Origin of the sequence: Nocardioides aurantiacus (assembly GCF_003752505.1) — a bacterium.
GTDB lineage: Bacteria > Actinomycetota > Actinomycetes > Propionibacteriales > Nocardioidaceae > Marmoricola > Marmoricola aurantiacus.
On record NZ_RKHO01000001.1, the window covers coordinates 2,775,289 to 2,829,746 of the forward strand.

Annotated in this window: 65 protein-coding genes, 1 tRNA gene and 1 pseudogene (2 of these 67 only partly in view); 35 read left to right on the forward strand and 32 right to left on the reverse strand. The window is 73.1% G+C overall.

Features of this window, described 5'->3' with window-relative positions; translation table 11 throughout:
* From EDD33_RS13440 to EDD33_RS13450, 3 genes are all read left to right on the forward strand, one after another.
* On the forward strand, positions 1-600 hold the 3' end of the coding sequence (locus tag EDD33_RS13440; RefSeq protein ID WP_123391465.1) for an AMP-binding protein. The gene continues 1,986 nt to the left of window position 1, outside the view; the window shows 600 of its 2,586 coding nt (coding positions 1,987-2,586); the start codon falls outside the window, past its left edge; its stop codon occupies positions 598-600.
* On the forward strand, positions 600-1,562 hold the full coding sequence (locus tag EDD33_RS13445) for an arsenic resistance protein (protein WP_123391466.1): 963 nt from the start codon (positions 600-602) through the stop codon (positions 1,560-1,562). The genes EDD33_RS13440 and EDD33_RS13445 overlap by 1 nt, the downstream gene beginning before the upstream one ends.
* Before the next feature lie 63 nt (positions 1,563-1,625).
* Positions 1,626-1,964, forward strand: coding sequence for a DF family (seleno)protein (locus tag EDD33_RS13450; RefSeq protein WP_123391467.1), 339 nt, complete (start codon positions 1,626-1,628; stop codon positions 1,962-1,964).
* 1,023 nt (positions 1,965-2,987) lie between these two features.
* Here EDD33_RS13450 and EDD33_RS13455 read toward each other — a convergent pair.
* Positions 2,988-4,130 (reverse strand): TDT family transporter, encoded by a 1,143-nt coding sequence (locus EDD33_RS13455; protein WP_123391469.1) that lies wholly within the window; start codon positions 4,128-4,130, stop codon positions 2,988-2,990.
* Positions 4,131-4,222: 92 nt separating this feature from the next.
* Between EDD33_RS13455 and EDD33_RS13460 the strand changes: the two genes are divergently transcribed.
* The gene (locus EDD33_RS13460) at positions 4,223-5,149 is read left to right on the forward strand and encodes a LysR family transcriptional regulator (protein ID WP_123391470.1); all 927 of its coding nucleotides are present in this window, start codon (positions 4,223-4,225) and stop codon (positions 5,147-5,149) included.
* 781 nt (positions 5,150-5,930) lie between these two features.
* Here the strand turns inward: EDD33_RS13460 and EDD33_RS13465 are convergent.
* The 9 genes and pseudogenes from EDD33_RS13465 to trxA all read right to left on the reverse strand — a co-directional run bounded on the left by EDD33_RS13465 (position 5,931) and on the right by trxA (position 12,949).
* Positions 5,931-8,135, reverse strand: a complete 2,205-nt coding sequence (locus EDD33_RS13465; RefSeq protein ID WP_170169824.1) for a phospholipase D-like domain-containing protein — start codon at positions 8,133-8,135, stop codon at positions 5,931-5,933.
* Complete coding sequence (locus tag EDD33_RS20710; RefSeq protein ID WP_281274171.1) at positions 8,122-8,487, reverse strand: YgaP family membrane protein; 366 nt, start codon at positions 8,485-8,487, stop codon at positions 8,122-8,124. Before EDD33_RS20710 ends, EDD33_RS13465 begins: the two co-directional genes overlap by 14 nt.
* Positions 8,400-8,711 (reverse strand): annotated as a pseudogene (locus tag EDD33_RS13470) (rhodanese-like domain-containing protein); the annotation flags it as partial. The pseudogene EDD33_RS13470 and the gene EDD33_RS20710, both read right to left, overlap by 88 nt.
* An 82-nt stretch (positions 8,712-8,793) precedes the next feature.
* Complete coding sequence (locus tag EDD33_RS13475; protein WP_123391472.1) at positions 8,794-9,633, reverse strand: sulfite exporter TauE/SafE family protein; 840 nt, start codon at positions 9,631-9,633, stop codon at positions 8,794-8,796.
* Entirely contained in the window at positions 9,630-11,033 is a 1,404-nt protein-coding gene (locus EDD33_RS13480; protein ID WP_123391473.1) for an MBL fold metallo-hydrolase, read from the reverse strand. Before EDD33_RS13480 ends, EDD33_RS13475 begins: the two co-directional genes overlap by 4 nt.
* Positions 11,034-11,075: 42 nt before the next feature.
* On the reverse strand, positions 11,076-11,405 hold the full coding sequence (locus tag EDD33_RS13485) for a rhodanese-like domain-containing protein (protein WP_123391474.1): 330 nt from the start codon (positions 11,403-11,405) through the stop codon (positions 11,076-11,078).
* A 466-nt stretch (positions 11,406-11,871) separates the two neighbouring features.
* Positions 11,872-12,135 (reverse strand): metal-sensitive transcriptional regulator, encoded by a 264-nt coding sequence (locus EDD33_RS13490; protein ID WP_123391475.1) that lies wholly within the window; start codon positions 12,133-12,135, stop codon positions 11,872-11,874.
* Positions 12,135-12,554 (reverse strand): DUF302 domain-containing protein, encoded by a 420-nt coding sequence (locus EDD33_RS13495; protein ID WP_123391477.1) that lies wholly within the window; start codon positions 12,552-12,554, stop codon positions 12,135-12,137. The genes EDD33_RS13490 and EDD33_RS13495 overlap by 1 nt, the downstream gene beginning before the upstream one ends.
* Positions 12,554-12,949: a thioredoxin gene (gene trxA, locus EDD33_RS13500; protein ID WP_123393421.1), complete on the reverse strand. Its 396-nt coding sequence runs from the start codon at positions 12,947-12,949 to the stop codon at positions 12,554-12,556. Before trxA ends, EDD33_RS13495 begins: the two co-directional genes overlap by 1 nt.
* A 246-nt stretch (positions 12,950-13,195) precedes the next feature.
* On the opposite strand from trxA, the gene EDD33_RS13505 reads away from it, so the two are divergent.
* The 4 genes from EDD33_RS13505 to EDD33_RS13520 all read left to right on the forward strand — a co-directional run bounded on the left by EDD33_RS13505 (position 13,196) and on the right by EDD33_RS13520 (position 16,362).
* Positions 13,196-13,384, forward strand: a complete 189-nt coding sequence (locus tag EDD33_RS13505) for a hypothetical protein (protein ID WP_123391478.1) — start codon at positions 13,196-13,198, stop codon at positions 13,382-13,384.
* On the forward strand, positions 13,377-13,994 hold the full coding sequence (locus EDD33_RS13510) for a class I SAM-dependent methyltransferase (RefSeq protein ID WP_123391479.1): 618 nt from the start codon (positions 13,377-13,379) through the stop codon (positions 13,992-13,994). Before EDD33_RS13505 ends, EDD33_RS13510 begins: the two co-directional genes overlap by 8 nt.
* A 349-nt stretch (positions 13,995-14,343) precedes the next feature.
* The gene (gene nhaA, locus EDD33_RS13515; protein ID WP_246003512.1) at positions 14,344-15,600 is read left to right on the forward strand and encodes a Na+/H+ antiporter NhaA; all 1,257 of its coding nucleotides are present in this window, start codon (positions 14,344-14,346) and stop codon (positions 15,598-15,600) included.
* A gap of 84 nt (positions 15,601-15,684) precedes the next feature.
* Positions 15,685-16,362: a DUF2238 domain-containing protein gene (locus EDD33_RS13520; RefSeq protein WP_123391481.1), complete on the forward strand. Its 678-nt coding sequence runs from the start codon at positions 15,685-15,687 to the stop codon at positions 16,360-16,362.
* 10 nt (positions 16,363-16,372) lie between these two features.
* Here EDD33_RS13520 and EDD33_RS13525 read toward each other — a convergent pair whose 3' ends face one another.
* Genes EDD33_RS13525 through EDD33_RS13535 form a run of 3 tightly spaced genes read right to left on the reverse strand, consistent with a single transcriptional unit; the run spans position 16,373 to position 18,344 of the window.
* The gene (locus tag EDD33_RS13525) at positions 16,373-16,837 is read right to left on the reverse strand and encodes an arsenate-mycothiol transferase ArsC (protein ID WP_123391482.1); all 465 of its coding nucleotides are present in this window, start codon (positions 16,835-16,837) and stop codon (positions 16,373-16,375) included.
* Positions 16,834-17,958 (reverse strand): ACR3 family arsenite efflux transporter, encoded by a 1,125-nt coding sequence (gene arsB, locus EDD33_RS13530; RefSeq protein WP_123391484.1) that lies wholly within the window; start codon positions 17,956-17,958, stop codon positions 16,834-16,836. Before arsB ends, EDD33_RS13525 begins: the two co-directional genes overlap by 4 nt.
* A complete protein-coding gene (locus EDD33_RS13535; RefSeq protein ID WP_246003513.1) occupies positions 17,955-18,344 on the reverse strand; it encodes an ArsR/SmtB family transcription factor in 390 nt (129 codons plus the stop codon). Before EDD33_RS13535 ends, arsB begins: the two co-directional genes overlap by 4 nt.
* Positions 18,345-18,732: 388 nt before the next feature.
* On the opposite strand from EDD33_RS13535, the gene EDD33_RS13540 reads away from it, so the two are divergent.
* Positions 18,733-19,509, forward strand: coding sequence for a phosphotransferase enzyme family protein (locus EDD33_RS13540; protein ID WP_123391486.1), 777 nt, complete (start codon positions 18,733-18,735; stop codon positions 19,507-19,509).
* Between the two features lie 21 nt (positions 19,510-19,530).
* Here the strand turns inward: EDD33_RS13540 and EDD33_RS13545 are convergent, their stop codons facing one another.
* The gene (locus EDD33_RS13545; protein ID WP_123391487.1) at positions 19,531-20,175 is read right to left on the reverse strand and encodes a DUF4396 domain-containing protein; all 645 of its coding nucleotides are present in this window, start codon (positions 20,173-20,175) and stop codon (positions 19,531-19,533) included.
* 109 nt (positions 20,176-20,284) lie between these two features.
* On the reverse strand, positions 20,285-20,875 hold the full coding sequence (locus EDD33_RS13550) for a GNAT family N-acetyltransferase (RefSeq protein ID WP_123391488.1): 591 nt from the start codon (positions 20,873-20,875) through the stop codon (positions 20,285-20,287).
* Positions 20,876-20,968: 93 nt separating this feature from the next.
* Here EDD33_RS13550 and EDD33_RS20355 point away from each other — a divergent pair, with 93 nt between their 5' ends.
* Positions 20,969-21,655, forward strand: coding sequence for a methyltransferase domain-containing protein (locus EDD33_RS20355; RefSeq protein ID WP_211332547.1), 687 nt, complete (start codon positions 20,969-20,971; stop codon positions 21,653-21,655).
* A gap of 46 nt (positions 21,656-21,701) precedes the next feature.
* Positions 21,702-22,058: a TraR/DksA family transcriptional regulator gene (locus EDD33_RS13560; protein WP_123391489.1), complete on the forward strand. Its 357-nt coding sequence runs from the start codon at positions 21,702-21,704 to the stop codon at positions 22,056-22,058.
* A gap of 22 nt (positions 22,059-22,080) precedes the next feature.
* Here EDD33_RS13560 and EDD33_RS20715 read toward each other — a convergent pair whose 3' ends face one another.
* The 3 genes from EDD33_RS20715 to EDD33_RS13575 all read right to left on the reverse strand — a co-directional run bounded on the left by EDD33_RS20715 (position 22,081) and on the right by EDD33_RS13575 (position 24,378).
* Complete coding sequence (locus EDD33_RS20715) at positions 22,081-22,203, reverse strand: hypothetical protein (protein WP_281274173.1); 123 nt, start codon at positions 22,201-22,203, stop codon at positions 22,081-22,083.
* Between the two features lie 94 nt (positions 22,204-22,297).
* Positions 22,298-23,197 (reverse strand): SDR family NAD(P)-dependent oxidoreductase, encoded by a 900-nt coding sequence (locus EDD33_RS13570; RefSeq protein ID WP_246003514.1) that lies wholly within the window; start codon positions 23,195-23,197, stop codon positions 22,298-22,300.
* Positions 23,194-24,378 (reverse strand): zinc-dependent alcohol dehydrogenase, encoded by a 1,185-nt coding sequence (locus EDD33_RS13575; RefSeq protein WP_123391490.1) that lies wholly within the window; start codon positions 24,376-24,378, stop codon positions 23,194-23,196. Before EDD33_RS13575 ends, EDD33_RS13570 begins: the two co-directional genes overlap by 4 nt.
* A gap of 378 nt (positions 24,379-24,756) precedes the next feature.
* Between EDD33_RS13575 and EDD33_RS13580 the strand changes: the two genes are divergently transcribed.
* From EDD33_RS13580 to EDD33_RS13620, 9 genes are all read left to right on the forward strand, one after another.
* Positions 24,757-25,518, forward strand: coding sequence for a GAF and ANTAR domain-containing protein (locus tag EDD33_RS13580; protein ID WP_123391491.1), 762 nt, complete (start codon positions 24,757-24,759; stop codon positions 25,516-25,518).
* Positions 25,515-26,300: a GAF and ANTAR domain-containing protein gene (locus EDD33_RS13585; RefSeq protein ID WP_123391492.1), complete on the forward strand. Its 786-nt coding sequence runs from the start codon at positions 25,515-25,517 to the stop codon at positions 26,298-26,300. The genes EDD33_RS13580 and EDD33_RS13585 overlap by 4 nt, the downstream gene beginning before the upstream one ends.
* A gap of 101 nt (positions 26,301-26,401) precedes the next feature.
* Entirely contained in the window at positions 26,402-26,752 is a 351-nt protein-coding gene (locus EDD33_RS13590; RefSeq protein WP_123391493.1) for an ANTAR domain-containing protein, read from the forward strand.
* Positions 26,753-26,793: 41 nt separating this feature from the next.
* Positions 26,794-27,228, forward strand: coding sequence for an SRPBCC family protein (locus EDD33_RS13595; RefSeq protein ID WP_123391494.1), 435 nt, complete (start codon positions 26,794-26,796; stop codon positions 27,226-27,228).
* Between the two features lie 39 nt (positions 27,229-27,267).
* The gene (locus tag EDD33_RS13600; RefSeq protein ID WP_123391495.1) at positions 27,268-28,053 is read left to right on the forward strand and encodes an LLM class flavin-dependent oxidoreductase; all 786 of its coding nucleotides are present in this window, start codon (positions 27,268-27,270) and stop codon (positions 28,051-28,053) included.
* A gap of 100 nt (positions 28,054-28,153) precedes the next feature.
* Entirely contained in the window at positions 28,154-28,588 is a 435-nt protein-coding gene (locus tag EDD33_RS13605) for a hypothetical protein (protein ID WP_123391496.1), read from the forward strand.
* Between the two features lie 90 nt (positions 28,589-28,678).
* Positions 28,679-29,083, forward strand: a complete 405-nt coding sequence (locus EDD33_RS13610) for a cyclic nucleotide-binding domain-containing protein (protein WP_123391498.1) — start codon at positions 28,679-28,681, stop codon at positions 29,081-29,083.
* A 95-nt stretch (positions 29,084-29,178) separates the two neighbouring features.
* Positions 29,179-30,558 carry a chromate efflux transporter gene (chrA, locus tag EDD33_RS13615; protein WP_246003515.1) on the forward strand — a complete coding sequence of 460 codons (1,380 nt, stop codon included), beginning with the start codon at positions 29,179-29,181 and terminating at the stop codon, positions 30,556-30,558.
* 93 nt (positions 30,559-30,651) lie between these two features.
* Entirely contained in the window at positions 30,652-31,857 is a 1,206-nt protein-coding gene (locus EDD33_RS13620) for an MFS transporter (protein ID WP_246003516.1), read from the forward strand.
* Positions 31,858-31,861: 4 nt separating this feature from the next.
* On the opposite strand, the gene EDD33_RS13625 is transcribed toward EDD33_RS13620, so the two are convergent.
* The gene (locus EDD33_RS13625) at positions 31,862-32,575 is read right to left on the reverse strand and encodes a TetR/AcrR family transcriptional regulator (RefSeq protein WP_211332548.1); all 714 of its coding nucleotides are present in this window, start codon (positions 32,573-32,575) and stop codon (positions 31,862-31,864) included.
* A gap of 108 nt (positions 32,576-32,683) precedes the next feature.
* Here EDD33_RS13625 and EDD33_RS13630 point away from each other — a divergent pair, with 108 nt between their 5' ends.
* Entirely contained in the window at positions 32,684-33,595 is a 912-nt protein-coding gene (locus EDD33_RS13630; RefSeq protein WP_123391501.1) for an AurF N-oxygenase family protein, read from the forward strand.
* A 7-nt stretch (positions 33,596-33,602) separates the two neighbouring features.
* A complete protein-coding gene (locus tag EDD33_RS13635; RefSeq protein WP_123391502.1) occupies positions 33,603-35,117 on the forward strand; it encodes an FAD-dependent oxidoreductase in 1,515 nt (504 codons plus the stop codon).
* Between the two features lie 9 nt (positions 35,118-35,126).
* Here EDD33_RS13635 and EDD33_RS20910 read toward each other — a convergent pair whose 3' ends face one another.
* The 3 genes from EDD33_RS20910 to EDD33_RS13650 all read right to left on the reverse strand — a co-directional run bounded on the left by EDD33_RS20910 (position 35,127) and on the right by EDD33_RS13650 (position 36,471).
* Positions 35,127-35,288, reverse strand: a complete 162-nt coding sequence (locus EDD33_RS20910; protein WP_425463852.1) for a DUF2510 domain-containing protein — start codon at positions 35,286-35,288, stop codon at positions 35,127-35,129.
* A gap of 156 nt (positions 35,289-35,444) precedes the next feature.
* Positions 35,445-35,690 carry a hypothetical protein gene (locus EDD33_RS13645; RefSeq protein WP_148077094.1) on the reverse strand — a complete coding sequence of 82 codons (246 nt, stop codon included), beginning with the start codon at positions 35,688-35,690 and terminating at the stop codon, positions 35,445-35,447.
* Between the two features lie 61 nt (positions 35,691-35,751).
* On the reverse strand, positions 35,752-36,471 hold the full coding sequence (locus tag EDD33_RS13650; RefSeq protein ID WP_123391505.1) for a GAF and ANTAR domain-containing protein: 720 nt from the start codon (positions 36,469-36,471) through the stop codon (positions 35,752-35,754).
* A gap of 124 nt (positions 36,472-36,595) precedes the next feature.
* Here EDD33_RS13650 and EDD33_RS13655 point away from each other — a divergent pair, with 124 nt between their 5' ends.
* Positions 36,596-37,285, forward strand: a complete 690-nt coding sequence (locus tag EDD33_RS13655) for an ANTAR domain-containing protein (protein ID WP_123391506.1) — start codon at positions 36,596-36,598, stop codon at positions 37,283-37,285.
* Positions 37,286-37,356: 71 nt separating this feature from the next.
* Entirely contained in the window at positions 37,357-38,013 is a 657-nt protein-coding gene (locus EDD33_RS13660; protein WP_123391507.1) for a TetR/AcrR family transcriptional regulator, read from the forward strand.
* Here the strand turns inward: EDD33_RS13660 and EDD33_RS13665 are convergent.
* Positions 38,010-39,989 (reverse strand): arabinofuranosyltransferase, encoded by a 1,980-nt coding sequence (locus tag EDD33_RS13665; RefSeq protein WP_170169825.1) that lies wholly within the window; start codon positions 39,987-39,989, stop codon positions 38,010-38,012. The genes EDD33_RS13660 and EDD33_RS13665 overlap by 4 nt on opposite strands.
* Positions 39,990-40,059: 70 nt before the next feature.
* Here EDD33_RS13665 and EDD33_RS13670 point away from each other — a divergent pair, with 70 nt between their 5' ends.
* From EDD33_RS13670 to EDD33_RS13705, 8 genes are all read left to right on the forward strand, one after another.
* Positions 40,060-41,058 (forward strand): decaprenyl-phosphate phosphoribosyltransferase, encoded by a 999-nt coding sequence (locus EDD33_RS13670; RefSeq protein WP_123391509.1) that lies wholly within the window; start codon positions 40,060-40,062, stop codon positions 41,056-41,058.
* Entirely contained in the window at positions 41,055-42,446 is a 1,392-nt protein-coding gene (dprE1, locus tag EDD33_RS13675; protein WP_123391510.1) for an FAD-binding oxidoreductase, read from the forward strand. The genes EDD33_RS13670 and dprE1 overlap by 4 nt, the downstream gene beginning before the upstream one ends.
* The gene (gene dprE2, locus EDD33_RS13680) at positions 42,443-43,201 is read left to right on the forward strand and encodes a decaprenylphospho-beta-D-erythro-pentofuranosid-2-ulose 2-reductase (RefSeq protein ID WP_123391511.1); all 759 of its coding nucleotides are present in this window, start codon (positions 42,443-42,445) and stop codon (positions 43,199-43,201) included. The genes dprE1 and dprE2 overlap by 4 nt, the downstream gene beginning before the upstream one ends.
* Positions 43,198-43,566, forward strand: coding sequence for a hypothetical protein (locus EDD33_RS13685; RefSeq protein WP_123391513.1), 369 nt, complete (start codon positions 43,198-43,200; stop codon positions 43,564-43,566). The genes dprE2 and EDD33_RS13685 overlap by 4 nt, the downstream gene beginning before the upstream one ends.
* Entirely contained in the window at positions 43,556-44,206 is a 651-nt protein-coding gene (locus EDD33_RS13690; RefSeq protein ID WP_123391514.1) for a histidine phosphatase family protein, read from the forward strand. The genes EDD33_RS13685 and EDD33_RS13690 overlap by 11 nt, the downstream gene beginning before the upstream one ends.
* Positions 44,203-44,457, forward strand: a complete 255-nt coding sequence (locus EDD33_RS13695) for a superinfection immunity protein (RefSeq protein ID WP_123391515.1) — start codon at positions 44,203-44,205, stop codon at positions 44,455-44,457. The genes EDD33_RS13690 and EDD33_RS13695 overlap by 4 nt, the downstream gene beginning before the upstream one ends.
* A gap of 88 nt (positions 44,458-44,545) precedes the next feature.
* Positions 44,546-45,265, forward strand: coding sequence for a hypothetical protein (locus EDD33_RS13700; RefSeq protein WP_123391516.1), 720 nt, complete (start codon positions 44,546-44,548; stop codon positions 45,263-45,265).
* 96 nt (positions 45,266-45,361) lie between these two features.
* Positions 45,362-47,479, forward strand: coding sequence for an ATP-binding protein (locus EDD33_RS13705; protein ID WP_148077095.1), 2,118 nt, complete (start codon positions 45,362-45,364; stop codon positions 47,477-47,479).
* Here the strand turns inward: EDD33_RS13705 and EDD33_RS13710 are convergent.
* From EDD33_RS13710 to EDD33_RS13725, 5 genes are read right to left on the reverse strand one after another with little or no spacing between them, the layout of a single operon-like run.
* The gene (locus tag EDD33_RS13710; protein ID WP_123391518.1) at positions 47,476-47,724 is read right to left on the reverse strand and encodes a DUF3618 domain-containing protein; all 249 of its coding nucleotides are present in this window, start codon (positions 47,722-47,724) and stop codon (positions 47,476-47,478) included. The two genes, EDD33_RS13705 and EDD33_RS13710, sit on opposite strands and share 4 nt — an antisense overlap.
* Positions 47,725-47,742: 18 nt before the next feature.
* Positions 47,743-48,549: an energy-coupling factor ABC transporter ATP-binding protein gene (locus tag EDD33_RS13715; RefSeq protein WP_123391520.1), complete on the reverse strand. Its 807-nt coding sequence runs from the start codon at positions 48,547-48,549 to the stop codon at positions 47,743-47,745.
* A complete protein-coding gene (cbiQ, locus tag EDD33_RS13720; RefSeq protein WP_123391521.1) occupies positions 48,546-49,229 on the reverse strand; it encodes a cobalt ECF transporter T component CbiQ in 684 nt (227 codons plus the stop codon). The genes EDD33_RS13715 and cbiQ overlap by 4 nt, the downstream gene beginning before the upstream one ends.
* A gap of 1 nt (position 49,230) precedes the next feature.
* Entirely contained in the window at positions 49,231-49,596 is a 366-nt protein-coding gene (locus EDD33_RS20095; protein WP_170169826.1) for a PDGLE domain-containing protein, read from the reverse strand.
* Positions 49,593-50,327, reverse strand: coding sequence for an energy-coupling factor ABC transporter permease (locus EDD33_RS13725; RefSeq protein WP_170169827.1), 735 nt, complete (start codon positions 50,325-50,327; stop codon positions 49,593-49,595). The genes EDD33_RS20095 and EDD33_RS13725 overlap by 4 nt, the downstream gene beginning before the upstream one ends.
* A gap of 67 nt (positions 50,328-50,394) precedes the next feature.
* Here EDD33_RS13725 and bcp point away from each other — a divergent pair, with 67 nt between their 5' ends.
* The 3 genes from bcp to EDD33_RS13740 all read left to right on the forward strand — a co-directional run bounded on the left by bcp (position 50,395) and on the right by EDD33_RS13740 (position 52,118).
* Complete coding sequence (bcp, locus tag EDD33_RS13730) at positions 50,395-50,883, forward strand: thioredoxin-dependent thiol peroxidase (RefSeq protein ID WP_246003517.1); 489 nt, start codon at positions 50,395-50,397, stop codon at positions 50,881-50,883.
* 9 nt (positions 50,884-50,892) lie between these two features.
* Positions 50,893-50,966 (forward strand) — tRNA-Leu (locus EDD33_RS13735).
* Positions 50,967-51,182: 216 nt separating this feature from the next.
* Complete coding sequence (locus EDD33_RS13740; RefSeq protein ID WP_123391523.1) at positions 51,183-52,118, forward strand: NADP-dependent oxidoreductase; 936 nt, start codon at positions 51,183-51,185, stop codon at positions 52,116-52,118.
* An 18-nt stretch (positions 52,119-52,136) separates the two neighbouring features.
* Here the strand turns inward: EDD33_RS13740 and rdgB are convergent, their stop codons facing one another.
* The 4 genes in view from rdgB to EDD33_RS13760 are tightly spaced (at most 57 nt apart) and all read right to left on the reverse strand, a layout consistent with a single transcriptional unit that may run on beyond the window.
* Complete coding sequence (gene rdgB, locus EDD33_RS13745; protein ID WP_281274175.1) at positions 52,137-52,757, reverse strand: RdgB/HAM1 family non-canonical purine NTP pyrophosphatase; 621 nt, start codon at positions 52,755-52,757, stop codon at positions 52,137-52,139.
* Positions 52,754-53,485, reverse strand: a complete 732-nt coding sequence (gene rph / locus EDD33_RS13750) for a ribonuclease PH (protein WP_123391524.1) — start codon at positions 53,483-53,485, stop codon at positions 52,754-52,756. The genes rdgB and rph overlap by 4 nt, the downstream gene beginning before the upstream one ends.
* Positions 53,486-53,542: 57 nt before the next feature.
* Positions 53,543-54,328: an ABC transporter permease gene (locus tag EDD33_RS13755; RefSeq protein WP_123391525.1), complete on the reverse strand. Its 786-nt coding sequence runs from the start codon at positions 54,326-54,328 to the stop codon at positions 53,543-53,545.
* Positions 54,325-54,458 carry the final stretch of an ABC transporter ATP-binding protein gene (locus EDD33_RS13760; RefSeq protein ID WP_211332549.1) on the reverse strand. 805 nt of this gene lie beyond the right edge of the window, so the window shows 134 of its 939 coding nt (coding positions 806-939); its start codon lies off the right edge, out of view; its stop codon occupies positions 54,325-54,327. The genes EDD33_RS13755 and EDD33_RS13760 overlap by 4 nt, the downstream gene beginning before the upstream one ends.

Genomic DNA, 54,458 nt, shown 5'->3' on the forward strand with positions numbered 1-54,458 from the left:
GTCGGCACCGCTGCGCTCGTCTCCGTGCCGGCACTCGACCGGTTCGAGCGAGCCCGGCCGTACGCCGCGGCACTGTTCCTCCTCGCCTCGACCGCAGCCCTGCGCTGGGGGCTGGTGGGCCTCGAGGCCGGCCCCACGGAGCGGTACGCCCTCCCGGTCGTGCTGTGGTGCCTCGCTCTGGGCTGGCTCGCCGCCCGTGCCCGCACGACCGGCGCTCGGGTGGTCACCTCGGTCGCTGCCGTGGTCACCTGCTACGGCTTCTTCGGCGACCCGGTGCGGGAGGCGCTGGTCGCGGCCGGCGTGACGGTGCTGGTGTGGCTCCCCCGGCTCCACCTGCCGGCCGTCGCCGTACCCGCGCTCAGCGCCGTCGCCGCCTCGTCGCTGTTCACCTACCTCACCCACTGGCAGGTCTACCCCCACCTCGAGGTGGACCACCCGTTGCTCGCCACACTGGCGTCCTTCGCCGTCGGTTTGCTCTGCTGGCGGGCTTACGGCTCTGTCACCGCCCAGTTCACACGCGCCTGTCGCATCGACGTGAGACGCCAACGTGTGCCAGTCCGCCGCGCACAGCGCACTCCGACAGCGAGCAGATCCGCATAATGCGCCTGCTTGAGACCGCCGAGAAGCACCAGATCGCGCTGTACCTGGCCGCCATCGGCGCCGCGTTCGCCTTCGGGGTCTTCACCCCCGAGACCACCGGCGAGGCGATCGAGCACGCCATCGAACCCGTCCTCGCCGCGCTGCTGTTCGCGACGTTCCTTCAGGTCCCGTTCCTCGACCTGGCCGCCAGCCTCCGCGACGCCCGGTTCCTGGCCGCCGTCCTGGTCCTCAACTTCGTCCTCGGCCCAGCGGTGGTGTTGGTCCTGGTCCAGCTGCTCCCAAGCGACCAGGCCATCCTGGTCGGGGTGCTGCTGGTGCTACTGACCCCGTGCATCGACTACGTCATCGTGTTCACCGACGTCGCCGGCGGCTCCGCAGAACACCTCGTCGCCGCCGCACCCCTGCTGATGCTCCTCCAGCTGCTCCTGCTGCCGATCTACCTATACCTGTTCGTCGGTCCCGGCCTTGCCGAGGTCGTCGACCCGAAACCGTTCGTGCGGGCGTTCGTCGTCCTCGTCGCCGTCCCGCTCACCCTCGCCGCACTCACCCAAGGACTCGCCAGCCGCTTCACCGCCGCCCGCACGCTCGAGACCGTCATGGCGGCGCTGATGGTCCCTCTGATGATGGCCACCCTGTTCGCTGTCGTCGCCTCCCAGATCAGCGACATCACCTCCCGGTTCGCCGACGTCGCAGCCATCGTCCCGATCTATCTCACCTGGTTCGTCGTGATGGCCGGCATCGGAACCGTCGTGGGACACGCTTTCAAGCTCGACCCTCCCCGTTCCATCGCCCTCACGTTCTCCGGCGCCACTCGCAACTCCCTGGTTGTCCTGCCCCTGGCGCTCGCGCTGCCGGAGGAGTACTCGCTCGCTGCGATAGTGGTGGTGACCCAGACCCTGGTCGAGCTCATCGCGATGATCAGCTACACGCGCGCGGTCCCCCGACTCACCGTCACCCGGTGACCCGGCGCCGTGCGGGTAGGACGACGCGGCCGTCCCCTACCCCCAGACGGATACGTTCGGGAGGTGACTTCCTCGAACGCAGCCGCTGACCTCTCGGTCGAGCTGCTCGTCGTACCCGACTGCCCGCACGAGGTCACCGCCCGCGACATGGTTGAAACCGTGCTCAACGACCTTGAGGTCCGTGCCCGCATCAGCACGACCGTCGTCGACAGTGACGAACAGGCCCGGGATATCGATTTCGTCGGGTCGCCGACGTTCCTCATCAACGGCCAAGACCCGTTCGCCGACCCGGAAGCTACGGTCGGGCTCGCCTGCCGGATGTACCGCACGCCCCACGGCATCGACGGGTTGCCGCCGCTGTCGTCTCTGCGCGAAGCGATACGCAGGGCAGCTACCTGCTGAACGGTGTCTCAACGTCTCGTCGAGTCGTCGCCTCCAGGACGCAGCGCCACCCACAAACCGCATCGACGACAGATGTACGCGCCTTCACCGAGCGCGTGCAGCGACCGACGCGGCTTGCTGCGACCGCAACACGAGCAATACTCAGTGCTGGGTTCCATAAGCTGATGTTGTCACGACATTGGCGCAGACTGCCTGCTCGAGACCACGGTCAGGCGTGCGCGATGCCCAGTTTGACGGTGAGGCCCCGCACTCCGGTAGCGACGTCATCCCGGCCGAGTTCGTGCGCGGTCAGCACCCCCTGCGCGTCGCTCCGGGGGTTTGTTGGTGTCCCGCTCGTTGATGACGACCGAGCACGGGGGGACCCGCGCTTCCCGGCCAAGCAGATGCCATGAGACCGCGGCCGTCCTCGGTTGTGTCGCATCCCAGCAACGACCCGCCGGCACCAGCAGGCCGTGTGACTCGTTCAGTCAGGGGACTTGGTGAGAACTTTCTTTACTCCGTCAAGGCACCGGCTCCGCCGGTGCCGCGCCCGGACTGCGGGCGGCGCTAGCGCGCCGTCCTCGCCGGCCGCATGCCGCTCCCCGTACAGACGTGAAGAGCCTCTCCCCCACTCGCGACAGACGACAACCCCCGGATCGAGACCCGAGGGCTGCCGAAAGGACGAATTGAGTTGTCTCAGGCGGTGACAGCGGCTTCCCCGCCGCTGGTCAGAATCACTTGGATTCCTTCACCGTCGTCTTCGGGTTCGCCTTGCCGTGATTCGACGTGACATAGCGACCCGAGATCGCGCTGCGGTGCTTGCCACCGCCGGCTCTTCGGCTCCTGGGTCGACACCTGGCTCACATGGGTGTTTCCCCCTCGCCCTCTAGACACTCCTGCTGTGGGGACTGCCATCGCTGCGTCACTTCAGAGTCTCGACTGGACCCGGCACCCGACATCGCCGGTCGCGGGCGATTCGACCGCTCGGACACGTCATCACACCCCAGGAAGCGTCGGCAGCGCTGGCGACATCGCCGAAACGAGTCATGCAGGAGTGCGCAGTAGGTGGCCGGAGAACACGCCAAGCCCAGTACGCAGCGTCACCACGCCCCACGCAACCAAGAGCCCGATGTAGAAGACAACTGCGGCGGTCACCAGCAAGTGCGCACCCGTGATGGCGGCCAGGCCTGACGTCCCGGTAACGACCGTGCCAACTGGGAAGGTGAAGGACCACCAGGTCAGCGAGAACGGCATCCCTGCGCGCACGGTGCGGATCGTGATGGCGATCGCAAGCGCCAGCCACAGCATGGCGAACCCCCACATGGGTGCGCCGTAGACGAGTCCCATGGCCTCGAACGCGCGCCCGTACGGCGCGGGGTAGACGCCGGTTGCTGTCGCCCCCAGGGTGTGCGCGGCGGTGATCGACTGGCCGAGCGGGCCGAGCACGATCCACAGCGTGGGCACCGCAGCAGCGGCCCCGACCTTGTGGTGCACCAGCCGGGTCCAGATCATCGTGATCACGACCAGGCTGGCCACGATGGTCAGGCCGAACATCATCGTGCAGGCCAGCTGCATGGTGAGCTGCCACTGACCGGCGGGCAGGTGGGGCAGCAGCAGCGGGCCGGTGGCCGCGCTCACCATGGGCGGCACGATCGGCATCAGCCAACCACCGAAGGCGGCATCCGGCTTCACCTCGTGGGTGGTGAAGGCCTTGTAGGGCACGGCGACCGCTGTCCAGAGACCGAGCAGGGTGCCCGCGGTCCAGAGCACGAAGTCCATACCGACCGCTGTCCCCTGACCGACCAGCGGCTGACCGACCAACAGGGCACCTGCACCGACAGTCATCAGCGCCATCGCCGGGGCGCCGTAGAAGTGCGACATCGCCGGGTTGTCGAGGTGGCCCCGCGCGGCGCGAGGGTGCTGCGTCCAGTGAACGATCGTCGCAGCACTGATGACGGCGAGCAGGAGCACGTCGAGCACCCACACAGTCCGTGCGAACAGCAGCAGACCGGGGACCTTGACGGGCAACGTCGCGGCCGCGTTCGCGACGATGCCCGTGCCCATCACCGAGGCAAACCAGTTCGGGCCGATGAACCCGAACGCGGGCTGTCCCTCGAGAGCAGACAGGAAAGGACGACGGTCCGCGGGGCGCTCGGTGGTGCTGATGCGGGCTTGAAGAATGCTCATGACCAAAGTCTGCGAGCCCCGGCGGTGGGTCAGTAGACCCCGCCGAGTTGTGCATGCACAACCAGAGCTTGTGACTGCCGTAGGTTAGGCCTGTGCCCACTCCCCACCTCCCTGACCTCGATGCGCTACGGCTGCTGGTGGGCATCGCCCGGCACGGCAGCATCGGTGCCACGGCACGCACCAACGGCATCAGCCAGCAGGCCGCGTCCGAACGAGTGCGGGCGATGGAGGCCCAGACCGGACTGACCCTCGTGCGCCGCGGCGCACGTGGATCGCAACTCACCGAGGCCGGCGTGGTCGTCACCGAGTGGGCGGCGCGGCTACTGGACCTGGCCGACGAGGTAGACATCGCGATCGAAGGTCTGCGCGGCGACGTCAGCCGCGAGCTCGTGGTGTGGGCCAGCATGACGATCGCGGAGAGTCTGATCCCCCGCTGGCTGGTGCAATTGCGCCAACGACAGCTTGGCGAGGGCTACCTGGCCACGACAGTGAGTCTCAATGCCTCCAACAGCCGCGACGTAGTCGAGGCCGTACGCGAAGGAACAGCCCACGTGGGCTTCGTCGAAGGAGTCGAGGCGCCGGTCGGGGTGCGGTCGGTGACCGTCGCCCAGGACGAACTCTTCCTGGTCACCGCGGCCGGCACACCGCTGAGTCGGAGGCGCACTCCCCTGACGCCCGACGAGGTGGCACAGCTTGCGCTGACCAGTCGCGAAGAAGGCTCAGGCACCCGCGAGGTGCTCGAGATCGCCCTGGCCAAGCATGGCTTGGAGGTCGGCGACCCGGAGGTGGAGCTCACCACCGCGACCGCCATCCGTGAAGCGGTCCTGGCCGGCAGCGCGCCAGCGTTCCTCAGCCGGCGCGTCGTCGCGCGCGACGTGGACTCCGGGAACTTGAACGTCGTGGCAGTCATGGAACTCGACCTGCGACGGTACTTCCGCGCCATCTGGGTAGGAACCAAGAACCCGCCGGCAGGGTCCGTGCGTGACCTCGTCGCAATCGCGCGTGCCACTGAGCGCTGACCACCAGAGTGCCCACACCGCCTGATGTCCCACGAAATGAATTCCGAAGATCACGGACAAGCCGAGGTTGCGCTCGAGGGCCGGAGTTGACCCCGGGCCGCCTGCCCCTGCCAGCAAACGAGCACGCGTCCGCGACGACCCGGTCGGCCGCTTGAACGAGGCGGACGGCTCGTGAGGTGGGCCATCGGCACGGTCGGGGAACCAACGTCCACGCAGCCGGCTCTCGACAGCTGCGTTGCATCAGCAACTGAGCGCTCAGTCCGAGCAACAGATGCGCAGCATCCCCTGGCGCCCCAGTTTCCGGACCGAGAACGCCGCCTCAAGGCCGCTTCGCGTCGCTCCGCGATCGAGCAAGCTCGAGCCTTGACCCAGCGCCCCCGGTCCTGGTCTGGCGGCTATCAGGGAATACCGGAAGTGTGGACTGACATACGCCTGAGCCACCGTTTATGCCACCCCAATCAGCCCCAGAACCCGCCAAGCAGCCACGAAGCGATGAAAGCCGACTGCGTGCATAACTACAGGTCAACCCGACATCGCCACCGTTGGCGCCTCAACCCAGCCAACCACCGCTGCTAATCAGCGGGTTCGGGGTTCAAGTCCCTGCTGGCGCACCACGACCGAGGTCAGGTCCCTCCGGGGACCTGGCCTTCGTCGTTCCCCACCGCGTTGCCACCCCTGAGGCCATCCGGCCCCTCGCCGCGTAGGGCGTTCTCGAGCGCGCCGGCCGCGGCCTGGTCCACGGCACGACGTCCCAGGTAGGCGTCCTGGGTCACGGGCGTGGCTACCGGACCACCCTCACGACGACCTTCGCGACGTCGGTGCGGGTGCCGTCACCCGTCCATCGCGCGGAGACTGTCGCAGGCTTCAGGGAGCGGACCTTGGCGTTGCGGTGGGCGTGGACGGAGACCCTGACCGTGGTGAGCGCACCCGACGTGAGTGTGACCTGCAGTCCAGCTGCCGACTGCATCGCCGCGGTGACGTTCCTACCACCCCGGTAGTACCTGACCGTGGCGCCTCGGGGAGCTGCGCTGCCCGTGAGCGAGAACGTGTTGGTGACGTTGCCGTCGTTCTGGAACCGCGCGTAGAAGCTGCGCGCCTGGTTGCGTCGAGCGTTCAGGCTCCGAGCCTGGCCTGCACCGGTGCTGTTGTAGACGTTGCTCCCGGCGTACCCCGACCCGGGAGCCGTGCTGACCTGCGCGTCCGGCCGCTGGTCGCTGGGCTCGATCACCACCTCGGCCCTGGTCGTCGCACCCAGCGTCACGCCTCGCCCGGGTGCGCTGAGGACCACGCCGGCCGTCTCGGCGGCTTCGGGGGCGACGTCGCCGACGATGCGCAGCGGAAGCGTCTTCGAGGTCTCCCCGGGTGCGAAGCTCACCGTCCCCGGCGCCAGGACCACGTCGTTCCCCTGCACCGCTGTCCCCGACGACAGCGCGTAGCGGGCGGACGCCGCGATGCGTGTGTTCCCTTCGCGCGTCACCGTGAGTGGCACGGTTCCCGCGTCCTCGCCCACGCTGTGCGTCGCCGACCGGATGGTCACGACTGCAGGCGGCTCGACCACCGCGACCGGCGACATCGGGGCAGCTCCGGTGGTGCGGGTCAGCTTGTTGAAGAAGGCGACGTACTGGTTGTAGCCCGCCGCGTCGTCGTCGACCTGCAAGATCGTGTCGTCGTTGCGCAGCGACTGGTCCGCCCAGTTGTCCGACCCGGTCCAGATCGACGTGTGCTGGCCAGTGCTGGTGCGGTACGACGCGAACATGAGCTTGGTGTGGATGCGCGTGCCGTCGGCGTACACACCGGAGTGGATCGGGATCCCGGCCCTGCGCAGGATGCCCTCGACGCCGGCCCCCACCGATTCGCCCGCGACCACCACCACGGTGGCACCGGCGGCCTTCTTCGCGGCCAGGGCGCGTGCCAGCCACACCCCGCGCGTGTCGTGCCACGCGTACTGAGCCACGGCGATCGTGGTGCTGGCGTCGTCGGGGAGGCTCGCGATGCGCTGCCTCGCCGGGTCCGTGGTCTCGGTGGTGCCTGGCGCAGGGAAGAAGTAGGCACCACCCTTCTCGAACCTGGTGCTGACGAACGGGCTCGGCAGTGGAGCGTCCCTCATCTGCGCCGCGAAGACCCCCGTGTAGGCACCGAACACGTCTGCGCGGTTGGTGTGCACGTACATGTCGGAGTATTGGACCGTGGTCCCGTAGCCCGTCAGGTTGGTCGACCCGACCATGACGACGTGCGGCGTCCGTCCGACCTGGGAGAAGGTCCAGCTCTTCTGGTGGTTCACGCCGCTCGACCCACGGGCGGAACCACGGGTGAGGACGATGAACGACCGCCGGTCGATGTCGGTGCCCAGCACGGGGATCAGGCGCTTGGCCGGTGACCAGGCGCTCGAGTGACCGTTCAGGACGATGCGCACGTTGACGCCCCGGGCATGGGCCTTCAACAGCGCGGTCGCGACGTCGTCCAGGGTGAACGAGTAGCCCACGATGCGGATGGTGGCGCCGGCGGGCGTGTGGCCGATGTTGTCCAGGAGCCGCGTCACGACCTCGTTGCGCGTCGCCGTCGGGTCCCCGAACACCGGTCCGGCCACGGGGACGAAGCTGTCCCCGGTCGCGATCGCCGCGCCTGGTGCCGCCGCAGGGACGGCGCTGGCGACCGCGCCGGCATCCAAGGACGTCGCCGACAGCACGAGCGCCGCAGCGGTGACGTAGAGGCCCACCCGCCGGAGCGTCCGCCTCGGCAGGCCCTCGGGTCGTGGGGCAGGGAGCAGTGGCACCAGATGCGACCGTGATGCAGGTGGGTTCACGACGACGTCTCGAATTCGGGGGGGGCGGACTAGGATTCGGGCGAATGCCTCGAATAGGTCCAAACCGTAGCGGCGGCGCCGTCCGCAGTCCCGCTTTCCGTCACAGTGGCCGTTCCGGGTCCCCCAGCGCCGGCACGTCGACGCGGACCAGGTGCCACGACCCCGTGCGTCAGCCCCACGCACCGAGGACGTCGGCGATGTCGACCTCCTGGGCGCCACGGTTCCAGGGCATCGCGGACAGGGCCATCCCCATCGCGCACGTGTTGGTCATCGCGGCGACGGTCAGGCCGGAGCCGATCGCGGCGGCGATCCACTTCAGGCGCGGCGAGACGGTCGAGCCCAGCACGCTGGCGGCGACGGCTGATCCGGCCACGAGCCGAACCTGACGCTCGAGCTCCCAGGTCTGCCTGCCCGGTTGACGGGGGCGTCGACGGACTCCCAGCCGGTCATGCCGCCCGCCAGGACACGAAGGCCCGGTAGGCCGGTGGCGGCCAACGCCTGCTCGGCCTGCCCGGCGCGGGCGCCGGAGCGGCACACCAGGACCGTCTCACGTCCGAGACGGTCCGCGAGGTCTGATCGGTGCTCCCGCAGCAGGTCCAGCGGGACGTTGTAGGAGCCGGGGATGTGGACGCTCTCGAACTCCGCGGGGGTTCGTACGTCGATGATGCGCGGCGCGTCGGCTCCGTCCAGGCGATCGCGCAGCTCGGTCGCCTCGATGGCAGCCGGGACGGTGGTACGGACAGCGGTCTGGGGGGTCATGGCGTAGCCCTTCAGTTGGTTGGTTGGTTGGTTCGTCGGTTGATTGCTTGGTTGCTTGGTTGGTCGGTCGTGTCGAGGAGGGTCAGAACACGGCGGGGACGGCCTGCACCGCGGTGTAGACGGCGACGACGAGCAGCAGGGCGGTGAAGGCGGTCTGCAGCCGGTCGGTCCGGACCCGGCAGGCCAGGCGAGCGCCGAACCAGCCGCCGACGACGGCGAACACGCTCAGAGCGGCGACCAGGGCCCAGTCGGGCTGCGCGCCGTGGCCGGCGCGTACGACGAGCGCAGCCGCGGAGGTCATGGTGATGACGACCAGCGAGGTGCCGGCGGCCAGGTTCATGGGCAGGCCCAGGGCCAGCACCAGGGCCGGTACGACGAGGAAGCCGCCGCCGACGCCGAGGAACCCGGTCAGCAGGCCCACCACCGTGGCGGTGACGAGGACCTTCAGGGCCCGCGGGCACGCGCAGGCGAAGTGCGGGCTGAACGTGATGATCGGGTCGTCCAGCTGCGCCCGAGCCGCAGGCGCCTCACCGCGGCCGCCCGACCTCCGGGCACGCACCTGCCGCGTCGCCATGACGCCGGCGACCACGAGCAGCAGCACGGCGAACGCGGCCATCAGCACCGGCCCGGGGACCAGGGCCGAGGCCTTCGCGCCGAGTGCGGCGCCGGCGATGGCCACGACCCCGAAGGTGACGCCGCGGCCCAGCATCAGGTTGCCGGCGCGGTGCGCGGTGACCGCCCCGATCAGGGAGGTCAGCCCGACCACGACCAGCGACCCGGTCGTCGCCTGGCCGGGACCCTGCCCCAGGGCGTAGACCAGGACGGGGACGGCCAGGACCGACCCGCCGCCACCGAGTGCTCCCAGGCTGAGGCCGATGAGCAGCCCGGCGACGGCGGCGACGGCCAGGAGCTCCAGGCTCACGCCGCGTCGGGGCCGACGAGGTGCAGCCCGACCTCCTCGGCGTTGCCGAAGGAGTCGTCGATGGCGACCAGGGGAAGGCCGGCGGCGGCGAGGAACGAGGCGGCGACCGACGCGCGGTAGCCGCCGGCGCAGTGCACCCAGACCTCGCCGGCCGGCACGTCACCGAGCCGCGTGGGGAGCTCGTGGAGCGGGATGTTGACCGCGCCCTGGATGCGGGCCGAGGCGTGCTCGTCGGCACGACGGACGTCGAGGACGGTCACGTCGCGGTGGTGGCGCACCTGGGCGAGGTCGGCGAACGTCGCGGTCTGGAACGACCCCAGCTCGACGCCGGTGCCCTCGACCCAGTCGGCCGGGTCGCCGGTGGCGGCAGCCGCGGGACGGTCGATGCCGATCCGGACCAGCTCGCGCTGGGCGGCGGCGACGTCCGCAGGCGTCTCGCCGAGCAGGGTCACGGGGGTGCCCCACTCGATCAGCCAGCCGAGGTAGGTCGCGAAGCCGCCGTCGATGCCGAAGTTCAACGACCCGGGCACGTGACCGGCGGCGAAGACGGTGCGGTTGCGCAGGTCGACGACCCACTCCCCCGCCTCGATGCGTCGGCGCAGCTCGGCCGGGTCGGCCTGGGCGGGCGTCGAGAGGTCCGGCGCGGACGGGCCGGCGCTGTTGGCCGGCGCCATCTGGGCGTAGTACGCCGGGTAGGCGGCGAGCCCGGCGAGCAGGTCGCGGACGTAGGTCTCCTCGTCCGAGGTCAGCACCGGGTTGGCCGTCTTCTCCTGACCGATGGTCGAGGAGGTGGCGTCGGACTGGGTGGCCGAGCAGAACGACCCGAACCCGTGGGTCGGGAACACCTCGGCGGCGTCGGGGAGGGTCTCGGCCAGCCGGTGGGCCGAGGCGTGCTGGGCACGGACCAGCTCGTCGGTGTGCTCGTGGCCGAGCAGGTCGGGGCGACCGGTCGCACCGAACAGCAGGGAGCCGCCGGTGAACACGCCGATGCTCTCGCCGCTGGCGGCGTCGGCCAGCGCGTAGGACAGGTGGGTGAAGGTGTGGCCGGGCGTGGCCAGGGCGGTGACCCGCATCCGCGGGCCCACCTCGACGACCTCGTCGTCGGAGATCGGGGTGCGCTCGAAGGCGACGTCGTCGGCGCCGTTGACGAGGTACGCCGCCCCGGTGCGCTGCGCCAGCGCGAGCCCGCCGGTGACGTAGTCGTTGTGGATGTGGGTCTCGAAGACGTGGGTGAGGCGGACACCGTGCTCGTCGAGCAGGTCCAGGACCCGGTCGATGTCGCGCTGCGGATCGACGACGAAGGCGACCTCGCCGTCGTGCACGAGGTAGGAGCGGTCACCCAGCGTGGGGGTCTCGATCGGGACGATCGTGAGGTCGGTGGGGGTCGTGCTGCTGGTCATGGTGTCCTCCGAGGAGCGTGGTCGGTGGTGGTCGACAGGTGGTCAGCGGGGGTGGGCGCCGGTGACGACCTCGCGCCCGGAGCGGATCCAGCCCGAGGTGCCGCCGGCGACCGAGTAGGCGTCGAGGCCGCTGGCCACGAGGAGGTCGGTCATCGCGGCGCTGCGGTTGCCCGAGGCGCACACGACGTAGATCGGCGCGGTGCGGTCGAGCTCGGCCAGGCGGTTGCCCAGCTGGCTCATCGGCATCGGCTGCGCGCCGGGCACGTGGGCCTCGGCGTACTCGCTCGGCTCGCGGACGTCGATGACGGCGGCGCCGTCACGCATCGCGGTCTCGAGCTGGTCGAGGGTGATCTCGGGGGTCTGGGTGCTCATCGTCGGCTCCTGCCTCTGGGTGAGGGATACCTAGGGGGGTATCCGTTGTCGATACGTTAACACCCCCAGGGGTATCCATCAAACCGCGCCCCAGACCCCCGCGCGACCTCACCGGAGGACGCTCGAGGTCGACGTGGGACGAGTCCGCCCGGATCACTTCACGGGGCGGAGCACCAGCAGCGGCGGCGGGCTTCCGCGCCCGACTCACCGGCGGTGGCTCGACGACACGAGGACGTCCCTGAGCTGACGGGCCAGCGGCTGCGGCTCGGAGCGGCGCGCTGCGCGGAGTCCCCCAGGTCGCGATGGAGGTGCACCTGGGGGACGCGGGCCGGCGCGTCCGGGTCGGACAGGCAGGTCTTCGGGCGGGCGTTCAGGACCGCGAGCCGGGCCGGGTCGTCCCTGAGGGAGTCTGGAGCCGGTGGCGCAGCTGGCGGGCGGCGTCTCGGGGTCTGACGCGACTACCGCGTCAGGCCAGCGAGAGGAAGAGCTTCTCCATCTTCTTGACGTCGACGCCGTCGATGCCGTCGCCCTCGACCAGGCACTGCTGGAGGCCCGAGGCGACGATGGCGAACCCGGCCCGGTCCAGGGCCTTGGAGACGGCGGCGAGCTGGGTGACGACGTCCTCGCAGTCGCGGCCTTCCTCGAGCAGGCGCAGCACACCGGCCAGCTGACCCTGGGCCCGCTTGATGCGGTTGACGACCGGGGTCATCTTGGTGGGGTCGAGCTCCATCACTGCTCCTGCGGGGTCGTGGTCGGGGAGGTGAGGGCGGCGAGCATGGCGTCCAGTCGCTGCCGTGCATCGGCGGCGACGGTGTCGAGCCCACCTGAGGACGAGAGACCCATCATCGCGTGAGGGTCGAACGCCTCGACCACGGTGGTGTCGGCGTCGACCGAGCGGACCACGACGTTGCACGGCAGCACGGTGGCGATGGAGGGGTCGACCTGGAGCGCCTCGTAGGCCAGCGGAGGTCGGCACGCGCCGAGGATGACCTGGGCCGGGACGTCGACGTCGAGCTTGGCCTTGAGGGTGGCCTTGAGGTCGTTCTCGGTGAGGACGCCGAAGCCCTGGTCGGCCAGGCCCTCGCGGACCTCGGTGACCGCGGCGTCGTACGGCATCGCCAGGGTGGTGGACAGGGTGTAGTCGGCCATCAGGCACTCCTCGGGGTGGTGGACGCGGCCGTGGTGGACGCGGTGGTCGGCCCAGTCTGCTCGTCCTGGTCGGACTCGAGGGCACGCACCGCCTCGATGACCTGCGCGAGCGCCGGGGCGGGGAGCGCTCCGGGCTGCGAGAACACCAGCTGCCCGCCCTTGAACGCCATCAACGTGGGGATCGAGGTGATCTGCGCGGCACCGGCCAGGGCCGCCTCGGCCTCGGTGTCGACCTTGCCGAACACCACGTCGGGGTTGGCCGCGGACGCCTGCTCGTAGACGGGGGCGAACTGCCGGCACGGGCCGCACCAGGCAGCCCAGAAGTCGACCAGGACGATGTCGTTCTCGGCGATGGTGCGCTCGATGTTCGCGGCACCCAGGGTGGTGGTGGTCATCTGGATCTCCTCGTGATGCTCGTCGGCGGGGGCGACTCCACCACCGGTCATCGCTGCAACCAGCATACCCCCTACGGTATTTCCTCCGTAGCCTCGATGCCGCGACCGCGGTCGGTTCGGCGGACTTGGACTGGACGCCTCCTCGGGTGTTACGTTCGCGTCGAGAAGATACCCCTACGGGTATCTGTCTCGCCCACGACCGACCTGCAGCACCCGATCGCACCCTCGAGACCAAGGAGACCCGTCATGTGTCGTCCCGCCACCTGCAAGATCTGCGGCAAGACCACCTGGGCCGGCTGCGGCCAGCACATCGCCCAGGTCAAGGCCACCGTCCCGGCCTCGCAGTGGTGCCCGCGCAAGCACACCGCCGCCGAGCGCGCCGCCGCGGACCGCGGCTCGGGCAGCTTCCTGAGCCGCCTCTTCCGCCGTGGCTGAGACCAGCGGCAGCGCCCGGCACTGGGACACCGTCTACGCGACCAAGGACACCCGCACCGTCTCCTGGCACGAGGACGTCCCCACCACGTCGCTGCGCCTGATCGGTCCCCGGGGGTCCAGGACCAGCGTGGTCGACATCGGCGCCGGCGCCTCTCCCCTGGGCGACCACCTGGTCGCCCAGCGGTGGGAGCACGTGACCCTGCTCGACGTCTCCGACGAGGGCCTCGCCCTCACCCGCGAACGCCTCCGGCAGCACGCTCCGCACCCGGAGCTCGTCGTGAGCGACGTGCTCGACTGGTCTCCGGCCCGGCAGTACGACGTCTGGCACGACCGCGCCGTGCTGCACTTCCTGACCGATCCCGGCGACCGCGCCCGCTACGTCGACCTGGCCGCACGCACCGTGGCGCCGCAAGGACACCTCGTCGTGGGTGGGTTCGCCCCCGACGGACCCACCCACTGCTCCGGCCTCCCCACCGCCCAGCGCTCCGCCCACGAGCTCGCCCTCGAGTTCGCGGAGCACTTCACCCAGGTCGAGCTCGACACCGATACCCACACCACGCCCTCCGGGGCTGAGCAGGCCTTCGCGTGGGCGGTGCTGCAGCGCCGGTGACGAGCACGACCTCGCGGACTGCGCTGCGTCGAGGCCCAGCTCGATCGCTGTCCCCCGAGCCTGGGCCTGCGCTGATCGTCGGGGTCGACGACGCACGCGCCGTGCACGTCGAACGACTCAGCGGGGAGCTCCCCTCCGACTGGCGGGAGCGGGAGGGACCCCGGCCCACCGCGACGATTCGCCGCAGCCCCACGACGGACATAGGATCAGCCCCGGTGCGCCGGGAAGTCTGGTCGGCAATCATGTCGACGACCCCTGAGGAAGCCGCACCGTGCCATCACCGTCCGACCGCCGCCCTGTCCGGGCTTTCGCCCGCGGATCCTTCGCCGAGGCTACACGCGTCACCGAGGTGCTCCGCAAGGAGACCGTCGGAGGCGCGCTGCTGCTCGTCGGCACCGTCATCGCCCTCGTGTGGATCAACTCCCCCGTCGGGGACTCCTACACCGCCCTGCGTGACTTCGAGGTCGGCCCGGCCTCGCTCCACCTCGACCTGTCGTTGGGGACCTGGGCTGCAGACGGACTGCTCGCCATCTTCTTCTTCGTCGTCGGGCTCGAGCTCAAGCGCGAGTTCGTCGCCGGCGACCTCCGCGACCCCGCCCGCGCAGCACTTCCGATCCTGGCGGCGCTCGGCGGCGTCGCCGTACCCGCCGTGATCTACGTGCTGGTCAACCTGGGCACGGGGGGCGGCGCACTCAACGGCTGGGCCATCCCCACCGCCACCGACATCGCGTTCGCCCTGGCCATCCTGGCCATCATCAGCACCCACCTGCCCACAGGACTGCGGACGTTCCTGCTCACGCTCGCCGTGGTGGACGACCTCGTGGCTGTCACCATCATCGCGATCTTCTACACCGCCGACCTCCAGCTCCTCCCCCTCGCCGGCGCCCTGGTCCCCCTCGGCCTCTTCGCCCTCGCCGTGCAACGCCGCATCCGCTCGTGGTGGCTGCTGCTGCCCCTGGCCGCGGCGACCTGGGTCCTGGTCCACGAGTCCGGCGTGCACGCCACCGTGGCGGGCGTGCTGCTCGGCTTCACCGTCCCGGTCATCCGCTCCGCTGCTGCCGGGGGCCCCGACGCCGGCCCTGGTCTCGCAGAACACTTCGAGCACCGCATCCGGCCCATCTCCGCCGGCCTGGCCGTCCCGGTGTTCGCCTTCTTCGCCGCAGGCGTCGAGATCGGCGGCCTCTCCGGCCTGACCGAGTCCCTCACCGACCCCATCGCCCTGGGCATCATCGCCGGGCTGGTGCTCGGCAAGCCCATCGGGATCCTCGGCACCGCCTGGCTCACCGCCCGCTTCACCCACGCCACCCTCGACGACGAGCTGACCTGGCTCGACGTCCTGGGGGTCTCACTGCTCGGTGGCATCGGGTTCACCGTCTCGCTCCTCATCGGCGACCTCGCCTTCGGCGCCGGCAGCACCGCCGACGACCACGTGAAGGTCGGGATCCTCACCGGCTCCCTGGTCGCCGGCCTCCTGGCCGCGGTGCTCGTGAAGTCCCGTGACCGCGTGTACGAGCAGATGGCGGCCGACGAAGCGATCGACGCCGACGACGACGGCATCCCCGACGTCTACCAGCGCGAGCAGGAGGATCGCGATGCCGACCGCTGAGCACGACGCGCCCGCCCCTCCCGGCCGGCTGCTCCCCGCAGCGTCCGGGCCCGGTCGCACCACCACGCTCGAGCCGTGGCAGCCATGACGCCGCCGGAGGCGGTGCGGCACCCGGTGCCGCTGGCCGTGGCTACGGCGGACTTCGCGGCCAAGGCCGGGCTCGTCGTGCTGCTCGTGATGTCGATGATCTTCCCGGAGCTGGGCAACGTGGAGGACAAGGCGGCCGGCCTCCGGGCGGTCGCCTACCCGGCGCTGGCGTTCACCGTTCCCGTGATCTGGTGGGTGTGGTGGCGGGAACGATCCTCCTTCCCCTGGGTCGCCGACCTCATGATCACGTCCACGTGCTTCACCGACACCCTGGGCAACAGGCTCGACCTGTACGACTCCGTGGTGTGGTTCGACGACCTGATGCACCTGATGAACACCGGCCTGCTCACTGCCGCCGTCGTGCTCCTGACCATGCGGCACAGCTCGACCCTGGGCGCCGTCGTCGAGCGCTCACTGGCCTTCGGCGTCACCGCAGCGGTGTCGTGGGAGGTAGCCGAGTACTTCGCCTTCATCGCCAACTCCTCCGAGAAGCGCCACGCCTACACGGACACCCTCGGCGACCTGTCGCTCGGATCCCTGGGCTCGGTCCTGGGGGGCGTCCTGGTCCACCGCCTGTGGCGCCGAGGACTCCTCACCTCAGCGGCACCCCAGCTGGAACCCCGGACCCTGCCACCAGCACCTGAGTTTCCGGCTGTCGCGACGGCCCCCGGCTAGTGGTCAGGACCTAGACCGCACGCTCGAGCACGGAGGCCGGAAGCCGGATGCCGGGCACGAGCTCGGTGAGCATGGTCCGGACACGGCTGTCGAGGTCAGCGACCACGGCGCGTACACCGGCCTCGTCCTGGCCGCCGGGGTCGGCGACGGGCCAGTCGACGTACCGGACTCCCGGGACGTAGGGGCACTCCTCGCCGCAGCCGAGGGTGATGGCCACGGTGCTGGCTGCGATGGTCTCGCGGGTCAGCAGCTTCGGCTGCTCGGCGGAGGTGTCGAGCCCGAGCTTCTCGAGCACGTCGGCGACCTCGGGGTGGATGTGCTCCCCCGGCTGGGTGCCGGCCGAGAGGGCGGTCACCTGGCCGCCGGCGTAGTGCTCGGTGAGGACGCGGCTGATGACGGAGCGGCCGCCGTTGCGGACACAGGCGAAGACGACCTGCGGCACGTGGTTCGTGGCGACCGGATCGGTGGTGGTCATCGGTCGGCTCCAGCGGTGGTGTCGGTCGGGGTGGTCGTGCGTTCGCGGTAGAACCTGCGCGCCCACAGGCTCAGGTAGACGAGTGCGACCAGCGCCGGGACCTCGATCAGCGGGCCGACGACCCCGGCGAGCGCCTGCCCGGAGGTGACGCCGAAGACACCGATGGCCACCGCGATGGCGAGCTCGAAGTTGTTGCCGGCGGCGGTGAAGGAGACGGCCGTGGCGCGCTGGTAGTCGAACCCGAGCGCCTTGGTGAGCAGCATCGAGCCGCCCCACATGAGGGCGAAGTAGACGAGCAGGGGCAGCGCGATGCGAGCGACGTCGAGCGGTCGGGAGGTGATGGTGCCGCCCTGCAGCGCGAACAGGATGACGATGGTGAACAGCAGCCCGTAGAGCGCGGCCGGTCCGATCTTCGGCAGGAACCGGGACTCGTACCAGTCGCGACCCTTGGCCCGCTCCCCCAGCGTGCGGGTGAGGTAGCCGGCGAGCAGCGGGATGCCGAGGAACACCAGCACGGACTTCGCGATCCCCCAGACGGACACGTCGAGCGCGGCCTGCTCGAGGCCGAGCCAGCCGGGCAGGACCTGGAGGTAGAAGTAGCCCAGGACGGCGAAGGCGAGGATCTGGAAGACCGCGTTGATCGCGACCAGGATCGCGGCCGCCTCGCGGTCGCCGCAGGCCAGGTCGTTCCAGATCAGCACCATCGCGATGCAGCGGGCCAGCCCCACGATGATGAGGCCGGTGCGGTACTCCGGAAGGTCGGGCAGCAGCAGCCACGCCAGCGCGAACATCAGTGCCGGGCCGAGCACCCAGTTGAGGAAGATGGACGTGCCCAGCAGGCGCGTGTCGCGGGTGACGTGGCCGAGCTCGTCGTAGCGGACCTTCGCCAGGACCGGGTACATCATGATCAGCAGGCCGATGGCGATGGGCAGCGACACCGAGCCGATCTCGACTGCGGCCAACGCGTCGTCCATGCCGGGCACCAGCCGCCCGAGCAGGAGGCCGACGACCATGGCGACGCCGATCCACACCGGCAGGAACCGGTCGAGGGTCGACAGCTGGTGCAGCACGTCACCGTCGGGTGCGGACGGACGCTTCGTCTCGTTCACGGTGTCGCTCATGCCGGCACCCCGCTCGCGTCACCAGCAGCGGTGAACAGGTTGGCCAGCGCGGCCGTCGCGGCGGGCCGGGCGATGTAGAACACCCAGGTGCCGCGCTTCTCCCGGTCGAGCAGCCCGGCCTCGTGCAGCACCTTGAGGTGGTGGCTGATGGTGGGCTGGGACAGGTCGAAGTAGGGCAGCAGGTCGCACACGCACGCCTCCGCGCCTGCGTGGGAGAGCACGAGGGAGAGCAGACGCAGCCGCGCCGGGTCGGCGATGGCCTTGAGCATCGGCACCACCTGGGCGGCCGCCTCGGAGCTCAGCGGCTCGCGCGAGAGCGGCGTGCAGCACGCCAGGGCCTCATCGAGCGACGACAGGTCGGAGGGCGGAGTGCATGAGTTCGACACGCGTCTATCTTGACATGGATCGATACGGTGCCACCACCGGCATCGAGACCGCGCTGCGGGGAAGCGGCCAGGTGAGAGGTCTCTCATGCAGCACTCACCGGGACCTCATCCGATCCGTGGACCGTCCGTGCGTGCGAGCAACCCTGAGGTCTGGCCGTGACCGCGAGGACGTCTGCGGCTCGCGACTCCCACGCCCGGCCGGCGTCCAGGTGGCGCGGTGACGTCCACTCCCGCGTGGCGACCACACCTGCTCCGCAGGACCGGACGCCGCGGCCTGGCAGGTCCGACCGCGGCCGCGCTGGCGGACGTCGTGCCCCGGCCGGTCCTCGACTGGGTGAGGGGTGTCGTCCCGGACCCACGATGGGTGTCGACACCACCTCAGACGGGCATGGCTCGGGCGCGCGGCCGCGTGGTCCACCAGGTCGCCGACCGCGAGGGCGGCACGTGGTTCCTGAAGATCGAACCGCGAGCGACCGCGTGGGAACGAGAGGTCCGGGCGTACGACAGCTGGGGTCACGTCCCGGCCGGGTCCATGCCTGCCCTGGCAGCCTCCGACGAGACGCTGTCGACCATCCTCGTCAGCGCACTCCCGGGCCTCCCCTCCGACGGCAGCGACCTCGACCACTTCCGACAGGCCGGAGCATGGCTCGCCCAGTTCCACGGCGGCGAGGAGCCGCGGCCTCGGACGAGGTCGATCGCCCAGGCAGGTCGGACGCTCGATGCGATGCACCAGCGCTACCCCGGCGCGGTCGGCGAGGCGGCGTACACGTTCGCCCGCAGCGCCGTCCGGATGCTCGAGCAGCAACCGTCCCTGGAGCCTCTCGACATGCCGAGCCACGGCGACTTCCGCCCTCACAACTGGGTGACGGGCGCGACGAGCACGCTGGGAGTCATCGACTTCGGCGACTCCGGCTGGCACCCACCCACACGTGACCTCGCCGGGCTGTCCTACGCCTGGTGGCAGCGCACCCCTGGCGCCGAGCAGGCGTTCGTCGCCGGCTACGGCCGACCTCTCACCCGCAGCGAGGGCGTCGCTGTCCTCGCCCGCAACTGCCACCGTGCCCTGTTCGACATCTACGAGGGGCACCGCCTGGGAGTACGGCCCAGCATCCGCCGTGGCCGCCGGCGGCTCCGTGCACTGATGGCGGCGTCGTCGGAGACCTGAGGGGTGGTCCGAGGGTGACGGTCACACGGCCGGGGTGGCGGCGAGCCGCTGCCGCTGCAGCCACCGCACGGCCGGGTAGCCGGTGACGAGACCCAGGATGATGCCGACCTGCATCAGGAACCAGAAGCTGCCCTCGGTCGCCGGCGGCATGTACTCGGTGACGTGCAGCAGCAACATCCAGCCGCCCATCCCGACGTCGAACGCCAGGACGGTGACGACGGCAGCGACCGCGGCACGGCCGGGGCCGGTCGTCGCGGCGCCGGCGGGGGTGGCCGCGCGCTCGTAGGCGAACAGCAGCAGCATCGCGATGATCCCGATGACGATGATCATGACCCACAGGTCGATGCCGGCGATCGTCAGGCCCGAGAGCAGCACCAGCGGTACGCCGACCAGGTGGGCGACCGCCGAGGCACCGCCACCGGGCAGCCCCGCCACGGCCGCCGAGGTCGTCGCGTCGTCCCGTCCGCGGCGGCGGTGGAGCGGCACCGCGAACGGGCCCAGGTAGAGACCCGAGGCCACCCAGACCAGCTCGCTCGCGACCGAGGCGTGCCGGCGCCGGTCGCGACGGACGTCGAGCGCGATCCACGCGGCAGCGGCCACGGACAGGGCGATGTAGATCCACGCCACCGGCGTCACCCAGTCGGGCACCCGGTCGACCATCTGCATGTCCACGGTCCTGCACGCTCCCGGTGTCGAGGTACGGCGCGCGGTGGCGAGCCAGGGCAAGGGTGCCAGGCCGGCCCACCCCGCCGGGCCGTCCACCACGCGCGGGCGGTCAGCCGGCGGGAGCGACGGTGCGGCGCATCACGGTGTTCTTCAGACCCTTGGGACGCACGAACTCGAAGCCGCAGCGCTCGTACATCGCCCGGGTGCCGTTGTAGAGGAACGACGACGACACCCTCTTCTCGCCCGGCACGTGCGGGTATCCCTCGACCACGCCGCCGCCCTCCCGGGCGATGAGGTCGAGGGCGCCGAGGAGCGCCGTCTCGGCCAGTCCGCGTCTGCGGTGACGCTTGTCGACGAAGATGCAGGTGACGCGGTAGTCGGGCACCAGGTCCGCCTCGGCGTCGTACTGCTTGCGGTGGTGGATGTTGGGAAGCTCGGCCGGCGTGCCGTACTCCGCCCACGCCACCGCCTCGTCGCCGTCGACGACCAGGGCGGCGTGCGCCACGCCGCACTCGACGTAGCGCTTCTTCTCGGCGCGGCTGCCCTCGGCACCCGGCGCCCGGTCCTCGCTGTCGGGGTGGAACCACGTGCACCAGCAGCCGCCGAAGATGCCGTTGTGGCGCAGCACCATGGCATCGAACATCGGCCACGTCTGGGGCGCGAGCGGGACGATCCGGAGCTCCTCGTTGGTCAGGGCCATGGGGCACGCTAGCAACCAGGACGCCCACCTGCCGGCTCACACGGGGAGGACCCGGGTCCCATCCGATGCGCTGTCGGTGACGAACCACCAGTCATGACCCCGACCGCCACCCCGCGTGACCGCGTGCGCCGAGCGGCCCCGGCCGACCGGCTGCTCTCCGTGCCCGAGGCCATGGACGCGGTCTTCGGGGGCGAGGCGTGTCGCATGGTCCGCCCGGACGGCCGGGAGACGACCGTGGACACCGCCCTGTGGAGCGGCCGCCCCTCCCCGTCCGACGAACGGTTGTTCCTCGACCCGTGCGAGGGCCCGACCATCGACGTCGGGTGTGGACCGGGCAGGCTGGCCGGTGGCCTCACCGACCGCGGGGTCGTGACGCTCGGGACCGACATCTCACGGACCGCGGTCGAGCAGACCCGCGCCCGAGGGGCCGCGGCGCTCCGCCGCGACGTCTTCGGCGCGTTGCCCGCCGCCGGGAGGTGGCGCCACGTGCTCCTCGCCGACGGCAACATCGGCATCGGCGGCAGCCCGGTCAGGCTGCTGCGTCGCGTCCGGGAGCTGCTCCGACCGACGGGCACGGCCCTCGTCGAGCTGTCGCCGAGCGACACCTCCCGCGTCCACGAGGACGTCCGTCTCCGCGTCAGCGGGCGGCTCTCCCAGCCGTTCGCGTGGGCCACCGTCGGGTCGAGCCGCATCCCCGGCCTCGCCACCGCGGCCGGGCTGCGCGTCGTCTCGGTCGACGAGGTCGACGGCCGCGCCACCGCCACGCTCAGCCCGGTGTGACGCGACCCGCGCGAACGGCCTCCGGCGTACTGGGTACTCGATGCGCATGGACGAGGACGAGGCACGCAAGCTGCTGGCACAGGAGCGCGACGAGGTCGAGGGGCTGCTGCGTCAGCTCGGACGTGACGAGGACGAGGTCCGGCCCGACGACGTGAACGACCCGGGCGACGCCGGCGACTCGGTCGACGCCGCACAGCCCATCGAGCAGGAAGAGCGCGACGACGCCGTCGAGGCCGGGCTGCGCGACAAGCTCGCCGCCATCGACCGTGCGGAGCAGCGCCTCGCCGAGGGCACCTACGGCCGCTCGGTGCTCAGCGGCGACCCCATCCCCGACGCCCGGCTCGAGGCGCAGCCCACCGCCGAGCTCACCGTCGAGGAGGCCGAGGCACAGTCGCGCTCGTAGCCCGGCCCGAGGGGCGCTCGCCCTAGAGGATCGGACGCCCGCCCGTCACCGCCACGCGGGCGCCGGAGACGTAGCCGGCCTCGTCGGAGGCCAGCACCACGTAGAGCGGTGCCAGCTCGACGGGCTGGCCCGCTCGGGGAGCCACGCTATTCACCCGGGTGCCCCGACAGCCCGGACGCAGGTGCGTGCGCCGCGTCCGCACCTTCGTTCCCCGGCACCCACCGGGAACGAGCCGGTCGCTACCGCACCTGGCCCCACACGTGGGGCCAGCGGCCACGCACGGCCTCACCCTCGGGCACCGGCTCCAGGACGTTGCCCGCCGTGGGCGGGGTGTCCCGGCCGTCGAGCCCCATCCGGGCCATCAGCGGCGTGACGAGCGCGTCGAACACCCCGGGCAGCAGCCGGAAGCCCGCGACCATCACCGGGTTGCCGAAACCCACGTCCTTGTCACGACGGGCGCGGTCCAGGGCGGCGACGCACGCCTGAGCGACCTTCTCGGGCGTCGTGACCGGCGGGGGCGGGTTGCCGTGGTGACCGACCCAGGTCGCGGCCAGGTCGTAGATCGGGGTGTCGACCCCACCCGGCGAGACCAGGGAGACCTCGACGCCGGGCAGGCTCCGCGCCTCGATCTGCAGCGCCCGAGCCAGGCCGGCCACGCCCCACTTGCTGGTGGCGTACGGCGACATCCACGGCGTGGACATCTTGCCGAGCACCGACCCCAGCAGCACCAACGAACCGCCCCGACGCTCCTCGAACAGCCGGACGGCGGCCCGGGCGACGTTGGCCGTGCCGACCAGGTTGGTGCGCAGCACGCCCTCGAACACCTCGGGCGGCACGTCGTGGAACCGCCCGTACGCCGCCACACCGGCCGCGTGGACCACCCCGTCGAGCCCGCCGTACGCCGCGAACGCAGCCGCGAACGTCGCCTCCACCGCCTCGTGGTCGCCGACGTCGGTGGGCAGCACCAGGGTCTCGGAGGCGCCACGGGCGGTGCACTCGCGCGCGACCTCGTCCAGCACCCCCTCCGACCGGGAGACCAGCACGAGGCGGGCACCCTCGGTCGCCAGCCGGTGGGCGGTGGCGCGGCCGATGCCGGACGAGGCGCCCGTGACCAGGACGCGACGTCCCCGGCCCGTCACGGCTGGAGCACCACCTTGATGCAGCCGTCCTGCTTCTTCTGGAAGATGTCGTAGCCGTGCGGAGCCTGCTCGAGCGGCAGGTGGTGGGTGGTCAGGTCGAGGGTGCCGAGCGGGTCGGCGTCGTCGAGGACCGCGGGCATGATGTCGTCGATCCACCGCTTCACGTGGCACTGGCCGAAGCGCATCGTGATGCCGCGGTCGAACATCTCCATCATCGGCATCGGGTCCACCTCGCCGCCGTACACGCCGCTGACGGAGACGGTGCCGCCGCGGCGTACACCCTTGATGGCGGCGTGCAGCGCGCCCAGCCGGTCGAGCGCCATCTTGTCGGCCATCGGGGCCGCGACCGCGTCCGGCAGCGCCCCGACGATGCCGTGCGCCAGCTTGCCGAACGGCGAGTCGTGCGCCTCCATGCCGACCGCCTCGACCACCCCGTCCGGACCGCGCCCGTCGACCAGCTCGATCAGCGCTGCCCCCACGTCGTCGACGTCGGAGTTGTCGAGCGTCTCGATGCCGTGACGCTGGGCCATGGCGAGCCGCTCGGGCACCCGGTCGATGCCGATCACCCGGGAGGCGCCGAGGTGCTTGGCGATGCGGGTCGCGAACTGGCCGACCGGACCGAGGCCGAACACCGCGACGGTGCTGCCCTCCTGCACGTCGGCCCACTTCACGGCCTGCCAGGCCGTGGGGATGATGTCGGAGAGGAACAGGAAGCGCTCGTCGGGCTCGTCGGAGGGCACCGGGATCGGGCCGAACTGGGCCTGCGGGACCCGGAGGTACTCCGCCTGGCCGCCGGGCACCGCGCCGTAGAGGTCGGTGTAGCCGAACAGGGTCGCGCCCTTGCCGGTCTTCCGGTTCTGCGTCGTCTCGCACTGCGCCATCAGCCCGCGGGTGCACATCCAGCAGTGGCCGCAGGAGATGTTGAACGGCACCACCACCCGATCGCCGGGCTTGACGTGGGTGACCTCCGGGCCGACCTCCTCGACGATGCCCATGGGCTCGTGACCGAGGACGTCGCCGGTGTGCAGGAACGGGCCCAGCACCTCCATCAGGTGGAGGTCGGAGCCGCAGATCGCCGAGGAGGTGACCTTGACGATCGCGTCGGTGGGCTGCTCGATGCGCGGGTCGGGGACGTCGTCCACCCGCAGGTCGCGCTTGCCGTGGAAGGTGAGAGCTCGCATGGTGACCTCCGTGTCGTGGGCACCTCCTGTTCCCGAAGTCGCCGGCAGCACTCGGTACCGCACGGCAGGTGATGCCTTGCGCTGTGGACGACCGCGGCACGACCCAGCGAAGGCGGCCGATGCACCCCGCCCTCCGAGCCCAGGATCAACCGCGATGACGGTGACGACGCTGGCCGCGACCGCCGCCTGCTACTGGGCCTTCCTGTCCTACGGCCCCACCTGAGCGTCGGGCTCGACCGTCCCGCTGCCGGCGGCGGAGGTCGTGCGCACACCGATCGAGCGGGCCGGCTCGGCGGCGACGGGGTCTACGGTGGACCCACCCGTGACACGTCCTCCGAGGGGTCGGCGTCCACGTCACCCCGAGCCGCCGGAGGCACCATGACACCGTCGCTGGAACGTCTCAGCGCCGGGCTCCGGGCAGCCGTCGACGGCGCCGAGCCGGGGCTGGAGGCCGCCAACGACCTCTGCTCGGCCTGCGTCGAGCTGCTCGGCATGGACGGTGCCGCCGTCTCGATGATCTACGAGGGCGTCTCGCGCGGCACGTTCGGAGCCAGCGGCGAGGACGGGCGCCGCCTCGACGAGTACCAGTTCACCTTCGGCGAGGGACCCTGCCTGGACGCCGTGACCCACCGCCGGTCCGTCCTGGCCCCCGACCTGGACGCGCCGACCGAGACCCGGTGGCCGCTGTTCAGCGACGCCGCGCTGACCGACGGCGTGCGCGCCGTCTTCGCCCTCCCGATCATGATCACCTCCGCGTGCGTCGGCGCGCTCGACCTGTTCCGCGCCGAGCCCGGCGAGTGGCACGGCGAGCAGGCCGCGGGTGCCGCCCTCGCCGCGCGCCTCGCCTCGCAGCCGCTGCTCGACCTGCTCTCGGCCGACCACGCCGGGGACGAGGAGCCCCGACCGCACGAGCGGGGCACCGTGACGGCCGCCGACATGGACCGCGTCGAGGTCTACCAGGCCACGGGCATCCTCATCGCCCAGCTCGACGTCGACGCGGCCGAGGCCGCCGTGAGGCTGCGGGCCCACGCGATGGCCACCGGCCAGACCGCCAGCGAGGTCGGCATCGCGATCATCGAACGGCGACTCCTCCTCGAGCGCGACGGCGGCCGGGGCCATCGAGCTGGAGGTCCGGCATGACCGACCACCCCGACCACGACCACCCCCACACCGACCATCGCGAGCAGGACGTCATCCGCGCGTTCGTGGGGCTCTCCCACGAGCTGGTGGACGACTACGACGTCCTCGAGATGCTGGCCCAGCTGACCCGCAGCTGCGCCGACCTCCTCGACGTCAGCTCGGCCGGCCTGCTGCTGGCCGACGGCCAAGGCGTCCTGCACCTCGCCGCGACGTCGTCCGAGAGCACCCGCCACCTCGAGGTGTTCCAGCTCCAGCGCGACCAGGGACCCTGCCTGGACTGCTACCGGACCGGGCAGACCGTCGTGGCCGAGGACCGCGACGAGATGCGACGCCACTGGCCCGAGTTCGCCCGGGCGGCGGAGCTGGTGGGCTTCGAGTCGGTGCACGCGCTGCCCATGCGGCTGCGAGACCACGCCCTCGGCACGGTCGGCCTCTTCGGGGAGCACCCGGGTCGCCTCGGCCAGGACGACCTCGACCTCGCCCAGGCACTCGTGCACGTGGCCAGCGTGGCGATCGTCAACGAGCGCTCGGCCCTGGACCGGGACGCCGTCAACGACCAGCTGCAGCACGCGCTGACCAGCCGCATCGTCCTGGAGCAGGCCAAGGGGGTGGTCGCCGCCGCCGGCGAGCTCGACATGGAGGACGCGTTCCACGTCCTGCGTCGCTACGCCCGCGACCACGGACGCCGGCTCAGCGACGTCGCCGCCGAGGTCGTCGGGCGCCGGCTGCGGGGCCCCGTGGTCCTCGCCCACGCCCGCGAGGTCGGGATCCTCCCCCACTAGCGGCCGCCTGGACCGGGGTCGGCGGGCGGCGTACGGTCCTGGGTGTCGCCCGAGACCCCGGCGGCGCCCGCCCACGGTGCCTGTCCTGAGGAGTCCCTGCGATGAACGACCCGCTGCGCGCCCGCGCGCCCCTGACCGAGGACGCCTCGGTCACCACCATCCGTGGTCTGCTCGACGACGTGGTCGAGCTCGAGCGCGAGGTCGCGCGGCTCCGCGACGCGCTCGCCGTGCTCACGTCGGTGGAGCGGGCGACCGGCATGCTGATGCTCGCCTACGGCTACGGGCCCGACCGCGCCGTCACGGTGCTGCGCGCCTGGGCCACCGACCTCGGCGCGAGCCCGCAGTCCGTCGCGCAGAGCATGGTCGAGGCCGTCGACACCGCCGTGGAGACCGACGCCACGCCGGGCCGGTGGTCGACGGCGGTGCCCGCCCAGCGGCTCCCGGGCCAGTAGCACCGCGCGGAGCGCTTGACCACGATGACGAGACTGGCCCCATGACCACCGTCTCGCGCACCTTCACCGTCACGCCCCCGCCCCCGGTGGTCCTGGACTACCTCCGGGACTTCTCCCACGCCGAGGAGTGGGACCCCGGCACCGTCTCCTGCACCCGCGACGACTCCGGCCCGGTGCGCGTGGGGAGCACCTGGCACAACGTCTCCAAGATCGCCGGTGTCTCGACCGAGCTGACCTACGAGCTCGTCAGCGCCACCGACGACACGATCGAGCTCGTCGGCACCAACGAGACCGCGCGCTCCACCGACACCATCACGGTCGTCCCCCACGGCAGCGGCAGCCAGGTCACCTACCAGGCCGTCATCGAGATGTCGGGCGCCGCCAAGCTCGCCTCGCCCCTGGTGAAGCTGGTCTTCGAGAAGGTCGGCAACGACACCGAGGACGACATGGTGCGGGTGCTCGACGCCCTGGCCTGAGACCTCGCCGACCGGAGGCGCGTACGGCACAGTGTCGGCATGCGCACCACCACCGGCGTCGTGTTCCGACCCCAGTCACCCCCGGAACGGCTGCGGGAGGTCGTCGAGGCGGCGGACGCCGCCGAGGCGGTCGACGAGCTGTGGCTGTGGGAGGACTGCTTCCTGGAAGGCGGGCTGACCGCCGCCGCCGCGGCCCTGGCGTGGTCGTCACGGGTGCGGGTCGGGATCGGCCTGCTGCCGGTGCCGCTGCGCAACCCGGCGCTGGTGGCGATGGAGGTCGCGACGCTGGCACGGCTCTTCCCCGACCGGTTCGTGCTGGGGCTCGGTCACGGGGTGCTCGACTGGATGGCCCAGGTCGGCGCCCGCGCGCCCTCCCCCATGACGCTGCTGCGCGAGCACACCTCGGCGGTGGTCGCGCTGCTCGCCGGCGAGCGTGTCACCGTGTCCGGCAGCTACGTGCAGCTCGACGACGTCGCCCTCGACTGGCCACCGGAGCGGCTGCCGCGCCTGCTGCTCGGGGCGCGCGGACCCCGGACGGTCGCGCTCGCGGGCGAGCTCACGGACGGGGTCCTGCTCGACGCGGTGGCGGGACCCGACGAGGTGGCCCGGGCGCGGGAGACGGCCCAGGAGGCCCGGCGGCTCGCCGGCCGGGAGGGTGAGGTGCACGTGGCGGCGTACACCCAGGTCGGCGCAGCCGAGGTCTCGGCGGACGCCGTGGCCGAGCGCGTCGCCCTGCTCGCCGCCGCCGGCGCGGACACGGTGGTCCTGCAGTCCGACGCCGACGACCCCGATCCGCTGCGGCTGGTCTCGGCGCTGGAGGGCTGAGGGGCGAGCGCCCTACCCGGCCGCCGGATCACCGGTATGGGCGACCTCGTGCCCGGGTACAGCGACAGCACAGCCATGACACCCCAGGAGGCACCCACCCGTGGACGGTCCTGACGAGGCACACCTGCGACCCGACGGCGTCAGCGACGCCACGGTCGAGGCGGTCGACACGCTCACCCGCGCCCTGGAGACGATGGAGGTGGCGCGCGGCCACCTGCTGCAGTTCCACCGCCTCACCGGCACCGGCGACACCCAGCTGCGCCAGGCGGTCGACCAGCTGCGCCACGCCGGTCACGACGAGGTCGCCGACCGGCTCGAGCACGACCTGGTCGGGCGCAACGTCATCGAGGGCAGGTGGACCTTCCAGGTCGTCGAGGAGTACGACGACACGTTCTTCTCGGCCTGGCGGACCCTGGAGCGCGAGACCCGCGAGGAGCTCGTCCAGGGCCGTCGGCACCTGCTGGAGTCGGAGATGAAGGAGTCGCACCGCACCCACGGGCTGCGGCACCACGAGTCGCGCCCGCCGGAGCAGTGACCCCGGGACCCAGGTCGGCGAGACCGGCATCACGACCAGCCAGCGAGACCGACCGTGAACACCAGCGCCGGACCTGCACACCATGGAGGCATGAGCGACACGGACCACGACCTGGCCGCCCTGCCCGACATCGGCGCGCTCCCTGCACCGACCCTGCACCGGGTGGGTGAGCTGGGCCGCAGCCTGCGCATCCCCGCCGACTGGACGCCGATCCACCAGTCCGAGCCCGCCGACAAGGCCTACCTCGTGCTGAGCGGCCACCTCGACGTGGTGCGCGACGGCGAGCGCGTCGCCCGGCTCGGACCCGGGTCGCTCGCCGGCGAGATGGGGCTGGTCGACCACCGGTTGCGCAACGCCCGCCTCACCACGACCGACCCGGTGCGCGTGCTCGCCTGGACCAAGGAGGACTTCGCCCGGCTGCGCCGCGACCTCCCCGACTTCGACGAGCACGTGCGGCACGTCGCGCAGGACCGTCACCGCGACAACGCCTCCTAGCGCGGGCGCCCGGGGCCGACCGGGACCCTGGTGGCGGTCTCGAAGTCGACCTGACTGATTGACTTTGCTGCGCGACCCACGCCAGCATGGTGATCGTGGTGACCGAGCGGCCCGGACCGAGCACCGTCGACGTCGTCAGCCTCCGCGAGGCGACGAAGGCGTGGTTCCTGATCTCGCTCCAGACGTTCGGCGGTCCCGCGGGCCAGATCGCGGTGATGCAGCGCACCCTGGTCGAGGAGAAGCGCTGGATCGGCCAGCAGCGGTTCCTGTTCGCGCTGTCCTACTGCACCCTGCTCCCCGGCCCGGAGGCGCAGCAGCTCGCGACGTACGTCGGGTGGCTGCTCAACGGCGTCCGTGGCGCCCTGGTCGCCGGCATCCTGTTCGTGCTGCCGGGGGTCGTGGCGCTCCTGGTGCTCTCCGGTGTCTACGTCGCCTACGGCGACACCACCCTCGTCGAGGCGCTCTTCCTCGGCCTCGGCCCCGCGGTCATCGCCATCGTGCTCCAGGCCGTGATCCGGGTGGGGAGGAAGGGGCTGACCCACCCCGTGTTCGTGGCCCTCGCCGTGGCCTCGTTCGTCGCCCTGACGTTCTTCGCCGTCCCCTTCCCCGTCGTCGTGCTCACGGCCGGGGTCGTGGGCTGGGTGGTCGGCCGGGCCCGACCGGACCTGGCCGGCTCGTCCGGCAGCTCCGCCGCCGCCGACGACGGCCCCCCGCCGCTGGTCCCCGACGACGCCCTGCACGCCGAACGCCCCTCGACCCGGCGCTCGGCCGTGGTGCTGGTCGTCGGGCTGACGCTGTGGGCCGCCCCCGTCGTCGCGGCGGCGCTCGTCCTGGGACGCAGCAGCACCCTGGTCGACCAGGGCGTCTTCTTCTCGGGCGCCGCGGTGGTCACCTTCGGCGGCGCCTACGCCGTCCTGGCGTACGTCGCCCAGCAGGCGGCCGACGTCTACGGCTGGCTCGCTCCCGGGGAGATGGTCCGCGGCCTGGCACTGGCCGAGACCACCCCCGGACCACTGATCATGGTCGTGCAGTTCGTCGCGTTCCTCGGCGCCTACCGCGACCCCGGCACCCTCGACCCGTGGGTCGCCGCCGTCCTGGCCGCGCTGCTGACCACCTGGGTCACCTTCGTGCCGTGCTTCCTGTTCATCCTCCTCGGGGCGCCGTACGTCGAACGCCTGCGCCACAACCGCACCCTCGCCTCCGCCCTGACCGGCATCACCGCCGCCGTGGTCGGCGTGATCGCCAACCTGGCGCTCTACTTCGCCCTGCACACGCTGTTCGAGGAGACCCGCCGCGTCACCACGGGACCGCTCGCCCTCGAGCTCCCCGTGGTCGGCACCCTGCAGTGGGCTGCGCTCGCCGTCACGGTCCTCGGCTGCCTGCTGATCTTCCGGCGCGGCTGGTCGGTCCTGCGCACGCTCGGGGCCTGCACGCTGGTCGGCGCGGCGCTGCACCTCGCCACCGTCGCGGCCTGACGCTCGGGGCTCGCCGACGCCGCCCGCGCGGCTGAGGCCACGAGGGTGTGGGACGCTCCCTGCCACGCAGCGACCGTCGAGCCCAGGAGTGGTGTGGCCCAGTCCGAGGGGAGTGCTCCCCGCCCGTCCGACGACCCGACGTCGCGACCCCGGGACCCCCGGATGTGGCCGTTGTACGCCGCGGGCTTCACCACCGCGTTCGGCGCCCACGCCGTCGCGGCCAGCCTGGGCACCTCCGACGACCTCGCCGGCTCGCTGCTGACGCTCGGCCTCCTGCTCGCGCTGTACGACGGCGCGGAGGTGCTGCTCAAGCCGCTCTTCGGCACGCTGGCGGACCGGGTCGGCGCCCGGCCCGTCCTGCTCGCCGGGCTGGTGGGCTTCGCGCTGGCCTCGGCCGCCTTCGTGGTCGCCGACGACCCCGCCTGGCTCTGGGTCGCCCGGCTCGGCCAGGGCGCGGCGGCCTCCGCCTTCTCACCGGCCGCCTCCTCGCTGGTGGCGCGTCTCAACCCGGCGGCGCGGCGCGGCAGCGCCTTCGGCTCCTACGGCTCGTGGAAGAGCGTCGGCTACACCCTCGGGCCGCTGCTCGGCGGCGTCCTGATCCTCGGCGGCGGGCTGCGGCTGCTGTTCGGCGTCACCGCCGTGCTCGGGCTGGTGGTCGCGGCGTGGGCGTGGCGCGTCGTGCCCCCCGTGCCGCCGCTGCCGCGCCGGCGCCAGACCGTGCTCGACCTCGCCCGGCGGCTCACCGACCGCGCCTTCCTCGCCCCGACCTCGGCGCTGGCGGGCGCCACCGCGGCGCTCTCGGTCGGGGTCGGCTTCCTGCCGGTGACCGGGGCGGCCGCCGGTCTGGGCCCCGTCGTCACCGGTGCCGCGGTGTCGGTGCTCGCCGCCACCGCCGCGGTGGTGCAGCCCCGCGCCGGACGGGCGCTGGACGCCGGGAGCCTCACCTCGCGGACCGGGCTCGTGGTCGGGCTGCTGGTCACCGCGGCCGGCCTGCTCGCGGCCCTGCTGCCCGGGCTCCTCGGCGTGCTCCTCGCGGCGGTGCTGATCGGCACCGGCACCGGCCTGATCACGCCGCTGGGGTTCGCGGCCCTCGCGGCCTCGACCCCGGAGTCACGCCTCGGCCAGACCATGGGGACCGCCGAGCTGGGCCGCGAGCTCGGCGACGCCGGCGGCCCGCTGCTGGTGGGGGGCGTCGCGACGCTGGCGTCGCTCGACCTGGGCTACGCCGCGCTGGCGGTGGTGCTCGCCGTCGGCCCGCTCGTGCTGCTGGGCCGACGCGCGACCGGGCGCGTGGGCTAGGGCCTCAGCCGGTCGGCGCGGCCCCGGCCGCGCCGAGGTCGAGCGGCACGGCCGGATCGATCTCGAGACCGATCTGGCGCAGCACCCCGTCGAGCACCGACCAGATCCACCCGGCGAGCAGGTCGACCATCTCGTCGGTCTCCAGGCCGCCCGGGTCGCCGACCCAGCGGGCGGCGGCCGCGTCGACGAAGCCGACCAGCCCGAAGGCGAGCGGCTGGGTGACGCGGGCGTCGAGGCCGACCGCCTCGACGTACTCGTCGAGCAGGCGGATCAGCAGGTGGGAGATCAGCCGCTTGACGTCGTTGACCACGTTGTCGCCGGCGGGCGTGGCCACGGAGTGGCGCACGAGGTAGAGGTAGAGCTGCTGGTTCTCGGTCAGCCAGCCCAGGTGCGTGGTGACCGCGGTGCGGATGATGTCGCGCGGGCTCGCCGACACGTCCCAGACCGGGGCGAGCGCCTCGAGGATCATCGTCTCGGCGCGCTCGGCGATGGCCGCGTTGAGCGCGTTGGCGCCGCTGAAGTGCCGGTAGAGCCGGGTGCGCGCGACGCCGGCCTCGGCCGCGATCTGCTCGGTCGAGACGTCCGCGCCGTGCTCCTTGATCGCCACCAGCGCGGCGTCGACGAACTCCGCGCGGCGCCGCTGCTGCTGGCCGCTCCACCGGGCGGCGCGGCCGTCGGTGACGCGGCCGTCGACGGGATCCACGGGCGAGGGCGGCACAGCCGGAGGTTACCCGGCTCACACCCGACCGCCCTGTCCAGATACGGGTACGCGCTGTACCGTCTAGGTTGCAGTGACGTCGTGTACCACCTACCTCTGGGAGCCCGCATGACCACGCTCACCCCCTCGCCCGCCTCGTCGACCGCCGACACCCGGGACGCCTCGCAGCGGCTCCTGGACTCCTCGGCGGCGCTGTCCTACGACCCCGCCACCGAGGTCGACTGGGACACCCCGCTCGACCCGGGCCACTACGGGCTGAACCCGGAGTGGAGCACGCTCTACGGCACGGGGCTGTGGGAGGAGATGAGCGAGGCGCAGCGGGTGACGCTGACCCGGCACGAGGTCGCCTCGATCATGAGCACCGGCATCTGGTTCGAGATGATCCTGCAGCAGATGGTGCTGCGCGACCAGTACTGCACGGACTACGCGGCGTCGGACTTCCAGTTCGCGCTGACCGAGATCGCCGACGAGTGCCGGCACTCGATCATGTTCGCCCGCGCCTGCTCGACGATGGGCATCCCGGCGTACTTCCCGACCAAGGCGAGCATCCGGCTCGGCCGCGGCTTCAAGGCGCTGGCCAGCGCCGAGGTCGCCTACGGCGGGATCCTCGTCGCCGAGGAGGTCCTCGACGTGATGCAGCGCGACTGGATGCGCGGGGAGCAGGTGCTGCCGATCGTGCGCACGACGAGCAAGATCCACGTCGTCGAGGAGTCGCGCCACATGAAGTTCGCACGCCAGGAGATGCGCGAGCGCATCGCGGGCGCGCGCCCCGCGCGCCGCAAGACCTCCGCCCTGGTGATCGCCGTCGCCGCGCACCTGATCGTGTCCAACATGGTCAACGACGGGGTGTACGCCGCGGCGGGGCTCGACCCGGAGCGCGCGCTCGCGGAGGCCAGGGCCAACGAGCACCACCACACCCTGATGCGGTCCAGCTGCGCCCACCTGATGGAGTTCCTCGACGAGCTGGGGCTGCTGACCAAGCCCGCGCTGCGGCTCTACCAGCGCGTCAGCATGGTCTGAGGCGCAGGTGCCGTACGCCATCACGCAGTCCTGCTGCAGCGACGCCTCCTGCGTCTCGGTCTGCCCGGTCAACTGCATCCACCCCACGCCGGACGAGCCCGACTTCGGGACGACCGAGATGCTCTACGTCGACCCACGCGCCTGCATCGACTGCGGCGCCTGCGCCGACGCGTGCCCGGTCGACGCGATCTTCCCGACCGAGTCGCTGCTCGACGGTCCCGACGCGGCGTACGTCGAGCTCAACCGGGCCCACTACGACGACACCACCGCACCCGACGACGACGACCGCGGCTGGAGCGCGCCGACCTTCCCGGTCGCGCTCGAGCCCCACGCCGCCCGCCTGCGGGTGGCGGTGGTCGGCACCGGCCCGTCCGCGAGCTACACCGCCTCCGCGCTGCTCACCACCAGCGCCGAGGTGACGATGCTCGACCGGTTGCCCGTGGCGGGGGGCCTGGTGCGGTTCGGCGTCGCGCCCGACCACGGCAGCACCCGCGCCGTCGCCGACCGGTTCGCGACCGTGTTCGGCAACCCGCGCCTGGAGATGTGCCTGGGCGTGGAGGTCGGCCGCGACGTCACCCACGCCGAGCTGCTCGAGCACCACGACGCGGTGGTGTACGCCGTCGGCGCCGCCGCCGACCGCACGCTCGGGGTGCCCGGCGAGGAGCTGCCCGGCAGCCTGCCCGCCCGGCGGTTCGTCGGGTGGTACAACGACCAGCCCGAGGTGCCGGCCGACCTCGTCGAGCTCGACCTCGGCTCCCCCGCCCGGGCCGTGGTGGTGGGCAACGGCAACGTCGCCCTCGACGTGGCCCGGCTGCTGCTCACCGACCCCGAGGAGCTGGCCGCGACGCCGATCGCCCGGCACGCCCTGGCGGCGCTGCGCCGCAGCACCGTGCGCGAGGTCGTCCTGGTGGGTCGACGGGGTCCCCACGACGCGGCGTACTCGCTCTCGGAGCTGCGGCCGCTGCTGGCGCGCGACGACCTCGACGTGGTCGTCGACGGCGACGCCGCCACGCTCGCGGCCGTCGCCGACGCGGAGCCCGGCAGCAAGGCGGCCGCGCTGCAGGGCCTGCCCGTCGGCCGGCTCGACGCGGCCGCACCGGTGGGCGGCCGCCGGCGCCTGGTGCTGCGCTTCGGCTCCGTGGTGGAGCGGGTCGACGGGCCGGGCCGGGTGGCCTCGGTGCGACTGACCGGCGGCGGCGAGCCCGTCGACCTGCCGACCGGGCTGCTGCTCCGCTCGGTGGGCTACCGCAGCGAGCCGGTCGCCGGGCTGCCGTTCGACGCCGGGACCCACACCGTGCCCCACGACGCGGGGCGGGTCGTCGATCCCGCCAGCGGGACGCCCGTCGCCGCGGCGTACGTCGTGGGGTGGGTCAAGCGCGGACCGCGCGGCGGTATCGGCTCCAACCGGGCCGACGCCTCCGAGACCGTCGCCTCGCTCGTCGCGGACGCCAACGCCGGCCGGATCGGGGCGGGGCGGGGCTCGGCGCGGTCGTTCCGGCGCCTGCTGCGCTCGCGCCGCTGACGCCGCGGGTCAGTCCCCCCGCTCGAGGCGCTCACCGCGCAGTGCCTGCTCCTGCGTCCGCCAGGACCGGCCGGTCCACCAGCGGTGCCGGCGCGGATCCTCGGGGTCGCGGTACCACCCGGGTTGGTCCGGGGACGGATCGGGCGGCGGAGCGGACATCCCGCAGGACATGCCCGGGTCGTGGGGTCGCGAAACGCAGGTGAGACGGGCGCCACGCACCCGCACGAGGGGGCCCGGGCCCCCGGCGCCGGACGGCGGCGGGGGCCCGGGGGGCCGGGTCAGCCGTGGTGAAGACCCGACCCGCTCTCACCCCCGGTGGCGGCGCGCTCAGCGCACCCGCGTCACCGGGGTCGTCTCCGACCGCGCGAGCGCCTGCTCCGCGAGCACCCACCCGTAGGACGGCCAAGTCCCGTCGTCGTGACGCGACGGGCGCTCGCCACGGGTCGCCGGACGCGGGGACACCGAACGCGGGGTCGCCCGACCCACGAGGTCGAGGAGGCGCAGCGAGCCGATCAGCCCGCCGGCCATCGCGAGCAGCACCACACACCCGACCAGCACCTGCACCGACGACATCGCCACCACCCCTGCAACGACTCTAGGGGGATTTCGTCCGGATTGATACGTTCGTTGCGTCTTAAACCGATTTGTCGGACTTGCTGGCGGCCGTCACGACCCCGTCGTGCGCCTCGACGACCTCCCGGGCGATCACGACCACCTTGCGGTTCTGCTCGCTGGAGAGGCGACGGAGCAGGTTGAACGCCTGGTGGGCCGTCACGGCGTACTGCGCCATCAGCAGGCCGGTGGCCTGGCCCAGCACGGTGCGGTTGTGCACGGCGGTCGTCAGACCCTCGATCTGCTCGGCGGCGGTGATCGCGACGGCTGCGTGGGCGGCGTACACCATGGCCTCGTCGAGGTCCTCGGCGCTGAAGGCCGCGCGCCGGTGGGAGAACAGGTTGAGCGCCCCGAGCCGGTCGTCGTGGGTGAACAGCCGCACGCAGACCATGCTGCGCACGCCCAGCTCGGCCACCGCCCGGGGTGCCCAGAGCGGCCAGCGCGTGTCGAAGCCGAGGTCGGTGGCCGAGACCACCTCCTCGTGCCAGGCGGCGTCGACGCACGGCCCCTCCCCCAGCTCCTGCTGCAGCCGGTCCGCCGCGACGGGGACCTCTCCGGTGCAGGCCGAGGTCCGGATGCGACCGGCTGTCGTGGCCAGCGAGATGCCCGCCGAGTCGCAGCCCTCGATCAGGTCGACGACCGCCTGCACCACGTGCTGCAGGGTCTGCGCGGCCGACTCCTCCGAGCGCAGGTCACGGGCGAGGTCGGCCATCCGGCTGCTGGTGCCGTCCGCCGTCGCCATCCCCCGAACCTAGTCCAGCGGGACCCCTTCCCCCACCCGCGCGGGGCCTCCCCCCAGGTTCGCGATCACCGCCACGGGATACCGAGGGGCCCCACCAGGAGCGACCAGGAGCGAGGAGAGCGACGTGAGGCCCATCCCGCAGACGGTCACGTTGGCCGCCGAGCTCGGGCGCGTCGAGCCGGACGTCGACGTGCTCGCCGACCTGCAGCGCACCGCCGACGAGCTGCAGGCCCTGGTCCCCGACTGCGTCGGCCTCAGCGTCACCTGGACCGAGGAGGGGCTGGTCTTCACGCTGGTCGCCAGCGAGGAGGAGCTGGCCGTGCTCGACGCCGTCCAGCACCTCTCCGAGTGCCCGGAGCCGCGACCTGCGGGCAGCGTCACCGCCGCACCCTGCGCACCGCCGCTGGACGAGCAGGCGTGGCAGGTGCTCGCCCAGGCCGGCGCCGCCCGGGCGGTGCGCAGCTCGGTGACGGTGGCCCTGACCGCCGCCGACCGGGTGGTCGGCAGCGTCACCCTGTACGCCGCGTCGGACCACGCCTTCGCCGACCGTCACGCCGAGATCGCAGCCGTGCTGGGGACCTCGGCCACCGACCTGGTCACCAACGCCGACCTGGCCTTCACCACCCGCCGGCAGGCGGAGGCCTCGCCCGCGGCGCTGCGCTCCCACGACGACGTCGACACCGCCGCGGGTCTCGTGGCCGCGGTGCTGCGCGTGGACCCCGAGGCCGCCGTACGCCGCTTGCGCGCCGCCGCCGCGGGCGCCGGCATCACGCCCGAGCAGCTCGCCCGTAGCCTCGTCAGGCTGTGGGGCTGACCCCGGTCCGGCCCGTCCGGCCCCGTCCGACCCCGGTGGGGTCCTCCCGCCGGGCGTGGCACGATGCCCCGATGACCTCCCCGTCGACCGGCCCGTCGACCGGCCCGTCGACCAGCGCGGCTGCCGGGCGGCGCGGTCGCCCGGGCTACGACCGGGAGACGGTGCTGAGGCGGGCGGTCGAGCTGTTCAACGAGCGCGGGTACGACGCGACGAGCACCGCCGACCTGGCCCGTGAGCTGGGCGTCTCCAAGTCGGCGATCTTCCACCACGTGTCGAGCAAGGAGGAGCTGCTGGCCTCGGCGCTGGACGAGGCGCTGACCGCGCTCGACGCCGCGGTCGACGCCGCCGGCGACGCTCCCGCTGCCACGACCGGCGGGACCAGCGCGACCGAGCGCCTGCGCGCGACGGTGGCCGAGTCGGTGCGCATCCTGGTCGACCACCTCCCCGCGGTCACCCTGCTGCTGCGCGTGCGCGGCAACAGCCCGGTCGAGCAGGCGGCGCTCGAGCGCCGCCGGGTCATCGACGAGAAGCTCGCACGGCTGGTGCGCGACGCGGCCGACGAGGGGACGCTGCGCACCGACCTCTCCTCCGAGCTGATCAGCCGGCTGGTCTTCGGCACGGTCAACTCCCTGGTGGAGTGGTACCGCCCCGACGGGACGCTCTCCCCCGACGACCTCGCGGCGCAGGTGACGGCGCTGGCCTTCGACGGCCTGTCCACCCGCGACTAGCGTGGCACCACCACCGCGCCGCCGGCCACCTGCGCGGTGCCGAACCACGGCGCCGCGAACAGCCGGTCGTCGAAGCGCACGGCCCGGCGCTCCCAGGCCTCGGGGAAGGTGTCGACGGTCACCGAGGCGTAGAGCCCGCGGCCGTCGCGGTTGAGCACCAGTCCGTCCACCGGCTCGACGTCGTTGCCCCGCAGCAGCCGGTGGGCGCAGGCGGGCGTGCCGCAGCGCGCCACCGCCTCCAGCACCGCCAGCCGGTCCTCGAACCGGCCCTGCGGGTGGGAGTAGATGCTCTTCCAGGACACGAACAGGTGCACCGGCACCGTGGCCGGCAGGTCGGACCGCGCCGACACCACGACGTCACCGCTCCCGGGCGGGCGTCCGGTCACCCGCTCCCAGGCCGCCGTCACCTCGGCCACCGACGCCCCGGAGACCCCGGGCTCGACGCCCCAGGCGTGCCAGCGCGGGCTGGGCGGGACGGCGCCCCCAGCAGGGAGGGATCCGTCGGGATACCTCGTGTGCTGCGCCGCCGCCGCCGGTCGCTCGACGCCACGGTGGACGGCCTGCACCGTGACGAGCCCGGCGAGGACCGCGACCGCGGCCACGAGCACGACGGCGGCTGCCGCGACCGGGCGCGACCGTGGACGCCGGCGGGCGGCGGGCACGGCGGCGAGCCCGGACCCGAGCTCCGCGAGACCCAGCACGCCCGCCGCCGCCAGCAGCGCCTCGACGAGCTCGTCGCTCTTCTCCGGCAGCACGGCGACCCCGGGCTGCAGCAGCTGCCCCCCGACCATGAAGACGTACGCCGAGACGAGCGCGACCAGCAGCCCGCCGGCCACCCCGGCGGAGCGGTGGCGGCCCAGCGCCCAGAGCAGCCAGAGCACGCCCACCGCCTCCAGCACGCCCCGCGGGTCGGTCGGCCACGGCAGCGGCGGGCGGTCGAAACCGGGCGGGCTCCACCGCAGCTGCAACGAGTCCGAGGCCGCGCCCTGCAGCCGCAGCCACGCCGGTCCGCCCCACGACGGCGCCGCCACCACGACCGCCACCAGCCCGGTCACCAGCCCGGGCCCGGGCCGGGGGTGCACCGGCCGGCGGCGGAGGAGGTCGAGGGCCATGCCCAGCGCGGTCGCCAGCGCGAGCGGGGCGAAGAAGTAGGTGTGCAGGAGCAGCAGCCCACCCAGCACCAGCCCGTGACCGACCGCGCCGACCGGGGCCCGCCCGGGTGCGCGGACACCCCGGCACACCTCGAGCCACCAGGGCACCACGAGCGTCAGCACCAGCCATTCGTCGGGCTTGAGCGGCAGCACCGTCGCCACCGCCACCACCCCGGCCACCCACGCCGCCCGGCGGCCGGGCACCACCCGCCGCCACAGCAGCCAGGACAGCAGCGGCACGAGCAGGCACACCAGCAGCTGGGTGGGCTTCATCACGGCCCACCCCGGCACGCCCAGCAGGTCCGCGGCCCGTCCCTGCAGCCAGGGCAGCAGCGGCGGGTAGTAGGCCGGCAGCCCCCGGTAGGCGTAGTCGGCCAGCGCGGCGCTGTCGGCGAACCGGGTCACCGCCTCGGTGCGGAACCCCGCGTCGGAGTAGAGGCCGTCCATGCCCCACCGGGTGCCGTGCAGCAGCGCCGTGCTGCTGCCGGCCAGCACCACCCCGGCCCCGGCGAGCACGAGCGGCTCCGACGTCGTACGCCGCCCGCCCCCCGCCCGCCGCGCCGCCAGCCACCCGGCCGACCACCCGGCGGACCACCAGGCCAGCGCCGTCACCGCCAGCCCGACGGCGACCGTGAGGACGACCCGCGCGCCCGTGGGCTGCGGGTCCCCACCGTCTCGCGACGGCACCAGCAGGTCGCCGAGCTCCAGCGCGGCCCACACCGCCGCCCACCCGAGCACCGCCAGTGCCGTCGCCGCCGCCCACGTCCGGCGCGGGCCCGGTGCTTCCTGCGGGCAGGCGGCAGCGGACGGGGCGGGGAAGCTCACGGGGCGCCGTACCCCCACCAGCACGGGGGATGCACCCGGGTGACCCGTGCCCGAACGGGTACCGCCCGCCATGCCTCCCCTGGACGCGACCCCGGTCGAGCACCCGATCGAGACGCCCGTCGAGACCGTCGACCCGCTGCCCGCCCCCGTCACCGCCCTGCGGAGGGCCGGCGACGCCGACCCCGACCGCACCAGCGCGCCCCGGGGGCCGGCGTGGCTGCGCGCCGTACGACCCCGGCAGTGGCCCAAGAACGCCCTCGTCCTCGCCGCTCCGCTGGCCGGGGGCCGGGTCCTGGACCCCGAGGTGCTGGTGGGCGCGCTGGTGGCGTTCGCGGTGTTCTGCGTCGCGGCCTCGGGGTGCTACCTGCTCAACGACGCGCTCGACGCCCCCCAGGACCGGCTGCACCCGACCAAGCGCCGCCGCCCCGTGGCCGCCGGCGAGATCGGCGTCCGCGCGGCCGTGGCCGTCGGGACCGTGCTGATGCTGGCGGCCGTGGTGGCCGCCACCCTGTGGGCGCTGCCGCTCGGCCTCACCGTGCTGGCCTACGTCGCCGTCCAGGCCGCCTACCTCGGCGGCGTCAAGGACGAGCCCGCGCTCGACCTGGCCGTGGTGTCGTCGGGCTTCCTGCTGCGCGCGATCGCCGGCGGCACCGCCTCGGGGCTCGCGCTCTCGCCGTGGTTCCTGCTCGTGGCCACCTTCGGCGCGCTGTTCGTCGTGTCCGGCAAGCGCTACTCCGAGATGGTCCGCATGGGCGCCGACGCCGGGACCCGCCCCTCGCTGCGCAAGTACTCCGCCAGCTACCTGCGCTTCGTCTGGACCATGGCCGCCGGCGTCACCGTGACCGTCTACCTGCTCTGGGCGCTCAACGGCCCCGGCTCCGCGGCCGGCGGCACGCCGTGGGCGGCGATCTCGGTCGCGCCGTTCGTGCTCTGCCTGATGCGGTACGCCGCCGTGGTCGACCGCGGCCACGCCGAACGGCCCGAGGAGATCGTGCTGGGCGACCGCCACCTCCAGGTCATCGCGGTCGTCTGGGTCGCGCTCGTCGCCGTCGGCGCGGTGCTCGGGTGAGCCCCGGCTCCCCGACCGCGCTGCACGGGTGGGGCCGGACCTCGCCGTCGGTCGCGTCGGTCCGCACGCCCACCGGGGCCGTGGAGGTCGCCGAGGCAGTCCGGGGCGCCGGTGACCGCGGGGTGCTGGCCCGCGGCCTGGGCCGCAGCTACGGCGACCCCGCCCAGAACGCCGGCGGCACCGTGCTCGACATGACCCGCCACCGCGGCGTACGACGCCTCGACGTGGACGCCGCGGTGGTCGAGGTCGAGGCCGGCACCAGCCTCGACGAGCTGCTCCGGGTGCTCCTCGGTGTCGGGCTGACCCTCCCGGTGCAGCCCGGCACCCGCCAGGTCAGCGTCGGCGGGGCGGTCGCCGCCGACGTCCACGGCAAGAACCACCACGTGGCCGGCAGCTTCGGGGCCCACGTGCGCTGGCTCGACCTGCTCACCGCCGACGGCGAGGTGCAGCGGCTGCGGCCCGACGGCCCCGATCCCGAGCTGTTCTGGGGCACGGTCGGCGGGATGGGCCTCACCGGCGTGGTGCTCCGCGCCGAGCTGTCCGTGCGCCGCGTCGAGACCTCCTCGGTCGTGGTGACCAGCGAGCGCCACGGCGACCTGGGCGAGGTGATGGACGCGCTCACCCGGCTCGACCACGAGGCGGAGTACAGCGTCGCGTGGTTCGACTCGATCTCGCGCGGCCGCGGCTCCGGGCGCGGGGTGGTGCTCAGCGGGCACGACGCCCGGCTCGAGGAACTGCCCGAGGCCGACCGCGGGGCGCCGTACGCCGTGCCGCCGCCGCGCTCGGTCGCGGTGCCGCTGGTGCCGCCCGCCTCCCTGGTCAACCGGCTCAGCGGACGGGCCTTCAACGAGCTCTGGTTCCGCAGGGCACCGCGACACCCGACCACCGGGGTCGAGCACGCCTTCGGCTTCTTCCAGCCGCTCGACGGCGTCGCGTCCTGGAACCGCCTCTACGGTCCGCGCGGCCTGGCGCAGTACCAGCTCGCGGTCCCCCACGACGCCGCAGCGGTGGTGCCCGCGGTCGTCGCCGCGGTCGCGGCCAGCGGTCACGTCTCCTGCCTCAACGTGCTCAAGCGCTTCGGCCCGGGCACGCCCTCGCCCCTGTCCTTCCCCCTGCCCGGCTGGACGCTCGCGCTCGACCTCCCCGTCGCGGCCGGGCTCGCCGGGCTGCTCGACCGGCTCGACGCGATGGTGCTCGAGGCGGGCGGCCGGGTCTACCTGGCCAAGGACTCGCGCACCCCCGCCCACCACCTGGCCGCGATGTACCCCGACCTGCCCCGGTTCGCCGCGCTGCGCCGCCGCGTGGACCCCGAGGGCCGCTTCGCCTCCGACCTGGCCCGACGCCTCGGGCTGCTCACCCCCACCCCCGCACGAGAGGCCTACCCATGATGGACGCCACCGGTCGCCCCCAGTCCCTGCTGCTGCTCGGCGGCACCTCCGAGATCGGCCTCGCCGTCGCCGACGCCTGGGCCGAGCAGGCCCCGGGGCTGCGGGTCGTGCTGGCCGCCCGCCCGGGCGAGCGACGCGACGCCGCCGCCGCGCGGCTCGAGGGACGCGGCTGCCGCGTCGAGGTGCACGACTTCGACGCGCTCGACGACGGGGCGCACGTCCGGGTGGTCGAGAAGGCCCGGGCCGGGGGCGACGTCGACGTCGCCGTCGTGGCCTACGGCGTGCTCGGCGACCCCGAGCGGGCCTGGCAGGACCCCGAGGAGGCGGGCCGGATCGCCCGCACCAACTACACCGCGCCCGTGCTCAGCGGCGTCGCGCTGGCCGCGATGGTGCGCGCCCAGGGCCACGGCGTCGTGGTCGCGCTCTCCAGCGTGGCCAGCGAGCGGCCCCGCCGGTCCAACTTCGTCTACGGCTCGAGCAAGGCCGGGATGGACGCCTTCTACACCGGGCTCGGCGAGGCGCTGCGCCCGCTCGGCGGCCGGGTCCTCGTCGTGCGCCCCGGGTTCGTGCGGTCGCGGATGACCGAGGGCCTCGACGCCGCGCCGCTGGCCGTCGGGCCCGACGAGGTCGCCCGCGCGGTCGTCGACGGCGTGGCCGCGGGCCGCGAGCAGGTGTGGGTCCCCCGGCCGCTGCGCCCGGTGATGTCGACACTGCGCCACCTGCCCCGGCCGGTCTTCCGCCGGCTGCCGCTGTGACGCCCCGGGCGCGCAGCCACGCCGGGTTCGACGCCCTGGTGGACTGCGTGGTCCGTGAGCTCGACGGCCACGGCATCACCCTCACCCCCGCGCTGGTCCACGACGAGCTGCGCGGCATGCTGCGCCGCCCCGAGTCGGCCGGCGGGCTGCCGGAGTCCGAGCGGCTCGACCTGCTCGGGCCCCAGGCCTGCCGCCGCCTCGCCGACCGGCTCCGGGCGCGGCTCCGGCTGCCCGACCTCGGGTCCTCGACCCCGGGCACCGAGGCTGGTGCCGACCCGGACGCCGACCCGGACACGGGCGCCGACACGGACGCCGAGCCGTGCCAGGTGGTCGACCTCGCCGAGCGGCGGCACCGTGAGCGCTGAGGCCACCCGCACCGTCGTCCACCTGCTGCGCCACGGCGAGGTCCACAACCCCGACGGGGTGCTCTACGGCCGCGCCCCCGGCTTCGGCCTGTCGGACGCCGGTCGGGCGATGGCCGTGCGGGCCGCGGACCTCCTCGCGGGTCGTGACGTCACCGCCCTGGTGTCCTCGCCCCTGGAGCGGGCCCTCGAGACCGCCGGCCCGGTGGCCGACCGGCTGGGTCTCGGCGTACGCCTGGACGACCGGCTCGTCGAGGTCACCAACGTCTTCGAGGGCCGCCGGGTCGACATGAACCGCAGCATCCTGGCCCAGCCCCGGGTGTGGCGGGCACTGTGGAACCCCTGGCGCCCGTCGTGGGGCGAGCCCTACCGCGACGTCGTGCGGCGGATGGCGGCGGCCGTCGACGAGGCCCGTGCGACCGCCCGCGGGCACGAGGTCGTGCTGGTCAGCCACCAGGTGCCGATCTGGGTGACGCGCCGCCGCGCCGAGGGTCGGCGCCCGGCCCACCTGCCCCGTCGACGCGAGGTCGCGCTGGGCAGCCTGACCTCGCTGCACTTCCTCGACGACCGGCTGACGGGGGTGACGTACGCCGATCCGGCGCTCGGCCACGGCTTGCCCGTCGCGCCTACGGTGGGCCCATGAGCTTCCCCGGCCCCCCGCGTCCCCTCGTCGTCGCCGAGCAGCGGCACAGCACCCTCGCGCTCGTGCTGGCCTGGACCCTCACGGTCGTCACCGGTGGCTACTTCCTCCCGTGGGCGATCGCCGCCACCCGTGGCAAGACCAACAGCACCACCATCGGCTGGGTCAACTTCCTGCTCGGCTGGACGATCGTGGGCTGGGTGGTCGCGCTGGTGATGGCCTGCCGGCCCCACCGCAGCACCACCTACGCCTGACCCCTCCTGCCCCGCTCCGCCCCGCCTCCCGTTAGGGGCGGGGTCACCGGGGTACACGCGGCCTCCGGGGAATCAACAGGAGGCACACATGAAGTACGTCATCATCGCGGTCGTCGTGGTCGCGCTGCTGCTGCTGGTCGGGCTGCTGCTCGCCGCGCGCAACCGCCGCAAGAAGGAGCTGGCCCGCCAGCGCGCCGGCGAGCTGCGCCAGGAGGCGGGAGCCGCCACCGCCGGCACCCAGGCGCAGGAGGCCCGCGCCCGCGAGACCGAGGCCGAGGCCCAGGCCGCCCGTGAGCGCGCCGAGCGCCTCGAGCGCGAGGCCGGGGAGCGTCGCACCGAGGCCCAGGTCGCCCACGCCCAGCGCGAGGACGCCGTGCGCGAGGCCGACCGTCTCGACCCCGACGTCGACCACCGGGCGTCCGACTACGAGCCCCGCCTGGACTCGACCGGCCCCGAGACCGGCCACGAGACCCGCCGCGACACCGCACACGAGACCGGCCGTGACGGCGACCTGACCGGCCGCGACACCCGTCACGACGCGACCGGCACGGACACGCGTCACGACACCACCGGTCACCAGACCAGCCAGCAGACCGGCCACCAGACCGGTCACGACACCCGTCAGGGCGTGGCCCGCGAGGTCGACGAGCACACCCCCCGCCAGACCGGCACCGGCACCGGCACCGGCACCACCGGGACGCACGGCCAGACCGGCACGGGAGGCTCGCACGCCGCCGACCGGTCCGACCCGGCGCTGCGCCCGACCGACCCGAACGACCCGGACTTCTCGCCGCGCGACGGTCGCTGACAAGTCCGTATTGCACTATTTGCGGGTTCTGCTGCCGTGGGCGGCGGTGACGGCCTAACGTCGTACCACCGCCGCCCGCGCCACCAGGAGAGCACCGTGCGTACTCCGTCGCTCCGCACCCTGGGTGACGCCACCCTGGTGCTCGCGGTCACGGTCGCGGTCTTCCTCGCGCTGCGCGAGAGCCCCGTGCCCGAGCTGGTCTCGCGCTGGTGGACCGCCGGCGTGGCCGCCTCGGCGCTGCTGCTGCGGCTGCCCGGCCGCCGGCTCCCCGTGGGCGTCGCGGCCGTCGTCGTCGCGGTCGTCGTGGCCGGCACCGCCGCCGGGGCCACCCCTGGCATCACCCTCGCGCTCGCCGTCTCCACGGCCGTCGAGGCGCTCGTCGTCACCTGGTGGCTGACCGGCTTCGAGCTGGCCCGGGCCCGGCTCGCCACCTGGTCGGACTACCGCCGGTTCCTGGTCGCGGTGGGAGCCGGCTCCGCCGCTGCGGCACTGACCACGTCCGCGGCGTACGGCGTGCTGGACCGCCCCGAGCCCGGGATGCTGGTGGTCTGGGTCTTCCTGACCCACCTCGCGGCCCAGGTCGCCGTACTGCCGCCGTTCCTGACCCAGCCCGACCCGGGCGTGCGGGTGCGGGCCGTGGAGGTCGTGGTCCACCTCGCCCTGCTCGCCGCGGGCGCCACGATGTGCCTGCTGGCGACCGCCGACCAGCCCCTCGCCTTCGTGATGCTGCCGCTGCTGGTGTGGTCGGCCGCCCGGTTCACCTCCCGGTGGACCAAGGTCGAGCTCGTCGTGGTGTGCAGCTTCCTGGCCTCGCTGAGCATGCGGGAGGTCGGGCCCTTCGCGCCGCTCCCCGAGGACGCCGGGGTGCTCGACATGCTCGCGACGCCCCAGGCGCTGGTCACGGTCGGCGCGATCACCGTGGTGGCCTTCATGGTCGCGATGTCGAGCCTGCGCGAGTCGACCCGCCTCAACCGGGCCCACGAGGTGCAGCTCGGACAGCTCATGGACTCCGCGAGCGGGACCGCCTTCGTGGCCACCGACCTCGACGGCACCATCACGTGGTTCAGCACCGGCGCCGAGCAGCTGCTCGGCTACCGTGCCGAGGAGGTCGTCGGCCGGTGCGACCCGACCCGCTTCCACGAGGTCGGCGAGATCCTCGACCGGGCCCGCGAGCTCGGCGTCGCCCCCGGGCCGGAGGTGCTGACGCGCCCGGTGACCACGGCGAGCGACGGCAGCGAGCAGGACACCCGCGAGTGGACGTGGGTACGCCGCGACGGTTCCCGGACCAGCGTCTCGGCCAGCGTCAGCCGGGTCCGCGACCAGGCGGGCCGCCACGTCGGCTGGCTCGACGTCGTCCGCGACGTGACCGACCGCCGCGCCGCCGAGCAGGCGCTGCGGCAGGCGCTGGACAAGGAGCGCGAGACCAACCTCCGGATGCGCGACCTCGACCGCGCCAAGAACGACTTCGTCTCCTCGGTCAGCCACGAGCTGCGGACACCGTTGACGAGCATCATCGGCTACGCCGAGATCCTGGGCGACGACCTGGCCGCCAACCTCACGCCCGACCAGCTGCAGCTGGTGGGCTCCATCGACCGCAACGGCGAGCGGCTGCTCGCCCTCGTGGAGGACCTGCTGACCCTCGCCAAGGTCGAGGACGGCCGGCTGTCCGTCGAGCGCCGCGAGACCGACCTGCGCACGCCCGTGCGCTCGGCGACCGAGGTCGTGAGCCACGCCGCCCGCAGCAAGCGGATCGCGCTCGCGGTCCGCACCCCCGACGAGCCGGTCGTCCTCCAGGGCGACCCCTGCCAGCTCGAGCGGCTGGTCCTCAACCTGGTCGGCAACGCGGTGAAGTTCACGCCCGAGGGCGGTCGGGTCGACGTCGGGCTGACCGTGCTCGGCGAGCCCGGGGCGCGCGAGGCAGCCGTGTCGGTCAGCGACACCGGTCTCGGCATCCCCGTCGAGGAGCAGGACCAGCTCTTCCAGCGGTTCTTCCGGTCCTCGCTCGCCACCGAGCAGGCGATCCAGGGCACCGGCCTGGGGCTGAGCATCGTGCGGGCCATCGCCGAGGCCCACGACGGCCGCGTGGAGTGCACCTCCGCGGCCGGCGAGGGCACGACCTTCCGCTTCGTGGTGCCGCTCGACGTGCCGGCGCCGGGTCCGCGGATCGCCCCCGAGGGCGAGCTCGACCCCCAGGGCCTGGTGCGGACGGGCTAGTCGCCCGCGACGTGCCGCACGAGGTAGAAGAACGTCACGGCCACCGCGACCCCGCCCACGACCTTGAGGATGTTGTCCTGGCGAGGGTTGCCCGCCGGGTCGACGAAGAATCCCTTGACCGAGGCGGCCTCGCGCTTGGCGATGGTCTTGGGGCTCGCGCGGTGGAGGAGCTGGTCGATCGTGGCGGCGAGCCGCTCGCGGGTCTGCTCGATCTCACGCTCGAGGGACGACACCTGGTCGGACACGGGGCTGGCTCCTGTCGGTCACGCACGCTGGACCCGCGTGGGCGGCGGGTGGTCGGGGGTCACGTTACCAACGGGTCCGGGGCGCGGCAGCGCGGCCGGGTCGAAGCCGAACGGCAGCTCCAGCCGGTGCCGACGCATCAGCTCGGTGTCGGTCAGCAGGTCGTGGGTGTCACCGTCGGCGACGACCTGCCCGTCGTGGAGGACCACCGCCCGGGGACACAGCTCGAGGGCGTACGGCAGGTCGTGGGTCACCATCAGGACGGTGACGTCGAGCCCCCGCAGGATGTCCGCGAGCTCGCGGCGCGACGCCGGGTCGAGGTTGGACGACGGCTCGTCGAGCACCAGGATCTCGGGCTGCATCGCCAGCACGGTGGCCACCGCCACCCTCCGGCGCTGGCCGAAGGAGAGGTGGTGGGGCGGCCGGTCGGCGTGCTCGAGCATGCCGACCTGGGTCAGCGCCCCCCGCACGCACGCCTCGAGCTCGGGTCCTCGCAGGCCCAGGTTGGCCGGACCGAACGCGACGTCGTCACGCACGGTCGCGGAGAAGAGCTGGTCGTCGGGGTCCTGGAAGACGATGCCGACGCGGCGGCGTACCTCCTTGAGGTTCTTCTTCTCCACCGGCAGCCCCGACACGTGCACCGACCCGGCGCCCGCCGTGAGGATGCCGTTGAGGTGCAGCACCAACGTGGTCTTCCCGGCGCCGTTGGGCCCGAGCAGCGCCACCCGCTCGCCCCGGTGGACGTGGAGGTCGACACCGAAGAGCGCCTGGTGGCCATCGGGGTAGGCGTGGGCCAGGCCCCGGACGTCGAGCACCGGGACGCTCACGAGGCCCGCTCCCGCGTCGGCAGCGTCCCGTCGTACCCCCGGGCCACCATGGCCAGGTGGACCCGCTCGCCACGCTCGTAGGAGCGGATGAACAGCGAGCCGAGCGAGCGCGCCAGCACCGGCCAGTGGCGCGGCGAGCGCGGGTCGAGGCCGCGCGAGCGCATCGCGGTGCTCATCCGGGCGAGCTCGGCGGTGACCACGTCGAGGTAGCGCAGCATGAAGCCCATGATCTGCACGAACAGGTCGGGCATCCGCAGCCGGCGCAGCCCCGCGAGGACGTCGTGGGGCTCGGTCGTGGCCGCGAGGGTGAGCGAGGCCAGCACGCCCAGGGTGCCCTTGACCAGCAGGCCCCAGGCAGCGAGCAGGCCCGGCTCGGAGACCGACGCCCCGAGCACCTCGACGCGGGGCCCCTCGGCGATGAAGGGCACCAGCACGGCGAAGAGCACGAACGGCGTCTCGACGACCATCCGCTTGGCGAGGTACGCCGGGGGCACGCGACTCAGGCCGACCACGGTCAGCAGCACCACGGCGTGGACCGCGAACATCCAGAACCACTGCCGCGGCGTCGCCACCACCAGCAGCATGAAGCCGACGAGCGCGACCAGCTTCAGGTGCGCCGGGGCCCGGTGGACGACGCTGTGGCCGTGGTAGTGCAACCGGTGCCCGTGCCCGGCTCCCACGTCAGGACCGTGCCTGGGGGACGCGGGGCTCGGTGCGCTCGGTGCGCTCGGTGCGCTCGGTGTCGTCGTCCTCGGTGGGGCCGCGTCGGCGCAGCACGCGGAACAGCGCTCCGGCGACCAGCAGCGTGGCCGCGGCCCCGATGACGCCGGCCAGCCCGCCGCTCACGCGCTCGTCCTCGACGCCCGTGGTCTGGTAGCCCGCCAGCGGGCTCGCGGCGGCCGGCGAGTCGTCGGCGGAGTCGAGGAAGCCGGTCCGCTCCGCCACGAACTCCAGCCCGTCGGGGTGGGAGGAGGCGTAGAAGCTGCCCACCCCCGCGATCACCAGGCTGACCAGCAGGAAGGCCAGCAGGAAGCCGCGGCGGCTCACGCGGTGTCCCCGGCGGGTGCGGTCGGGGCAGGCTCGGTCCGGACCGTGGTGACCGGGCGGCGTACCTCCAGGGTGCGTGCCTTCAGCGCGGGGCGCGCGCCGTGCACGAGGTCGGGCCGCACCGCGACCACCGACCCCACGACCAGCGCGGTGATCGCGGCCTCGCCGAGGCCGATCACGGTGTGCCACGACAGCATCGCCACCAGCACCCGGTCGGGCGAGACGGGGGCGGTGCCGCCGAGGGCGAACAGGGCGCTGAACAGGGTGGCCGCCGCGAGGACGCTGAGGAACGCACCGACGGCCGCCGCGGGGGCGACCGACCCCAGGCGCGTGGGCAGGACCCGGCGTACGGCCACGAAGACCAGCCAGCCGACCCCGACGCCCACGAGCGCCATCAGGTCGATGTTGGTGCCGAGCGCGGTGATGCCGCCGTCGGCCATGAACAGCGCCTGCACGATCAGCACGGTGGTCACGCACAGCACGGCGGTCCACGGACCGGCCAGCACCGCCGCGAGCGCTCCGCCGAGGAGGTGGCCGCTGGTCCCGGCCGCGACCGGGAAGTTCATCATCTGCCCGGCGAAGACGAAGGTCGCGACGAGGCCCGCCATGGGCGCGGTACGGTCGTCGAGCTCTCGTCGGGCGCCCCGCAGGGCCAGCGCGACGCCCCCGACGGCCACGGCCGCGGTGGCGATCGAGGTGGGTGCGTCGAGGAACCCGTCGGGAACGTGCATGCCGCGACCCTACGTTATTGCGAATCGTTCGCAACAACTCCCCGAACGGACAGGACGTGACTCCCCGTTGAGCGAGACGACCCCCTCCCCCGCCCGCCTCTCCCCCGGCGACCAGGCCCCCGACTTCGCGCTCCCGACCGACACCGGCGACGTGGTCCGCCTCTCCGACCTGCGCGGGTCGAAGGTGATCGTGTACTTCTACCCCGCCGCCATGACGCCGGGCTGCACCAAGCAGGCCTGCGACTTCACCGACTCCCTCGACTCGTTGCGCGGCCAGGGCTACGAGGTCGTCGGCGTCTCCCCGGACAAGCCGGCCAAGCTGGCGAAGTTCCGCGAGCGCGACGGCCTGACCCTCACCCTCGCCTCCGACGAGGACAAGCAGGTGATGACGTCGTACGGCGCGTTCGGCGAGAAGAAGCTCTACGGCAAGGTCGTCCAGGGCGTCATCCGCTCCACCGTCGTCGTCGACGAGCAGGGCGTGGTCGAGGTCGCGCAGTACAACGTCAAGGCCACCGGCCACGTCGCCAAGCTCCGCAAGGACCTCGGCCTGGACTGAGCCGGTCCCGCGCCCGTAGCCCAACAGGCAGAGGCACCAGGTTTAGGTCCTGGACAGTGCGAGTTCGACTCTCGCCGGGCGCACTCGCACCCCGACCCGGTCAGGTCACCGACACCCGACGGACGATCAGTTCGGCCGTTCCGAGCGGTTGCCAGGCGGGAGAGGACAGTGCCCGCCACGAGCTGATCGTTCGTTCGGCGCGGACCCGGCCGTCCGCCGGCCCGCGAGCCGACCATGGAATCGCACCACCTCCTCCTCTGTTGGGTACGACGAACCAGCAACCGACGAGAGGACAGCCAGTGCGAGCAGCGGTGTACGACGAGTTCGGTGGGGCCGAGAACCTGCGGGTGACCGAGGTGGCCGACCCGCCCGTGGGGCCGGACACCGTCCTGGTCCGCGTCCGGGCGACGAGCGTCAACCCGGTGGACTGGAAGATCCGCGAGGGCTACCTGCAGGGCGCCTTCCCCCACCACCTGCCGATCATCCCGGGCTGGGACGTCGCCGGTGTGGTCGAGGCGGTCGGTCCGGCGGTCCGCACCGGGGTGGCCGTCGGCGACGAGGTCTTCGGCTACGTACGCCGCGACGACGTCCACCAGGGCACCACGGCCGAGCTGGTCCCGGCGCCCGAGCGCACCGTGACCGCCAAGCCGGCGAACGCCTCCTTCGAGGAGGCCGCCGCGCTGCCGCTGGCCGGGCTCACGGCCTACCAGGCGCTGACCGAGGCGCTCGAGGTCACCGCGGGCGACCGCGTCCTGGTGCACGCCGCGTCCGGCGGGGTGGGCCACCTGGCGGTGCAGATCGCGAAGTCGCTCGGCGCGACCGTCGTGGCGACCGGCTCGGCGGGCTCCCACGACTGGCTGCGCGAGCTCGGTGCCGACGAGGTCGTCGACTACGCCGCCGGTCCGGTCAGCGAGCAGCTCTCGTCGGTCGGCGGGCCGGTCGACGCCGTGCTCGACCTGATCGGTGGCGACGCCCTGTCCGACGCGCCCGCACAGCTGCGCGAGGGCAGCACCCGCCTCGCCTCCGTGGTCGACGCGGCCGGCGTCGGCGAGCTCGGCGGCACCTACGTCTTCGTGCGCCCCGACCGCGACGGGCTGGAGGCCCTGGCCGCCCTCGTCGACGCGGGCAGCCTGCGCGTCGTGGTGGCCGAGACCTTCGACCTCGACCACGTCGCCGACGCCCACCGCCTCTCCGAGGAGGGCCACCCGCGCGGCAAGGTCGTGATCACGGTCTGAGCCACCGCTGCTGCAGGCTCAGCCCTGCAGCAGCTCGGCGACCCGGGGCGCGATCTCGCGCAGCGCTCGACCGCGGTGCGAGATCGCGTCCTTGGCCTCGGGCGACAGCTCGGCCGAGGTGAGCCCGCCCTCCTGGTCGTCGGGCACGAAGAGGCCGTCGTAGCCGAAGCCGCCCTCGCCCCGGACCTCGTGGATGACCCGGCCGGCCATCACGCCCTCGACGACCAGCTCGCGACCGTCGGGGTGGCAGGCGGCGACGGCGCAGCGGAACGACGCCGCCCGGCGCTCGTCGGGGGTGTCGGCGAGCTGCTCGAGCAGCAGCCGGTTGTTGCGCTCGTCGGACTTGGGCTGCCCCGACCAGCGGGCCGAGAGCACCCCCGGCATCCCGTGCAGCTCCTCGAGGCACAGCCCGCTGTCGTCGGCGATGCTCGGCAGCCCGGTCGCGGCCAGGCCGGCGCGGGCCTTGAGCAGCGCGTTGCCGACGAAGTCGGGCTGGTCCTCCACGGGTTCGTCGTACGCCGCCACGTCGGCCAGCCCGAGCACCTCGACGCCCGGGACGTGCTGCTCGAGCAGCCGCCGCATCTCGGCGATCTTGCCGGGGTTGCGCGAGGCCACGAACAGCCGCGGGGCCTGGCTCACGAGCGAGCGGCGCCGAGAGCCTCGGCCTGGATGCGGGTGAGGTCGGCGCAGCCACCGGCGGCGAGGTCGAGCAGGGCGTCGAGCTCGGCGCGGTCGAACGGCGCCCCCTCGGCGGTGCCCTGCACCTCGATGAACCGGCCCGCGCCGTCCATCACGACGTTCATGTCGGTCTCGGCGCGGACGTCCTCCTCGTAGGGCAGGTCGAGCCGCGGGGTGCCGTCGATGATGCCGACCGAGACCGCCGCGACCGAGCCGGTCAGCGGGTCGCCCTTGAGCGCGCCCTGCTCGCGCAGGTGCGCGACGGCATCGGCGAGCGCGACGTAGGCGCCGGTGATGGCGGCCGTGCGGGTGCCGCCGTCGGCCTGGAGCACGTCGCAGTCGAGCACGATGGTGTTCTCGCCCAGCGCCTGGTAGTCGATCACCGCGCGCAGCGAGCGGCCCACCAGCCGGGAGATCTCGTGGGTGCGGCCACCGACCTTCCCCTTGACCGACTCGCGGTCCGAGCGGGTGTTGGTGGCCGAGGGCAGCATGGCGTACTCCGCGGTCACCCAGCCCAGGCCGGAGCCCTTGCGCCAGCGCGGCACGCCCTCGGAGGCCGACGCCGCACAGAGCACGCGGGTGCGGCCGAACTCGACCAGCACCGACCCCGCGGGGTGGTCCTGCCAGTGGCGGGTGAGGGTGATCTTGCGGAGCTCGTCGTCGGCGCGGCCGTCTGCTCGTGACGTCATGCGCGTGACCCTACGGGGCGGTCCCGACGGCGGCCCCGACAGCGTCCCGGGCCGGCCTCACTTCACCTCGGCACGCAGGATCCGCACCATGCCCAGGGCCAGCGGCAGCCCCAGCCACAGCGCCCCGGAGACGAGCAGGTGCGCCCACTCCACCCCGGAGATGCTCCAGTCGAACAGCGGCGTCTGCGCGTTGGCGAAGTCGATCCAGGGCTGCAGGTCGCGGAACCAGCCGACGAGCCCGGCGACGACCGCGAACACGATCGGCAGGACGAAGGAGTAGGCGAAGTAGACGACGATCGCGGCCGCGGTGTTGAGCAGCAGCGCGGCGATGGCGAAGCCGGTCAGCATCGAGACGGCCTGCAGGATCACGAAGCCCTGGAGCGAGGTGTCACCGAGGTCCCACGAGATGTCGCTGCCGGAGACCAGGCCGTAGAGCAGGTTGCTGAGCACCGCGGCGACCACGGCGATGACGGCGACCACCACCGCCAGGAGCAGCCCCGCCACCAGCTTGGCCAGCACCACGCGGGTCCGCGACGGCTCGAGGGCGAAGGTCACCATGCCGGTGCGCTGGCCCCACTCGCCGGTGACGAGCATGATGCCGAGGATCGGCAGCAGCAGCCCGGTGGTGTACGTCGTGGTGGCCATCAGCAGCCCGAAGTCGAGCGGCAGGTCCTGCACCGCGAAGGTGATCATCGCGATCACCATCACCACGATGGCCAGGCCCGCGGTGATCGCGAGCAGCCAGATGCCGGCACGGGTGTCCCAGCTCTTGCGCAGCTCCACCTTGACCAGCCGCGCGAACGGGGTCCGGCTGGTGGTCGACAGGTCGAGGGTCTGGCTCATCGGGGGGCTCCCTGGGGTCCGACCGGGCGTGGGGGCTGGTTGGTGACGGGCTCGCGGGCGTCGGCCGCGGTCAGCTGCAGGAACATCTCCTCCAGGCCGGCGCCCTCGGCGGGCCGGAGCTCGACCAGGA

Coding starts and splice junctions, on each gene's coding strand:
- EDD33_RS13485 (WP_123391474.1), bottom strand. CDS start 11,405: ATGAGCACCCAGACCCCCGAGATCACCCTCGACCAGCTCGAGACCGCG.
- EDD33_RS13630 (WP_123391501.1), top strand. CDS start 32,684: ATGACCACGCTCACCCCCTCGCCCGCCTCGTCGACCGCCGACACCCGG.
- EDD33_RS13445 (WP_123391466.1), top strand. CDS start 600: ATGCGCCTGCTTGAGACCGCCGAGAAGCACCAGATCGCGCTGTACCTG.
- EDD33_RS13580 (WP_123391491.1), top strand. CDS start 24,757: ATGACACCGTCGCTGGAACGTCTCAGCGCCGGGCTCCGGGCAGCCGTC.
- EDD33_RS13540 (WP_123391486.1), top strand. CDS start 18,733: ATGGCTCGGGCGCGCGGCCGCGTGGTCCACCAGGTCGCCGACCGCGAG.
- EDD33_RS13645 (WP_148077094.1), bottom strand. CDS start 35,690: ATGTCGTCGGTGCAGGTGCTGGTCGGGTGTGTGGTGCTGCTCGCGATG.
- rph (WP_123391524.1), bottom strand. CDS start 53,485: ATGACGTCACGAGCAGACGGCCGCGCCGACGACGAGCTCCGCAAGATC.
- EDD33_RS13490 (WP_123391475.1), bottom strand. CDS start 12,135: ATGGAGCTCGACCCCACCAAGATGACCCCGGTCGTCAACCGCATCAAG.
- EDD33_RS13455 (WP_123391469.1), bottom strand. CDS start 4,130: ATGAGCATTCTTCAAGCCCGCATCAGCACCACCGAGCGCCCCGCGGAC.
- EDD33_RS13495 (WP_123391477.1), bottom strand. CDS start 12,554: ATGGCCGACTACACCCTGTCCACCACCCTGGCGATGCCGTACGACGCC.
- dprE2 (WP_123391511.1), top strand. CDS start 42,443: ATGATGGACGCCACCGGTCGCCCCCAGTCCCTGCTGCTGCTCGGCGGC.
- EDD33_RS13575 (WP_123391490.1), bottom strand. CDS start 24,378: ATGCGAGCTCTCACCTTCCACGGCAAGCGCGACCTGCGGGTGGACGAC.
- EDD33_RS13560 (WP_123391489.1), top strand. CDS start 21,702: ATGGACGAGGACGAGGCACGCAAGCTGCTGGCACAGGAGCGCGACGAG.
- EDD33_RS13600 (WP_123391495.1), top strand. CDS start 27,268: ATGCGCACCACCACCGGCGTCGTGTTCCGACCCCAGTCACCCCCGGAA.
- EDD33_RS20910 (WP_425463852.1), bottom strand. CDS start 35,288: ATGTCCTGCGGGATGTCCGCTCCGCCGCCCGATCCGTCCCCGGACCAA.
- EDD33_RS13755 (WP_123391525.1), bottom strand. CDS start 54,328: ATGAGCCAGACCCTCGACCTGTCGACCACCAGCCGGACCCCGTTCGCG.
- EDD33_RS13670 (WP_123391509.1), top strand. CDS start 40,060: ATGCCTCCCCTGGACGCGACCCCGGTCGAGCACCCGATCGAGACGCCC.
- EDD33_RS13725 (WP_170169827.1), bottom strand. CDS start 50,327: ATGCACGTTCCCGACGGGTTCCTCGACGCACCCACCTCGATCGCCACC.
- EDD33_RS13695 (WP_123391515.1), top strand. CDS start 44,203: ATGAGCTTCCCCGGCCCCCCGCGTCCCCTCGTCGTCGCCGAGCAGCGG.
- EDD33_RS13480 (WP_123391473.1), bottom strand. CDS start 11,033: ATGACCAGCAGCACGACCCCCACCGACCTCACGATCGTCCCGATCGAG.
- arsB (WP_123391484.1), bottom strand. CDS start 17,958: ATGAGCGACACCGTGAACGAGACGAAGCGTCCGTCCGCACCCGACGGT.
- EDD33_RS13590 (WP_123391493.1), top strand. CDS start 26,402: ATGAACGACCCGCTGCGCGCCCGCGCGCCCCTGACCGAGGACGCCTCG.
- EDD33_RS13660 (WP_123391507.1), top strand. CDS start 37,357: ATGACCTCCCCGTCGACCGGCCCGTCGACCGGCCCGTCGACCAGCGCG.
- EDD33_RS13650 (WP_123391505.1), bottom strand. CDS start 36,471: ATGGCGACGGCGGACGGCACCAGCAGCCGGATGGCCGACCTCGCCCGT.
- EDD33_RS13545 (WP_123391487.1), bottom strand. CDS start 20,175: ATGCAGATGGTCGACCGGGTGCCCGACTGGGTGACGCCGGTGGCGTGG.
- EDD33_RS13585 (WP_123391492.1), top strand. CDS start 25,515: ATGACCGACCACCCCGACCACGACCACCCCCACACCGACCATCGCGAG.
- trxA (WP_123393421.1), bottom strand. CDS start 12,949: ATGACCACCACCACCCTGGGTGCCGCGAACATCGAGCGCACCATCGCC.
- EDD33_RS20355 (WP_211332547.1), top strand. CDS start 20,969: ATGACCCCGACCGCCACCCCGCGTGACCGCGTGCGCCGAGCGGCCCCG.
- EDD33_RS13520 (WP_123391481.1), top strand. CDS start 15,685: ATGACGCCGCCGGAGGCGGTGCGGCACCCGGTGCCGCTGGCCGTGGCT.
- EDD33_RS13700 (WP_123391516.1), top strand. CDS start 44,546: ATGAAGTACGTCATCATCGCGGTCGTCGTGGTCGCGCTGCTGCTGCTG.
- EDD33_RS13525 (WP_123391482.1), bottom strand. CDS start 16,837: ATGACCACCACCGATCCGGTCGCCACGAACCACGTGCCGCAGGTCGTC.
- EDD33_RS13505 (WP_123391478.1), top strand. CDS start 13,196: ATGTGTCGTCCCGCCACCTGCAAGATCTGCGGCAAGACCACCTGGGCC.
- EDD33_RS13550 (WP_123391488.1), bottom strand. CDS start 20,875: ATGGCCCTGACCAACGAGGAGCTCCGGATCGTCCCGCTCGCGCCCCAG.
- EDD33_RS13610 (WP_123391498.1), top strand. CDS start 28,679: ATGAGCGACACGGACCACGACCTGGCCGCCCTGCCCGACATCGGCGCG.
- EDD33_RS13595 (WP_123391494.1), top strand. CDS start 26,794: ATGACCACCGTCTCGCGCACCTTCACCGTCACGCCCCCGCCCCCGGTG.